The sequence below is a fragment of the Aureivirga sp. CE67 genome (assembly GCF_015767245.1).
Classification (GTDB): Bacteria; Bacteroidota; Bacteroidia; order Flavobacteriales; family Flavobacteriaceae; genus Aureivirga.
Genome location: NZ_JADOTV010000021.1, coordinates 1,604 through 59,274 on the forward strand (window position 1 = coordinate 1,604; position 57,671 = coordinate 59,274).

56 protein-coding genes (1 of these 56 cut by a window edge) are annotated in these 57,671 nt (G+C 29.8%); 22 read left to right on the top strand and 34 right to left on the bottom strand.

Annotation, left to right across the window (positions count from 1 at the left end; all coding sequences use genetic code 11):
- Positions 1–339: 339 nt before the first annotated feature.
- The 3 genes from I0K12_RS18080 to I0K12_RS18090 are packed head-to-tail and all read left to right on the top strand — an operon-like array spanning position 340 to position 4,627.
- Positions 340–756, top strand: coding sequence for an endonuclease domain-containing protein (locus I0K12_RS18080; protein ID WP_196889549.1), 417 nt, complete (start codon positions 340–342; stop codon positions 754–756).
- Positions 757–762: 6 nt separating this feature from the next.
- On the top strand, positions 763–3,942 hold the full coding sequence (locus I0K12_RS18085) for a type I restriction endonuclease subunit R (RefSeq protein WP_196889550.1): 3,180 nt from the start codon (positions 763–765) through the stop codon (positions 3,940–3,942).
- The gene (locus tag I0K12_RS18090; protein ID WP_196889551.1) at positions 3,935–4,627 is read left to right on the top strand and encodes a M48 family metallopeptidase; all 693 of its coding nucleotides are present in this window, start codon (positions 3,935–3,937) and stop codon (positions 4,625–4,627) included. The genes I0K12_RS18085 and I0K12_RS18090 overlap by 8 nt, the downstream gene beginning before the upstream one ends.
- A 287-nt stretch (positions 4,628–4,914) precedes the next feature.
- On the opposite strand, the gene I0K12_RS18095 is transcribed toward I0K12_RS18090, so the two are convergent.
- Positions 4,915–5,061 carry a hypothetical protein gene (locus I0K12_RS18095; RefSeq protein WP_196889552.1) on the bottom strand — a complete coding sequence of 49 codons (147 nt, stop codon included), beginning with the start codon at positions 5,059–5,061 and terminating at the stop codon, positions 4,915–4,917.
- A 466-nt stretch (positions 5,062–5,527) separates the two neighbouring features.
- Between I0K12_RS18095 and I0K12_RS18100 the strand changes: the two genes are divergently transcribed.
- Together I0K12_RS18100 and I0K12_RS18105 are read left to right on the top strand one after the other, a co-directional pair.
- On the top strand, positions 5,528–6,187 hold the full coding sequence (locus I0K12_RS18100) for a hypothetical protein (protein ID WP_196889553.1): 660 nt from the start codon (positions 5,528–5,530) through the stop codon (positions 6,185–6,187).
- A 323-nt stretch (positions 6,188–6,510) separates the two neighbouring features.
- On the top strand, positions 6,511–7,062 hold the full coding sequence (locus I0K12_RS18105; protein WP_196889554.1) for a hypothetical protein: 552 nt from the start codon (positions 6,511–6,513) through the stop codon (positions 7,060–7,062).
- Positions 7,063–7,363: 301 nt separating this feature from the next.
- Here the strand turns inward: I0K12_RS18105 and I0K12_RS18110 are convergent, their stop codons facing one another.
- The 9 genes from I0K12_RS18110 to I0K12_RS18145 all read right to left on the bottom strand — a co-directional run bounded on the left by I0K12_RS18110 (position 7,364) and on the right by I0K12_RS18145 (position 13,712).
- Complete coding sequence (locus I0K12_RS18110) at positions 7,364–8,086, bottom strand: metallophosphoesterase family protein (protein WP_196889555.1); 723 nt, start codon at positions 8,084–8,086, stop codon at positions 7,364–7,366.
- A 66-nt stretch (positions 8,087–8,152) separates the two neighbouring features.
- Positions 8,153–9,004 (bottom strand): helix-turn-helix transcriptional regulator, encoded by an 852-nt coding sequence (locus I0K12_RS18115; protein ID WP_196889556.1) that lies wholly within the window; start codon positions 9,002–9,004, stop codon positions 8,153–8,155.
- A 79-nt stretch (positions 9,005–9,083) separates the two neighbouring features.
- Positions 9,084–9,302 (bottom strand): YwbE family protein, encoded by a 219-nt coding sequence (locus tag I0K12_RS18120; protein ID WP_196889557.1) that lies wholly within the window; start codon positions 9,300–9,302, stop codon positions 9,084–9,086.
- 109 nt (positions 9,303–9,411) lie between these two features.
- Positions 9,412–9,612 carry a hypothetical protein gene (locus I0K12_RS18125; RefSeq protein WP_196889558.1) on the bottom strand — a complete coding sequence of 67 codons (201 nt, stop codon included), beginning with the start codon at positions 9,610–9,612 and terminating at the stop codon, positions 9,412–9,414.
- 288 nt (positions 9,613–9,900) lie between these two features.
- A complete protein-coding gene (locus I0K12_RS22145) occupies positions 9,901–10,032 on the bottom strand; it encodes a hypothetical protein (protein WP_255552918.1) in 132 nt (43 codons plus the stop codon).
- 6 nt (positions 10,033–10,038) lie between these two features.
- Entirely contained in the window at positions 10,039–11,004 is a 966-nt protein-coding gene (locus I0K12_RS18130) for a DUF5700 domain-containing putative Zn-dependent protease (RefSeq protein WP_196889559.1), read from the bottom strand.
- A gap of 134 nt (positions 11,005–11,138) precedes the next feature.
- A complete protein-coding gene (trxA, locus tag I0K12_RS18135) occupies positions 11,139–11,870 on the bottom strand; it encodes a thioredoxin (protein WP_196889560.1) in 732 nt (243 codons plus the stop codon).
- A gap of 227 nt (positions 11,871–12,097) precedes the next feature.
- Positions 12,098–13,024 carry a ketopantoate reductase family protein gene (locus tag I0K12_RS18140; RefSeq protein WP_196889561.1) on the bottom strand — a complete coding sequence of 309 codons (927 nt, stop codon included), beginning with the start codon at positions 13,022–13,024 and terminating at the stop codon, positions 12,098–12,100.
- A 70-nt stretch (positions 13,025–13,094) separates the two neighbouring features.
- On the bottom strand, positions 13,095–13,712 hold the full coding sequence (locus I0K12_RS18145; protein ID WP_196889562.1) for a MarC family protein: 618 nt from the start codon (positions 13,710–13,712) through the stop codon (positions 13,095–13,097).
- A 127-nt stretch (positions 13,713–13,839) separates the two neighbouring features.
- Here I0K12_RS18145 and I0K12_RS18150 point away from each other — a divergent pair, with 127 nt between their 5' ends.
- Both I0K12_RS18150 and I0K12_RS18155 read left to right on the top strand, forming a co-directional pair.
- Entirely contained in the window at positions 13,840–16,335 is a 2,496-nt protein-coding gene (locus tag I0K12_RS18150) for a DUF5686 and carboxypeptidase regulatory-like domain-containing protein (protein WP_196889563.1), read from the top strand.
- A 95-nt stretch (positions 16,336–16,430) separates the two neighbouring features.
- Positions 16,431–18,896 carry a DUF5686 and carboxypeptidase regulatory-like domain-containing protein gene (locus I0K12_RS18155; protein ID WP_196889564.1) on the top strand — a complete coding sequence of 822 codons (2,466 nt, stop codon included), beginning with the start codon at positions 16,431–16,433 and terminating at the stop codon, positions 18,894–18,896.
- 57 nt (positions 18,897–18,953) lie between these two features.
- Here the strand turns inward: I0K12_RS18155 and I0K12_RS18160 are convergent, their stop codons facing one another.
- On the bottom strand, positions 18,954–20,327 hold the full coding sequence (locus tag I0K12_RS18160; RefSeq protein WP_196889565.1) for a flavin monoamine oxidase family protein: 1,374 nt from the start codon (positions 20,325–20,327) through the stop codon (positions 18,954–18,956).
- A gap of 274 nt (positions 20,328–20,601) precedes the next feature.
- Here I0K12_RS18160 and I0K12_RS18165 point away from each other — a divergent pair, with 274 nt between their 5' ends.
- On the top strand, positions 20,602–21,078 hold the full coding sequence (locus I0K12_RS18165) for a hypothetical protein (protein ID WP_196889566.1): 477 nt from the start codon (positions 20,602–20,604) through the stop codon (positions 21,076–21,078).
- A 40-nt stretch (positions 21,079–21,118) separates the two neighbouring features.
- On the opposite strand, the gene I0K12_RS18170 is transcribed toward I0K12_RS18165, so the two are convergent.
- A complete protein-coding gene (locus I0K12_RS18170) occupies positions 21,119–21,715 on the bottom strand; it encodes an NADPH-dependent F420 reductase (protein WP_196889567.1) in 597 nt (198 codons plus the stop codon).
- An 84-nt stretch (positions 21,716–21,799) separates the two neighbouring features.
- On the opposite strand from I0K12_RS18170, the gene I0K12_RS18175 reads away from it, so the two are divergent.
- Together I0K12_RS18175 and I0K12_RS18180 are read left to right on the top strand one after the other, a co-directional pair.
- Positions 21,800–22,156 (top strand): winged helix-turn-helix transcriptional regulator, encoded by a 357-nt coding sequence (locus I0K12_RS18175; RefSeq protein ID WP_196889568.1) that lies wholly within the window; start codon positions 21,800–21,802, stop codon positions 22,154–22,156.
- A gap of 122 nt (positions 22,157–22,278) precedes the next feature.
- Positions 22,279–23,121 carry a hypothetical protein gene (locus I0K12_RS18180; RefSeq protein ID WP_196889569.1) on the top strand — a complete coding sequence of 281 codons (843 nt, stop codon included), beginning with the start codon at positions 22,279–22,281 and terminating at the stop codon, positions 23,119–23,121.
- Positions 23,122–23,201: 80 nt separating this feature from the next.
- Here I0K12_RS18180 and I0K12_RS18185 read toward each other — a convergent pair whose 3' ends face one another.
- On the bottom strand, positions 23,202–23,828 hold the full coding sequence (locus I0K12_RS18185) for a LysE family translocator (RefSeq protein WP_196889570.1): 627 nt from the start codon (positions 23,826–23,828) through the stop codon (positions 23,202–23,204).
- A 122-nt stretch (positions 23,829–23,950) separates the two neighbouring features.
- On the opposite strand from I0K12_RS18185, the gene I0K12_RS18190 reads away from it, so the two are divergent.
- Positions 23,951–24,358, top strand: a complete 408-nt coding sequence (locus I0K12_RS18190; RefSeq protein ID WP_196889571.1) for an RrF2 family transcriptional regulator — start codon at positions 23,951–23,953, stop codon at positions 24,356–24,358.
- A 25-nt stretch (positions 24,359–24,383) separates the two neighbouring features.
- Here the strand turns inward: I0K12_RS18190 and I0K12_RS18195 are convergent, their stop codons facing one another.
- The 3 genes from I0K12_RS18195 to I0K12_RS18205 are packed head-to-tail and all read right to left on the bottom strand — an operon-like array spanning position 24,384 to position 26,907.
- On the bottom strand, positions 24,384–24,848 hold the full coding sequence (locus I0K12_RS18195) for a hypothetical protein (RefSeq protein WP_196889572.1): 465 nt from the start codon (positions 24,846–24,848) through the stop codon (positions 24,384–24,386).
- 3 nt (positions 24,849–24,851) lie between these two features.
- Positions 24,852–26,477: a hypothetical protein gene (locus tag I0K12_RS18200; protein ID WP_196889573.1), complete on the bottom strand. Its 1,626-nt coding sequence runs from the start codon at positions 26,475–26,477 to the stop codon at positions 24,852–24,854.
- A 10-nt stretch (positions 26,478–26,487) separates the two neighbouring features.
- A complete protein-coding gene (locus I0K12_RS18205) occupies positions 26,488–26,907 on the bottom strand; it encodes a hypothetical protein (RefSeq protein ID WP_196889574.1) in 420 nt (139 codons plus the stop codon).
- Positions 26,908–27,589: 682 nt separating this feature from the next.
- On the opposite strand from I0K12_RS18205, the gene I0K12_RS18210 reads away from it, so the two are divergent.
- The 4 genes from I0K12_RS18210 (at position 27,590) to I0K12_RS18225 (ending at position 31,033) form a co-directional block, all read left to right on the top strand.
- Complete coding sequence (locus tag I0K12_RS18210; RefSeq protein ID WP_196889575.1) at positions 27,590–27,838, top strand: DUF2061 domain-containing protein; 249 nt, start codon at positions 27,590–27,592, stop codon at positions 27,836–27,838.
- A 38-nt stretch (positions 27,839–27,876) separates the two neighbouring features.
- Positions 27,877–28,500: a phosphoadenosine phosphosulfate reductase family protein gene (locus tag I0K12_RS18215; RefSeq protein ID WP_196889620.1), complete on the top strand. Its 624-nt coding sequence runs from the start codon at positions 27,877–27,879 to the stop codon at positions 28,498–28,500.
- 6 nt (positions 28,501–28,506) lie between these two features.
- On the top strand, positions 28,507–29,409 hold the full coding sequence (gene cysD, locus I0K12_RS18220; protein WP_196889576.1) for a sulfate adenylyltransferase subunit CysD: 903 nt from the start codon (positions 28,507–28,509) through the stop codon (positions 29,407–29,409).
- A 376-nt stretch (positions 29,410–29,785) separates the two neighbouring features.
- Positions 29,786–31,033: a sulfate adenylyltransferase subunit 1 gene (locus I0K12_RS18225; RefSeq protein WP_196889577.1), complete on the top strand. Its 1,248-nt coding sequence runs from the start codon at positions 29,786–29,788 to the stop codon at positions 31,031–31,033.
- A gap of 88 nt (positions 31,034–31,121) precedes the next feature.
- Here the strand turns inward: I0K12_RS18225 and I0K12_RS18230 are convergent, their stop codons facing one another.
- Both I0K12_RS18230 and I0K12_RS18235 read right to left on the bottom strand, forming a co-directional pair.
- Positions 31,122–32,306: an MFS transporter gene (locus tag I0K12_RS18230; RefSeq protein ID WP_231372799.1), complete on the bottom strand. Its 1,185-nt coding sequence runs from the start codon at positions 32,304–32,306 to the stop codon at positions 31,122–31,124.
- A gap of 4 nt (positions 32,307–32,310) precedes the next feature.
- Positions 32,311–32,883: an HD domain-containing protein gene (locus I0K12_RS18235; RefSeq protein ID WP_231372800.1), complete on the bottom strand. Its 573-nt coding sequence runs from the start codon at positions 32,881–32,883 to the stop codon at positions 32,311–32,313.
- 83 nt (positions 32,884–32,966) lie between these two features.
- Between I0K12_RS18235 and I0K12_RS18240 the strand changes: the two genes are divergently transcribed.
- Complete coding sequence (locus I0K12_RS18240) at positions 32,967–33,539, top strand: Crp/Fnr family transcriptional regulator (protein ID WP_196889622.1); 573 nt, start codon at positions 32,967–32,969, stop codon at positions 33,537–33,539.
- An 18-nt stretch (positions 33,540–33,557) separates the two neighbouring features.
- Here the strand turns inward: I0K12_RS18240 and I0K12_RS18245 are convergent, their stop codons facing one another.
- The 10 genes from I0K12_RS18245 to I0K12_RS18290 all read right to left on the bottom strand — a co-directional run bounded on the left by I0K12_RS18245 (position 33,558) and on the right by I0K12_RS18290 (position 43,695).
- A complete protein-coding gene (locus I0K12_RS18245) occupies positions 33,558–33,797 on the bottom strand; it encodes a hypothetical protein (RefSeq protein ID WP_196889579.1) in 240 nt (79 codons plus the stop codon).
- Positions 33,784–34,596 (bottom strand): hypothetical protein, encoded by an 813-nt coding sequence (locus I0K12_RS18250; RefSeq protein WP_196889580.1) that lies wholly within the window; start codon positions 34,594–34,596, stop codon positions 33,784–33,786. The genes I0K12_RS18245 and I0K12_RS18250 overlap by 14 nt, the downstream gene beginning before the upstream one ends.
- 14 nt (positions 34,597–34,610) lie before the next feature.
- Positions 34,611–35,213, bottom strand: coding sequence for an alpha-ketoglutarate-dependent dioxygenase AlkB family protein (locus tag I0K12_RS18255; RefSeq protein WP_196889581.1), 603 nt, complete (start codon positions 35,211–35,213; stop codon positions 34,611–34,613).
- A 6-nt stretch (positions 35,214–35,219) separates the two neighbouring features.
- Positions 35,220–36,497, bottom strand: a complete 1,278-nt coding sequence (gene rodA, locus I0K12_RS18260; RefSeq protein ID WP_196889582.1) for a rod shape-determining protein RodA — start codon at positions 36,495–36,497, stop codon at positions 35,220–35,222.
- The gene (gene mrdA / locus I0K12_RS18265) at positions 36,478–38,361 is read right to left on the bottom strand and encodes a penicillin-binding protein 2 (protein ID WP_196889583.1); all 1,884 of its coding nucleotides are present in this window, start codon (positions 38,359–38,361) and stop codon (positions 36,478–36,480) included. The genes rodA and mrdA overlap by 20 nt, the downstream gene beginning before the upstream one ends.
- The gene (mreD, locus tag I0K12_RS18270; RefSeq protein ID WP_196889584.1) at positions 38,362–38,868 is read right to left on the bottom strand and encodes a rod shape-determining protein MreD; all 507 of its coding nucleotides are present in this window, start codon (positions 38,866–38,868) and stop codon (positions 38,362–38,364) included.
- The gene (mreC, locus tag I0K12_RS18275) at positions 38,861–39,688 is read right to left on the bottom strand and encodes a rod shape-determining protein MreC (RefSeq protein ID WP_196889585.1); all 828 of its coding nucleotides are present in this window, start codon (positions 39,686–39,688) and stop codon (positions 38,861–38,863) included. The genes mreD and mreC overlap by 8 nt, the downstream gene beginning before the upstream one ends.
- Before the next feature lie 201 nt (positions 39,689–39,889).
- Positions 39,890–40,918: a rod shape-determining protein gene (locus tag I0K12_RS18280; RefSeq protein WP_196889586.1), complete on the bottom strand. Its 1,029-nt coding sequence runs from the start codon at positions 40,916–40,918 to the stop codon at positions 39,890–39,892.
- A 149-nt stretch (positions 40,919–41,067) separates the two neighbouring features.
- Positions 41,068–42,597 (bottom strand): bifunctional phosphoribosylaminoimidazolecarboxamide formyltransferase/IMP cyclohydrolase, encoded by a 1,530-nt coding sequence (gene purH, locus I0K12_RS18285; protein WP_196889587.1) that lies wholly within the window; start codon positions 42,595–42,597, stop codon positions 41,068–41,070.
- Positions 42,598–43,248: 651 nt separating this feature from the next.
- Positions 43,249–43,695: a GAF domain-containing protein gene (locus I0K12_RS18290; RefSeq protein WP_196889588.1), complete on the bottom strand. Its 447-nt coding sequence runs from the start codon at positions 43,693–43,695 to the stop codon at positions 43,249–43,251.
- A 218-nt stretch (positions 43,696–43,913) separates the two neighbouring features.
- On the opposite strand from I0K12_RS18290, the gene xrtF reads away from it, so the two are divergent.
- Positions 43,914–44,480, top strand: coding sequence for an exosortase family protein XrtF (gene xrtF, locus I0K12_RS18295; RefSeq protein ID WP_196889589.1), 567 nt, complete (start codon positions 43,914–43,916; stop codon positions 44,478–44,480).
- Positions 44,464–44,895, top strand: coding sequence for an exosortase F system-associated membrane protein (locus I0K12_RS18300; RefSeq protein WP_196889590.1), 432 nt, complete (start codon positions 44,464–44,466; stop codon positions 44,893–44,895). The genes xrtF and I0K12_RS18300 overlap by 17 nt, the downstream gene beginning before the upstream one ends.
- Before the next feature lie 63 nt (positions 44,896–44,958).
- Here the strand turns inward: I0K12_RS18300 and I0K12_RS18305 are convergent, their stop codons facing one another.
- From I0K12_RS18305 to I0K12_RS18320, 4 genes are all read right to left on the bottom strand, one after another.
- Positions 44,959–47,331, bottom strand: coding sequence for a GAF domain-containing protein (locus tag I0K12_RS18305; RefSeq protein WP_196889591.1), 2,373 nt, complete (start codon positions 47,329–47,331; stop codon positions 44,959–44,961).
- A gap of 113 nt (positions 47,332–47,444) precedes the next feature.
- Positions 47,445–48,770, bottom strand: a complete 1,326-nt coding sequence (der, locus tag I0K12_RS18310) for a ribosome biogenesis GTPase Der (RefSeq protein WP_196889592.1) — start codon at positions 48,768–48,770, stop codon at positions 47,445–47,447.
- 113 nt (positions 48,771–48,883) lie between these two features.
- Entirely contained in the window at positions 48,884–49,912 is a 1,029-nt protein-coding gene (locus tag I0K12_RS18315; RefSeq protein ID WP_196889593.1) for a threonine aldolase family protein, read from the bottom strand.
- Between the two features lie 80 nt (positions 49,913–49,992).
- A complete protein-coding gene (locus tag I0K12_RS18320; RefSeq protein WP_196889594.1) occupies positions 49,993–50,838 on the bottom strand; it encodes a LysR family transcriptional regulator in 846 nt (281 codons plus the stop codon).
- 132 nt (positions 50,839–50,970) lie between these two features.
- On the opposite strand from I0K12_RS18320, the gene I0K12_RS18325 reads away from it, so the two are divergent.
- The 4 genes from I0K12_RS18325 to I0K12_RS18340 are packed head-to-tail and all read left to right on the top strand — an operon-like array spanning position 50,971 to position 54,862.
- Positions 50,971–52,074 carry a bestrophin family protein gene (locus tag I0K12_RS18325; protein WP_196889595.1) on the top strand — a complete coding sequence of 368 codons (1,104 nt, stop codon included), beginning with the start codon at positions 50,971–50,973 and terminating at the stop codon, positions 52,072–52,074.
- Positions 52,075–52,099: 25 nt separating this feature from the next.
- The gene (locus I0K12_RS18330; RefSeq protein WP_196889596.1) at positions 52,100–52,879 is read left to right on the top strand and encodes a 2OG-Fe(II) oxygenase; all 780 of its coding nucleotides are present in this window, start codon (positions 52,100–52,102) and stop codon (positions 52,877–52,879) included.
- A 4-nt stretch (positions 52,880–52,883) separates the two neighbouring features.
- Positions 52,884–54,218, top strand: a complete 1,335-nt coding sequence (locus I0K12_RS18335; RefSeq protein WP_196889597.1) for an aldehyde dehydrogenase family protein — start codon at positions 52,884–52,886, stop codon at positions 54,216–54,218.
- Positions 54,219–54,229: 11 nt separating this feature from the next.
- Entirely contained in the window at positions 54,230–54,862 is a 633-nt protein-coding gene (locus tag I0K12_RS18340) for an SDR family oxidoreductase (protein WP_196889598.1), read from the top strand.
- A 168-nt stretch (positions 54,863–55,030) separates the two neighbouring features.
- Here I0K12_RS18340 and I0K12_RS18345 read toward each other — a convergent pair whose 3' ends face one another.
- On the bottom strand, positions 55,031–55,462 hold the full coding sequence (locus tag I0K12_RS18345) for a VOC family protein (RefSeq protein WP_196889599.1): 432 nt from the start codon (positions 55,460–55,462) through the stop codon (positions 55,031–55,033).
- A 587-nt stretch (positions 55,463–56,049) separates the two neighbouring features.
- Positions 56,050–57,671, bottom strand: the 3' end of a protein-coding gene (locus I0K12_RS18350) for a metallophosphoesterase (RefSeq protein WP_196889600.1). 2,089 nt of this gene lie beyond the right edge of the window; the window shows 1,622 of its 3,711 coding nt (coding positions 2,090–3,711); its start codon lies off the right edge, out of view; it ends in the stop codon at positions 56,050–56,052.

Below are 57,671 nucleotides of genomic sequence, written 5' to 3' on the forward strand. Positions count from 1 at the left end.
AGGAGGAGGTAGAACACCCCTACTAATCAAGTAATATTAAATCATCCCGAGTAAGAAAATTTAAAATTTGCTTGGAGTTGCGTGTTTTACCTCCCCGCCTTTAAGGCACCCCTACTAAAAGGAGGGGAATTATTAGGGTTGTGGATATATTATTTTTTTGGATTTTTTAATTAATTATAAAATCCAAACAACTCTCCTCCTTGCAGGAGGAGTACCCGAAGAAGGAGGAGGTAGAACACCCCTACTAATCAAGTAATATTAAATCATCCCGATTAAAAAAAAACAAACAAATTACTCAAAAACAACATTTTATATTTATTTTTAAAATAAAACTTAAAAATGAATAGAAACGAATTGCACAACCGACCAGAACTTAAAAAATTTAGAAAAGAGCTAAGAAACAACGGAACAACTGCCGAAGCTGTACTTTGGAATTGTCTGAAAAAAAAACAATTAGGAGGTTTTAAGTTTAGAAGGCAGCACAGTGTTGGCAATTATATTTTAGATTTTTTTTGTGTAGAAAAACATATCGCAATAGAACTAGACGGTGCGCATCATTTTACCAAAGAAGGAAAAGAAAAAGATGCGATTAGAGATGCTTTTTTAAATGAACAAGAAATTTTAGTGCTTCGTTTTGAGAATAAGCTTATTTTTGAGAATCAAACACAAGTTTTGGCATCTATTTTAGAGAATTTGCTAGAACGAGAAACCATAAATGACTACTGCTGGAAAAAGAAAACTAGCAGTGAAGAATAAAAAACTATGAGTCAATCCCCAGAATACAAGTATAGCGAACAACCCGCTATCGAATTATTTCAAAAAATGGGTTACCAATATACAAAAGGTAGCCAGCTAGAAGAACGAACAGAAATTACACAAATACTTTTAGAAGAACGCTTAAAAAAAGCAATTCAAAGAATCAATCCGTGGATTAATCAAATCAATCTGCAAAAAGCATTTCAAGAAATTAGTTCTATCAATGGAAGTTCTTTGATGGAAATAAACCAAGAAGCTTGGAAATTGATTCGTGGTGGGAGTTTTCGTGTAAAACAAATCATCGAAGGAAAAGAAACTTTTTTACCTGTTCATTTTATAGATTATGAAAATGTAGAAAATAATGATTTTTTGGTAGTAAATCAGTTGAAGTTCCATGGTACAGCAGAACATTCCATTCCAGATTTGGTAGTTTTTGTGAATGGATTGCCTATTGGAATTATCGAATGTAAATCGCCAAAAGCACAAAACGCTTGGGATAAAGCTTTTTCAGATTTAAAATATTACCAAAAAAACTCTGAAAAACTATTTCATTTCAATCAGATTTGTTGTGGAATTTGGGAAGTTGGCGGAAAATATGGAGCCATCGAAGCACCAAAACAATTTTATTCTGTTTTTAAAACAGCCAAAGACGAATCCTTAGATTTTTTAGGAGATTCACCAAAAGAGCAAGATATTTTGCTGTATTCTCTTTTTAGAAAAGAACGTCTTCTGGATTTGATTCGTCATTTTGTAATCTTTGAATTAAACGAAGGAAAAACCATCAAAAAACTTCCGAGATACCAACAATTACGAGCAACCAATAAAACCATTCAAAAACTACAAGAAGGTGAAGGAGGCGTAGTTTGGCATACACAAGGTTCTGGAAAATCAATCACTATGGCTTATGTTACCAGAAAACTACAAGCACCAGAATTTGGTTTTGACAATCCTACGGTTATCATCATGACTGATAGAAAAGATTTGGATAGACAGATTACAACTACTTTTCGAAATGTTGGTTTTAAAAATGTAAATCAAGCAAATTCTGTAGCTCATCTAGATGGATTGTTACGAAATGATTATGGAACAATTATTACTACTACCCTACAGAAATTTCAAGAACCAGATCAAGAAAATACTTCTTCTAACGATCAGACAGCAGTAGAGGAAAATGGTGCTATAAGAATAGAAAAAGAAATAACAGAAACAACACTGACCAAAATTTACAAACAAAAAATAGACGGAAAGTGGCAAGAAACCGATAGAGAAGTTATAGAACTAGAAGAACTTTCTGCGAAAGAAAATTTATATATCCTAGTTGACGAAGCACACCGAAGTCATTATGGGTTTCTAGCATCTTTTATGCGAACGGTATTGCCAAAAGCTAAATTTATTGCATTTACAGGAACACCCATTTCTAAAGAAGACAAATCAACTTTGGGAGAATTCTATGGCGGAAACTATATTGATGTTTATACCATAAAAGAAGCTGTAGCAGATGGTGCTACGGTAGATTTGTTATACGATTCTGGAATTGCAAAATTATCGATTAAAAAAGAAGCATTAGAAGCAGAGTTTGAAGAAAAATTTGGCGATGCATCTGAGGAAAAGAAAGATAAACTTAAAAAAGATGCTTTAAAAAAATATCAAATCTCTTCGGAAAGAGTCGAATCTATTGGAAAGCATATTATAGATCATTTTAAAGAAAAAATATATCCAGACGGACACAAAGCCATGTTGGTTTGTAATGGTCGAGAAGCTGCAATTCGATACCAACAAATTTTACATCGATTAAAAGAAGAAGGTTATCATGATTTTGATTCGAAAGTGGTAGTGAGTTTAGGTTCACCAAAATCGGATAAAATAGCCAGAGAATATCATGAAACAATGAGTTGGAATATAAAAAATCCGAACGATAAAAAACCTGTATTTGTAGTTCCTACAGAGGATATTAAAGACGTTACAGAAGATTTCAAACTTCCTTTTGGAAACGAGGAAGAAACAGAAAAATCTGGAAAAAAGAAATATGATAATACTGCATTTTTGATTGTATCTGATATGTTATTGACAGGTTATGATGCTCCAATTGCTTCTTGTTTGTATTTGGACAAACCTTTAAAAGAACATAATTTATTACAAGCTTTAGCCAGAGTAAACCGTTCCAGAAAAGGAAAAAGTGCTGGTTTTATAGTAGATTATAGTGGAATTACAGAGGATTTAACACATGCTATGGAAATTTTTTCTGGTGATGTAGTTGCAGAAGATATTTTGAAAGATTTAAATGAAGAATTACCGAAATTAGCATTAAATCACACTAAATTGGTTTCTTTATTTAAGTCCATAAAAATAGACAGGAATTATCAACGAGATGCGTTTATAGACAAAGCAATCCGATTTATTGAACCATTGGACATTCGAGATGAATTTAAAGATTTGTTGAAGCAATTTAATAAATCCGTAAATCTGGTATTGCCCAATGAAAAAGCGATGAAATATCAGGGTGATTTTAAACTTTTCAACGAATTAAAAATAAGGGCTAAAAATGCGTTTCCAGAAGATGAGGAATTAAAAATCACCAAAGACGAAAGTAAAATGTTACAAGAAATAATTGATGAGCATTTGAAATCTAATGGCGTTCAGAATTTATTCAACGAACCTATTTCTATTATAGATAGAGAAAAATTTGAGGAAGAATTAACCAATACTTCTCCAGCTACAAAAGAATTGAAGATGCGAAATAATTTAAAGCATACCATCAAAGTTGGAATGGATAAAAATCCTGATTTTTATAAACCTTTAGCGGAAAGGCTGGAACAATTACTAAAAGAAAAAGAGGCAAATCAGATTACGCAAGCACAGTTATTATTCGCTTTTGGAGAAATGCAAGATCAAATTATAAACGAGCGAAAAGAAGGAGAAAATAAAGGATTTGTTACTGTGCAAGAAATTGCTTTATTTAATTCCATGAAAACTATTTTTGCAGAAGAAGCAGCAAAAAAAACAAGAACCTTTTTTGACGAAATCCAAGCACAATTAAATATCATTGGTTGGGAAAGTAAAGGACGAGTTCTGAAAAAAATTGAAAATAAATTAATGCGCGTTCTAAAATTAAAGTTAGAACATGAAGATGCGAAAGAAAAGATGAGGGAAATGATAGACGTATTAAAGAAAAATAAAGATGCCTAGTGTAGCATATGGGAATAAGACAATAGAATATACCTTTCAAGAGCAAGAAGATTTGAATGCACATTATATCAGTGTAGAAAAACATTCTGGTGTTGTGTTGAAAGGAAGTTTTCTGGAAGAAGAACAGCAAAAATATTTGATTTTAAAAAAAGCACGTTGGATTTTAAATAAGCTAGCCTTGGTAAAATCTATAGATACTGACACGATTGTAACAGGTTCTAGAATGCAATATTTGGGAAGAAAATATTATGTGCAACTTATTTTGGATAATGATTTGAAAAAAATCCAAATTTCTTTTACAGAATCCAAATTTCAAGTCTATTTACCTGAAAACTTACATACACAAGAAAATCTACAAAAAGCTTTTAGCAAATTTTTGAATGCAAAAGCAGTAGAAAAAATAACGCCTAGAGTAAAAAAATGGGTTAAAAAAACAGGATTAGAATTCCAACAATTAAAATTCAGAAAACTAGAAAAACGCTGGGGAAGCTGCACACCTTCTAATACGATTATTCTAAATTTTGATGCGATTCAATTACCATATAGTTTAATTGATTATTTAATTGTTCATGAATTAGTTCATACAAAAATTAAAAATCATTCCAAAGAATATTGGGCAGAAGTTGCAAGATATATTCCTAATTATGTACAATTAGATGTTAAAATGGATGATATGAAGTTGTGAAAAATTAATTAAACACTTTCATGTTTGATTTTGTATAAAGGCATACAGATTATCAAGCTTCCCTCTTAAGGGAAAAGTCATCAAAACTTATTATGAATATCTGGCATACTTTTGTAAATGTGCCCATTATCCCTAATGTTTGCATGGTCACATTTACAAAATCTCGCCAGCGAACATTAGAAATAAAATATACCTTTCATAGTTCTTTTCAAAACACCTCTATAATTTACTGGTATTTAAGGAGTATACTCCCTCCTTAAACACCAATAAAAAAACATTCTTACAGTCTAAGAACATCCATTTTTACCACAAGTAATGCTTTTACTTGTAGAAACCCAATGAGAACTATGTTCTCTTGTGTCTGTTCCACACCCTGTTTTACCTCCTTTTGTTCCTCTATGAACAACTGCTGTTGGTTTGTGTTCTACTGCCATTTTTTATTTTTTAAAATTAATATTTCTTAAAACTAAATAACTAAAATCTACAATCCTTACGGGTTTCCACATTTGTCTAAAAAAAAAGCAAGTCAAATTATTTTAACAAATAAAACGTAAACATGTTAAATAAATATATTTTTCATACATTTAAAATATTAAAAACCAATTATTTATATAAATTCAAAAGTAATAAACAGAAGAAACCTTAGAAGGAGTTAATGAGAAAGCAGAAGAAATAGGAAAGCAGCTGGAAGGAACACATGAGAAGTCAGAAGGAGCAGAAAAGCAGCTGGAAGGAACACATGGGAAAGCAGAAGGAACAGAAAAACATCTGGAAGGAACACATGAGAAAGCAGAAGGAATAGGAAAACATCTGGAAGGAACACGAGGGAAAGCAGAAGGAATAGGAAAGAAAATCTTTCACATAAAATAAAAACGAATATTAATTTAAAACTAGAATAGCATGGCTACACAAAAAAAGCAATCTGAAGCAAAAACACTAGAGTTTTATAAAGCAGCACTAGAAAATACAGAGACACAAACAGAAATAGCAGCAATTTTAGCAGAATTCGGCTATGATGCTACCCTAATTGCAGAAGGAAAAACAATCCTAGCAGAAACCGAAGAGGCTTTCCGTTTCAATAAAAAAGAAGACATTGAAACTTCACAAGCTTACAGAGCCTACGATGAGAAAAAAGAGGAATTAGAACAAATTTTTAGCACACACCGCAAAAAAGCAAAAGTTGTATTCCGCAAAGAACCAGGTACACTTAGCGATTTAGAAATCATTGGGGTATTGCCAAAAGCATATACCAAATGGATGGAGAAAGTAAAACTATTCTACAACACCCTAAACGAAACTCCAGAACTCGCAGCAAAACTTGTTCGACTAAAAATTACCGCAGAAGACATCACAACAGCAATTTCATTAATCGATGCTGTAGAAAAAGCAAAAAACCACTACCTAATTGAAAAAGGAGAATCACAAGACGCTACCAAACAAAAGAACCAAGCCTTCGAAAAAGCAGACGACTGGATGAGCGAATTCTTTTCTGTAGCAAAAATAGGACTAGAAGACAGACCGCAACTAATGGAAGCCCTTGGAAAAGTTGTATTGAGTTAAAACTACCATTCTAAAAAAAAACAGTACTTTGATTGAGACAAAATACTGGTTTAAGACCATTTATATTACTAAAATATTTTACATATATAAGTTCAAATAAACTTTGACAAGAACTAAACAAAAACCAATAAGAAGAATTTAATTCTTATATCAATTAAATTGAGTATTTATACTCTATAAAACTTAAAATTATACTTGGAAATTTGTAATGTAATTAATTTATAATATTCGATTGAGTAGCTACTATCATAATATTTAATTATAAGGGTGAAATCTGAAAAACCTAATTTTAAAAAGAGTAGGAATTTTTAAATTTAAAGATTATGAGAGTTATAACAGATCTTTTTTTAGTAGCAAGTAATGCATCAACTGCTCCAGCAGGACCAGAAGGTTATATTTTAATTGGATGTTGGGACGTTGATTCGGGAGGTTCTGTAGGAACAAAAAATTCGAGAGGTACAGGAATGATGGCTCTGTATGCAGAACATACTGAAGTTGAATCTTTAGAAGACGTTCAACATATAGAAAATGTATTTTTAACAGCATCTAATGACCCTAAGCCTATAGCTCCAAATGGTAAAAATTATGAAAACATTGGATATTGGGCTGTAGATGGAGGTGGTAGTGTTGGTACAAATGGTAGTACTGGAAATCGTATGATGGGAATGTATATTAGTAAAACAAAAGGTGGTAAATCATATATTAATGATGTACAATTGACAGCAAGTGACGATCCATTTCCTATTAATATTGGAGATAGAAGTAATTATTTTTTAACTGGATATTGGGATGTTGATGTTAATGGAGCTCATGGTACAAATAACAATAGTTTTGGAACTTATATGGCAGGTCTTTTTGTAAGATATACTTTTTAAAAATTTTTATTAATATCAAAGGCTAGAGAAGTCAAAATCCTCTAGCCTTTGATATTATTTTTTTGAGCAAAAGTGAGAGTTTTCGATATAGAAAATCTAAGTTGTATTTTGTCTTTTATTAAAATATCTTCTCAAAATATAATTTCTTAAAATACTCAATATTGTTAGATAGATTGTAATTAACATATTTTTCCCAACATGGCTTTCAATACCTAAAAAAGGAAATATAATATTTAGTGATATTATTGTGATTAAAAATCCAACTGACACATTTACCAAACTCTCTAGAAATGATTGCTTTTTAGTCTGCATGGTCAAATAGATTAATTTTAGAAGTAAGATTCGTATTTTCAATCTGAATTATTCTATATCCAGAAATTGTTTTATCTATTTCAATTTTATTTAAATCTTTTTTTATTTGAAAAGCAACTGCAGGTGTTATAAATTGTTTTAAGTTTTTATAAAACGAAGTACTTTCTATATGATAATGACCGCAATAAATTGTAATTTCATTTTTTACTTGTGTCAAAATTTCAATCAAATTTTTACGATTTATTAATTTTCCTATTTCGTCTACTTTCAAATCTAATTTAATAATTGGATGATGAATAAAAATAATAATAGGTTTAGCAGTTTTTAGTTCTTTTTTCAACCAAATAAGTTGTTTTTCATCAATTACACCAGAAGAAGAATCTAAATAAATGATTTTAAAACTTATATATTCTTGACTTTTATAGATTTTTTTTGAATCAAAATTAACTCCTGTTTTGTAGTATTTAGAAATTTCAAAAAAATTATCATGATTACCTAAAGTTACAGAAGTATTAAAAGTTTCAATCTTTTTAAAAAAATAAGAAACTCCATCACCTTCTCCAATATCCCCTGTACAAACAATGTGTTGAATATTATTTTTTTTGATATCATTTATAATGTAGTCTAACCTTTTTCTTGTTGTTATTTTATCTTTAAAAGGAAAATATTCATCAAGATGTAAATCTGTTATATGCGCTATTTTTTCAATCATTTTTATAATTTATATGTCCAAAAATAGATTGATTTAGAAATTTTGTTTTATAAAATCTTGCTGATTTTAATATAACCTTCTAAACTTGCTTGGGGTAAATCCAGTATACTTTTTAAATGAGTTTGAAAAATAAGCAGTATTATCAAAACCACAATTTATAGCAATTTCAAAAATGGTTTCTTTTGTGGATTTCAGTTTATTTTTCGCATGTTCTAATCGTATTATTGTCAAATAATCAAGAGGAGTATTTTTATTAATTTCTCTAAATAACCTATGTAAATAGTATTTACTAATTCCAATATCTTTACTAATAATATCAAGAGTTATTTTTTCTTTAAAATTATCATTTAAATACTCTTTTGCATCCATGATTAATTTATATAATTCTCTCTTGGTATCATGTTTTATTATTTTCAAATTAGAAAAATTAGTATCAATCGAAATTTGCTCTTGAACTATTAATTCAGAGATTTTAATAAATAAATCATCTATTTGTTGTATCAAAGCTATTTGATTGTTTTCATATAAATAAGCAATTTCTTTAAGTAAAAAATAAATATTTTGATTCGAGTTTTTTTGTAGTATTTCTAGAAATTTAATAGATTTCTTTTCATTGGTTTGAAAATGAAAAATATCATCAATTAACTTTAAAGACAAAAACAAAGAAATTCCTTTAGTATCTTTTTTTGCTTCTGTCGTTATTAAACTATCATTATTTAAAATAAGATATTGATTCTTCTCAACTTTTATATCACGGTTATCATAATTATAATTTTTCAATCCATCAATAACAAACTTTATTGTATAAGTTGATTTATATGATATAGATATATCTTCAGAATGGTTAGAATATAAAAGTTTATTTTCTAGTTGATCTGAAAATTTAGGCAAAGACGTTATTTCTTCAAGTTTTATCATACCATAATATTTTTTACAAACCTAATTAACAGATACAATAAAGTTTCACAAAAATCAACTCTATTTTATTTAGGTTCCCCTACTCCCCATCACCAAGAACCTCTTTCACACGACCTACTTCTCCAGTTTCCAATCGAACTTTAATTCCATGTGGATGTTGTGGTGATTTTGTAAGAATTCGCTCTACAAAACCTTCAGTAAGTTCTCCTGTTCGCTGATCTTGTTTCTGAACTATAGAAACCTCATATCCTTCTTTGATATTTTTTCGCAGCTTCCCACTTCTATTTTGATTTTCCATTTTTTTCTGTTTTATTTCTTTACAAAAATAGGGCTTATTCAAGAGTAAAATACAATAAAGAGCTCATTTAAATTTTGATAAAAACAAACAAGCTCTCCTAAAATTTTTATTACCAATATTCCGTAATCCTAAAAATTTTACCATCACGAAATTCAAAATGTGTCATTTGTGGCTCTCCATCTTTTATCCTTCCTTCTTTATTAAGAACATAACTCCTTTGAACAGTAACAGCGTTTAGACCAATTATTTTATTCAAAATTTTCACATCAGATTCTTCACCAGTATAACCTCCATTTTCTAGATTTCTCACATAACCTTTATATAAATCTTCTCTTGTATAAACTCCTCCGTATTGTGGATGTATATAAGTAAAATCATCTGTAAAAAGTTCGAAAACTGCATTTACATCTTCAATTTTTGAATCTGCTTGAAAAACTTTAATATTTAAGAGCCTGTTTAAAATTGTATCAGAATTTATTTTATAGCTTATTAAATTACTATTTTGACGGCTTTTTTGGAGTGCATAGCATCGCTATGGACGATTAAAAAAGACAAAAAAGAGCTTTTTAAGAAGCATATAAATTTTTTTGATATAAATTTAAACAGGCTCTAAATCATAATATTTTTCAACCATTGTATTCAATGAATCTTTATGTTCTTGTGTGGTATTCTGAGCCACAGCTTGATTCATTGTCCATAAAATCAAAAAAGTTGTAATTATAAATCTCATATATTTTTATTTTTTAGAATTAGTCAATCCATCTGGGAAAACAGCATCAAATTTTTTCTTACTCTCTCCTTTCAAATATTTTTCAGCTAATGGAATTAATGCATCCGGCCCCATTTTAATCCAAGGAATTAAATTTCGATCATCTCCCTTAGCTTCCATAGCAAGCCAAACTCCTACTGGCAAAGCTCCCCATTTTTTCTTCATCGGACCTCTAGAAAGATTTCTTCGAAGTTTCCATTTCTCTTCTTCTGTCAAATTTTCTGAAGTTTCAATTGTGGTAATTCGCTCTGCAAAAATCGGATAAAGTGTTTCAAATGTTTTATCTGCCACAGTTGATAAAGAATCTCCTTCAGGAAACCATTTATCCGACATCGAACGATACATTCCTAAACCTTCAAACATACATTGCCAATAAATTGTGTCTTGATATGTTTCTAATTTTTGTCCTGTCTGTTTTGCCCATTCATTGGATAATAAATGTGTGTATTCGTGGGCAAAAAATCGATCAATTCTTTCTTTGTTTTTTGCAGTTTTCGCAGAACCATATTCTCTTACAAGTGCAGTAAGATTCAAACAAACTGTATTATAGCCAATCGTAAAAGCATCATCATAGCCTTGATACCCTAAAAAAACATTGGTTGTATCATTTATATAAATAGTTTCAAAAGGAACTTTTAGCGAATCTTTCATCTGATTCCATTTAGAAGATTTAGAATCTATCAATTTATACCATTCTTTTTCTTCTTCACTTAAAGCTATTTTATTTTTAGATAAGGAATCTATAAATTCTTCACTATGTCTTCCTTTTAGAGCATTTTTCCAATCTGAAGTGATTTTATCATCTTTAACACATAGCTTAATTTTAGTTACATAATCATTTTTCTCTTTACTATTATTTGTAGTCGATTTTTTAGCATTTGTACAACTTATCAATAACAGTAGAAGTGAAAATACTTTGAGGTTAGTCTTCATTTTTTTTGTTTTATTAATTTAATAAAATAAAGACTGATTAATTAAACGATTGTGACACTATCACTTATAATCTAAATAAAAAAAGCACCACAAAAAGTGATGCTTGATTTTAAGTTTAAATATATCTTTAAAAACTATAATTTATCAATAATTTGTTTGATTAAATCTAAAGTAGTTTTCGTGTCTTTTTGATTTTCTTCTGCTAAGATCAATGCTTCTTTGGCTTTCTTTAAAGCTTCATTGTATTTATTCAACTTAAATAAAAGTGCTGCATATGTTTTTACATTGATATAATTTTTCTCTAACCCAATTGATTTCTCAATGATTAAAATCGCTTGTTTCAGTGTTTTTTTATCCTCGTGTTTTTCATAAGCATGATTGGCAATTTTATACAAATCTCCCCAATTACTATTCTTACTAATAATTTCTAAATTAAATTCATCTTTCGCATCATGATTTTCTGGAGTAAATTCCATTCCTTCCACAACAACGACCATATCTTTATAATTATCAATATGTGCTTTAAATTCTTCTTTAGTCATCGAACCATTTACCATACCTAAAGATTCTCCATTTTTAAGAAAAATATAAGTTGGTACAGAAGAAATCCCGATATAATCATCCGTTGTATTTTGATCTACGTCCATTTTATAAAAAGTAACCTCTCCTTTTAGTTCTGAGTTTAACTCTTCTAAAATTGGATCCATCATTTTACATGGTCCACACCAAGTAGCATAAAAATCTAAAACTATCAGTTTATCATTTTTCACCAAAAGTTTTTCGTCCAATTCAGCATCTGTTATCTCAGTTTGTGCAAACACTGAGAAGTTTAAAAGACCTAACGCTAATAATAGTATTTTTTTCATTTTCTAGTTTTATTAAATTTTGTCAAAAATATATTTTTTTAAAGAAAATCAATAGCTAGTAACCGTTGTATTTCTGTTTTTTTAAAACCTTGCTAAGAGTGATTTTTCATATAATTCTTTTATTTTGTTAAAACTGTATAAATATAGAATTATATGTTAAAACTTCTACAAAACAAAAAAGCAAAAGAACAATTCTTTTGCTTTCATCATTTATATGTTTTTAAACTTTATTTCATTCCTCTTGCCTTAAACTCTCTTGGTAAATTTACATAGTAAATTATATCATTTACAGGAGTTGGTACATTGTGTTCTTTTCCAAGTTTCACAACCATTCCGTTTAGATAATCTATCTCAGAATGCTTTCCATTCCAAAGATCTCTACAGGTAGAAGTTGCTCCTTCGTATGGGAAATTATCAATCGTTTCCATGATTTTATCTGCAAAGGCAACATCTAATTTTCCGTTTACTTTCTGACTAACTTCGCAAATTTCTACTAAAGAATCTCTCAATAATGCTCTAGTTTCTGGTACTTCCCTCACTCTACCAAAACTTGTATCAGAAATACTGATTAATCCTCCCGTACAAATCAAAACAAATTTCTCCCAAAGTTTTTTCTCAATATCATCTGTCATCAAAGTAGGAATTCTCGCACTTGTCAATACATTCTCGATATGTTTCAATCTTGGTGTAAATTCTTGATTATACTCTCCAATTGTAATCATTGGTTTATCTCCAAAATGATTAATTACACCTGGTTCTTCTATTTTACTTAAAATTTTACAAGATCCTTGAATGATATTTTTCTTCGGAATTCTAGACTGCATTTCTTCGGCTATAGAAATTCCATTTTGCAACGGAACCACCACCGTATCGTCTTTCATAATTGCGGCAATTGCAGGAAGTGTATCTTTTACTTGCCAAGTTTTTGTGGTATGTATGATTAAATCTGGTTTTTCAATAGAATAAATATCATCTGTTGCTGTAACTTCATTTAATTTAAAGTTTCCCAACGTACTTTTCACTTCCAAACCATTTGTTTGCATTGCTCTCAGATGATTTCCTCTTGCAACAAAAGTTACATCATTTCCATCTTTTGCCAACATTGCACCAAAATATCCTCCGATAGCTCCCGCTCCTATTATTACTACTTTCATCCTATTTTATTTTGTTATTCTTATAAAGATACTGAATTATTACCTGTTATTTTATACTATTTTCTAGGTTTTATTTTAATGAAAAAGCAATTTTCACTCCTTGTATAAACATATCTGTTCCGATAATAGAAAGAATCAATCCCATAATTTTTCCTATTACGATAATCAGATTATTTCCAAAAAAACGAATTATTTTACTACTCAACAAAAAAGAAATATAAGTCAACAACATCATAAAACCGAAAATCAAAGTCAGAATAGCGATTTTTATATAACTCACATCTGCAACAAAATTCATTGCTGTAACGATAGTTCCAGGTCCTGCTAAAATGGGAATTGCCAAAGGAGAAATCGCAAGAGAATCATCAATTTTAAAATTCGTCTGATGTTGTGTTTTCAAAGGTTTTGATTGCAACATTTCAAAACCAACATAGAAAAGTAAAATTCCTCCTGTGATTTTAAAGGCTGGAATTGTAATACCGAAAAGCTGAAAAATATATTTACCCAAAACAATAAAACACACCACTATAACAAAAGCAATTAGACATGCTTTTCTTGCTATTTTCTTTTTATTTTCTTCGGTTTCTTCTTCTACCAATCCAGCAAAAATTGGTGTATTTGCAATCGGATTCATCACTGCGAAAAAACTTGTCAGAATACTTAACCCAAACGTGAATAATTCATTCATTTAAAAAAATATTAAGGCTTCTTTTAAAAATAATTCTTTTATCTCTAAATATTTTCAAACAAAATCTTAAAAATTGATGTAACAAAAATATTACTAGGTCGTTATGAATAACGAAAACCACTATTCTATGAAAAATTTAATTGCTATTCTAGTTCTTTTATTTTCGTTTCAATTATCTGCTCAAATTACAGGAATTGTAACAAATAAAAACAATGAACCTTTACCTTATGTAAATATTTATACTGCAGATGAAAAGTATGGAACAACCACTACAGACGAAGGTTATTTCAATTTAAATATTCCAGAAAACAGAGATTACACTTTAGTTTTTCAATTTATTGGTTTTAAAAAACAAGAAATCAAAATTTCAAAAAACGAACTTCCTATTAAACTAAAAGTAAAAATGGAAGAACAGAATGTTTCTTTGAAAGAGGTTGTTATTAACTCTAAAGAGAATCCTGCAATACGAATTATTAAAAATGCGATAAAAAACAGAAAGAAAAACTCGAAAAAAATTAAAAAATATACACTAGAATATTATTCTAAAAGTGTTTTTAGATTAAATTCTCTTCCTCTTAGTTTTTTAGAAAAACCCGAAGATTCTACAAGATTTCATAAAACTATGGATAGTATCGGTCTTGGTTTAGGAATTATTTATTTATCTGAAACTGTTTCGGATGTTTCTTATCAGGCTCCAGGAAAAATAAAAGAAGTCATGAAAGCCACAAAAGTTAGTGGTGATAATAAAGGAATTAGTTTTAATAGAGCTTCCGTAAAACAATTTAATTTTTATAAAAATAGTGTTGAAATCATGAAACCTATTATCTCGCCAATTGCTTCCAATGCTTTTGCGAATTATAAATACAAATTAGCTGGAACTTTCTATGATAAAGATGGTTTTTTGGTAAATAAAATTGAAGTAATTCCGAGAAGAAAAAATGATCCGGTTTTCTTTGGATATATTTATATTTTAGAAGATTCTTGGAGTATTTATGGGGTAGATTTAAATGTTACTGGAAAAAGTATTCAGATGGAATTTGCAGATTTGGTAAACATTAAACAGAACTTCAGTTTTAATGAGAAAGAAAATCATTGGATACGAAAATCTTCTTTTATCAACTTTGATTTTTCTTACATCGGAATAAAATTCGACGCGAAGATTTCAGAAGCTTTTAAAAACTATGATTTTAATCCAAATTTTGACAAAAAAACATTTACAAATGAAGTTTTTCGTGTAGAAGAAACTGCCTTAGACAAAGATTCTACTTATTGGAAAAACAATCGACAGATTGCTTTAGAACAAGAACAAATAGAGGATTATCGAAAAAAAGATAGTATTCAAAAACTTAAAAGCTCCAAAAAATATATTGATTCTTTAGATAGAGAAAATAATAAATTGACTATGATGAAGGCATATATGGGCTATACTTATCAGAATACACCAAAAAACTGGAAATTACAGGTCGATGGTCTTCTTGTAGGTTCTTCATTTAATACAGTGCAAGGTTTTAATCTTACTACTGGTTTAACTTATAAAAAATTAAATCCTGAAGAAGATACTTATTACAAAATTGGAGGAAAAGTAATGCAAGATTTTTCAGGAGGAAGAACTCGTTTTCGAGGAAATTTCACTAAAAAATTTAAAAGTCTTGCCAACAGCAAACTTACTTTGGAAGGAGGAAATACGGTAACTCAATTTAATCAAGAACAACCTATTCTTCCTGGTCTAAATAGTATTTACTCTGTTTATTTTAAAAGAAATTATCTAAAAATCTATGATAATACTTTTGCTAAAATCAAATATTCTGGGGAACTTTTTAATGGTTTAAATATCAAATCTTCGCTACTTTATACAAGAAGAAAACAACTTTTTAATACTTCTTCTTTAAATTGGTCAAAAAGCGATCGAAAATATACTTCTAATAATCCTTGGGCTCCGGGTGATTTCACTTCTACGCTTTTTGATACGAATAGTATTTTTAAATTCAATACGGAATTCACTATCAATTTTGGTCAGAAATACATGATGTATCCAAACAAAAAAGTAAATCTTCCAACAAAATTTCCAGTACTTAAAGTTGGATATGAAAAAGGATTTGGAGCATCTAAAAAAGAGTATGAATATGATAAAATATTTACTTCTTTAAACCAAACAATTCTACTTGGAAACAAAGGGAAATTTAAATACGAAGCGAGAGCTGGAAAATTCTTTAACGCAGAAAATATTTCTGTTTTAGATTATCAATATTTCAACGGAAACGAAACAATTTTCTCTCAAAAAACTCGACTTTTCAATAGTTTTAATTTACTTCCATACTATGATTTTATTTCAAATTCGGAGTATGCAAGTATTCATGTTCGCCATGATTTTAAATCTTATATTCTTGGAAAAATTCCTTTGATTAATAAATTAAATTTCAACCTTGTTGTTGGTGGAGATGTTCTTTTTACCAAAGAAAATAAACCTTACGCAGAATACTCTATTGGACTTAGCAATGTTGGAATAGGTATTTTTAGAGTTTTTACAGTTGATTATTCTCGTTCATTTTTCAATGGACAAACACGTGATAAATTCTTAGTTGGACTTAGTATCGATTTAAATTCATATTTAACTAAAGAATAATTTTTTATGTTAATTATTTTATAAATAGGTATATTTCTTGCTTTTAAATCGAAAAATTATCATTTTTTTACATCTCTAAATTTTCAAATTAGATTATGAAAAAAATTACTACGTTACTAATTTTCATTATTTCATTAAAACTATCAGCACAAATTACGGGGCGAGTGACTGATACGAATAATGAAGGTTTGCCCGTTGTAAATGTTTACACAGAAAATGAACTAACTGGAACCACTACAAACGATGACGGATTGTATATTTTGGATATAAAAAAACCAGGAACTTATACTATCGTTTTTCAATATTTAGGTTTTCAGACTTGGAAGAAAAAAGTAGATATCAAAAAATTTCCTTTTGAATTAAATGCTGTTTTAAAAGAAGAAAGTATTTCTTTAAACGAGGTTACGATTAATTCTAAAGAAAATCCTGCGATACCGATTATGAAGAGCATGATCAAACATCGTAAGGAAAACCTTGATAAAATCAGTGAATTTTCTGCAGATTTTTATTCTAAAGGGTTATTAAAAATTAAAGATGCACCGAAAAAATTTCTTGGACAAAAAGTAGAAACAGGAAATGCTGTTTTAGATTCTACACGTTCGGGAATTATTTATCTTTCAGAAACAATTTCAAAAATTGACCATAAAAGACCTGATAAATTCAAAGAAACTATCGTAGCATCCAAGACAAGTGGAGATGATAATGGAATTAGTTTTAACCAAGCTTCGGAAGTAGATTTCAATATTTATGAAAACACGATCGATATGGGAAAACCAATTATTTCTCCGATTGCTTCTAATGCCATGGCAAATTATCGCTATAAATTAGAAGGAAGTTTTTATGATGATCATGGTTTTATGATTTATAAAATTAAAGTAATTCCAAGAAGAGAAAATAATCCTGTTTTTAGCGGATACATTTACGTGGTTGATGAGCAATGGACTGTTTATGGAACAGATTTGAAAGTTTCTGGAAAACAAATGCAACAACCTGTGATTAAAGAACTTCACATCAAGCAAACTTTTAATTATCAGAATCAAGATGAAATTTGGGTAGTGATTTCACAAACCTTAGATTTTGAAGCTGGAATATTTGGTTTTAATTTCAATGGAAGATTCTCTGCGGCTTATAGTAATTATAATTTTAATCCAAATTTTACTAAAAAAACTTTCGGAAGAGAAATTTTATCTTTTGAAGAAGGAGCTACTAAAAAAGACAGTACTTTCTGGGAAAATCAAAGAAAAGTTCCGTTAACTCTAGAAGAAACAAAAGATTATAAAGTTCGAGATAGCATCGTAGCAAGAGAAAAAACTCCAGAATATTTAGACTCTATTGATAGAGCTTATAATAAGTGGGAATGGGGAAATCTTTTCTCAGGATATAGTTATAGAAATTCGAAAAAAGACTATAGAATAAGTTTTGACATGCCTTGGACAGAATTCAGATTTAATACAGTACAAGGTTGGAACTCTAATGTAAATTTAGATTTCTCGAAATATAATGAAGACAAAGGAAGCAGTTTTTATGCTTCTGCTACTGTAGAATATGGTTTTTCTGATGATCGAGTTCGCCCTTCAGGGTATGTTTATTATCGATTTAATCAGAAAACAAGACCAGCAATTTCTGTACGTGGAGGAAATAGAGTTAAGCAGTTTAATCGATCGGAACCAATTACTCCTTTCTTAAACACGGTTTCTTCTTTATTTTTCCAAGATAATTACATGAAAGTTTATGAAGAAGACTTTGCTTCTATTCGTTATTCTCAGAAAATTTTTAATGGCGTTTTATTTTATGCCAATCTAGGATATTATGATCGTAGTCCGCTTTACAATACAACAGATCAAACATTTTTCCCGAAAAGTAATCGAGCATATACTTCCAATAATCCTTTTGATGGACAAAGTTTGAATGCTCCTTTTATTGCAAATTCTATCTATAAAACTTCTATTGGTTTTCAATTTCGCTTCGGAGAGAAATATATGAGTTATCCTAATTTCAAAATATCTATTCCTTCTTCAAAATACCCAACTTTATTAGTTCAGTATGGAAAAGCATTTGGAGCAAGCAATTCAGATTATAATTATGATAAAATTGTTGGAAATATTCGTCAAAGTTTCAATATCGGAAACAAAGGAAATTTCAGATATAATATAAGTGCAGGAAAGTTTTTTAACGCAGAAAACATCTCTGCTGTAGATTTTCAATACTTTAATGGAAACGAATTGAATTTCTCAACAGCTAGCAGATATACAAATGTTTTTAACTTATTGCCATATTATAAGATTTATTCAAAATCAGAATATTCGACAATGCATGCGGAACATAATTTTAATTCTTTTATCATGGGTAAAATTCCTTTGTTGAATAAATTAAATTATAATCTAGTTATTGGTGGACATGCACTTTTCACAAAAGAAAATAAACCTTATACCGAATTTACTGTAGGATTGGATAATGTAGGATTTGGAAAGTTTCGACTTTTTAGAGTTGATTATATAAAATCTTACTTTGGAAATGAACAAAAAGATGGTTTTGTCATAGGCGCAAAAATCGGATTTTAAAACATAAAAAAAGCCAAATTGAAAACTCAATTTGGCTTTTATATTTTAAAGTAGTTTTTATTCAAAATCTGCCATCACTCTATTTGCTTCACGAACTCCAGATTCTAAAGCTCCTGAAACAGTTCCTTTATTTCCGTTTAAATTTGTCGCCTCTCCTGCGAAATATACTTTTTTCGCAATCGGAGCAGCTAATGTTTCTCTTAAGTTTCCTGTATTTGCTTTTTCATAAGAAAATGCTCCTTGAACAAACTCTTCTTTCCCCCAATCTTGCATTACATATTGCCCTGAGTAAGTTTGTGTTGCCTTTCCATCATACATAGCATCTAATTCAGCTAAAAGTCTTTGTACCATATGATCTTCGTCTAAAGCACTCAATTCTGCTGCATTTTTCCCTGTTACTTGTACTCCAATTACAGCATCATCCGTATCTTTTCCGTGTGTTGCATCATAATACATAGAACCATCTCTACCTCCAACAATCATATTATCTTCAAAAAAGTTTTCATTGAATTTTATAAAAACTTTGATACATTCTTCCATTCCAATGTTGTTGATTGCTGCTTTTTTCCCATCTCCCATTGGTGGTACAAACTGAATGTATTCATTTTGAAGAACTTTAATTGGTACAGTAACAATTACTTTATCTACATCATAAATATTTTGACCAGCCGTTACATACACTTTATCTCCAGTATAATCAATTTTTGAAACAGGAGCATTTAGTTTAATATTCTCTTCTAAATATGGTGCTAAATGATCGTTTACCAAATCATACATTGTTTTATCTCGTAATCTAAACTTTTGATCATTTGTTGTAGATTTCAAACTTTCTTGTAATTCGGCAGGGACACTTACATGTTCAGCAGAACCTCCATACATATTAGCCAAAGCTTCGATTAATTCATCATAAGAAGAATCCATTCCTTCTTGATCTGCCCAGTCCTCAAAAGATTGATTTGTTTGACCATGTCCATTGTAAATATAGTTTATAATTTCCTTCAAATCTCTAGGAGCTAAAGTTTCATCTCCTTTATACATTTGGTTATTATACCAATATTCTGGCTGCATGGTATCTTCATTCAAATTTTGACCATAATTTGTAGCTAATTGAAATGCATCTGAAGTATTTCCGTAAATAGTTTCAGCTCCCATATCTAAATCCATATCGGCCAAAGTTGTGTTTTTTCGCAATCTTCCCCCAATCTTATCCGATGCTTCCATGATAGATACATCATATCCTTCATCTTTCAGCATTTTTCCAGCTTGTAAACCTGAAGCTCCTGCCCCAACAATTAATACTTTTCCTTTTGTTGGTGGTGCTGTAATATATGGTTGAGAATCATCTTCAGAGTCATTACAGGAAAATAAAGTAAACGCAAATACAAGTAAAAGAATAAGTTTACTGGGTTGAGTTATTTTTGGTGTTCTCATAAATAAAGTTTTTATGGATTTATATTCATTTTTATAAGTAATTCTTTCGTCATCTTTCTTTCTTCTTAAAACTTATAATCACAAAAACTATTTATGATTATCATTTAATAAAATTTACGAGTATGAAATTACTAAATATCACATTATTAAATACTTAAATAGATTTTAATTTTTCTTTAAAGGCTGTTAAAGATTTCTGAATACAAATGATATTTATCTTTTATTCTTCTCATTTTAAGTCTTAACTTTAGAATCAATCTAAAAAAGGAAAAATATGCACGATTTAACTTTAGCAAGAATTATTCATATCATCGCTGTTGTAGTTTGGATTGGTGGAGTTTACATGGTAACAACTGTGATAATTCCAGCCATTAAAAGAATGAAAACGAAAGAAAATAAGATTGATACTTTTGAGAGAGTTGAAGGAAGGTTTTCAAATCATGCGAAAGTTGCTACACTTCTTACTGCAATTACAGGTTTTTATTTGGTTCATAAACTAAATGCTTGGGATCGATTTGAAAGTATTCGTTTTTGGTGGATGCATGCAATGGTTTTTATCTGGTTAATTTTTTCTATTGTTTTATTCTTTCTAGAACCTTTCCTTCTACATAAATTGTTTAAAAAGTTTGCGGAAGAAAATCCAGAAAAAACGTTCAATATCATGCATAGAGCACATTGGGTTTTGTTGATTTTGAGTTTCATTACCATAATTGGAGCCGTTGCAGGAAGTCATGGTTGGTATTTTTTCTAAAAAAAGCCTTACAATCAGATAACTGTAAGGCCAAACCAAATTATTTATTGAAATATAAAAACCCAGCTTTGGTTCCTTTTCCTGAAAGCGCCAAAGAAATATTTAGATGTGCTAATGATTCTAAATATCGAGCATTTTTTAAACCTTGAAGAACAACACCAGAAAATCCTGATTTGTCTGCAATTTCTTTAATTATATTCGCAGCTTCTTCAGAATCTGAAGCGATAAAAGTTGTCAACTTTTCACCATTATAATTCATATCTTCTTCATTCATCATATCAGCGAAAACAGTGTTGAATGCTTTTACAAACTTTGATTCTGGAATCAATTTCGAAGCGTGTTCTGCTGCACTTTCTTCACCTAAGAAAATTGGCGACCAATCTTCAAGATTAATTGCATTCGTGACATCTACAATTATTTTTCCTTTTAATTGTTCTTTATTTTTTGTCAAAATATCATTTACTGCTGCATATGGAGTTGTGATAAAAATTACTTCGCCAAATGCACAAGCTTCTTCAATAGATACTTGATTTCCTTCTGGATTTGGTTTACTTAATTTTACATTATATCCTGCTTTTGTAAATAATCCTCCTAAATTTTGAGCTACATTTCCAGCTCCTAAAAAACTAATTTTCATAATATTAAATTTTAAATTCTGATACAAAATTCTATCTTTGCTAATAAATAACCAAACAGTTAGTAACTAACAAAAAGGTAAGTAATGAGAAAATTATCATCTGTTAACTTTAAAAATGAGAAGTTTTTAGAGTATGATTGTCCGTTTATGACAACTTTACATTTTATAGGAAAAAGATGGAAACCTGCAGTTTTGTGGAAAATAAATGATGGTGTAAATCGATTTAATGAATTGAAAAAAACGCTTCCATACATCAGTGATAAAATGTTAGCTAATACCATCAATGAATTAGTAGAAGATTTGATTATTGAGAAAAAGATTTATGATGAAAGCCCTGTTAGAATCGAATATTATATGACAGATTTTGGAAAAAGTCTTATTTCTGTTTTAGAAGCCATGAATGCTTGGGGAGAAAATACTTTGGAGGAAATTAAAAAATAAAACTCCAGAATACGCTTAAATGTCTTTTTTGTCGCATTTTATGAGTTTATATTGATATTTAAGACATTAAAACTTAATATATATTTGATTTCTGACAAAACCCTAATTACATATTCGAATTAATGAAAAAAATTTCTTTACTATTTCTAACTATTTTCATTCTTTTCTCTTGTAAAAATGAAAAGAAAACCGAAAAAACTCACACTGAAAAACCCACAGAACTTATAGTAATCGGAACACTGCATAAACCTGTTCCGAATTTTAATGGAGATACTTTATACCAGATTTTAGAAAAATTACAACCAGATTTCATTCTTCACGAAATTGATTCTGCTGCCTTCACTTCTGATTTTAAGTTTAAAAATAATTATGGAGAAAATGAAGGAACTGCTTCTAGAATGTATATTAAAAAACATCCTGAAACACAGCTTAGACCTTTTGAATTCGAAGGAAGAAATGAATACAGAAGAGAAAAAGGAATGCGTCCTACAGATAAATATACACTTCGTCTGGTAGATAGTTTGAATAAGGCTAATTTATTAACTGAAGAAGAATCTGAAATTGCTACAACATATAAAAATGCAATAGAACCTTTAAAAGTGGAAGCTGCAAAATCTCCAGAGCATTTCAACAATCCAAAGACAGATAGTCTTTGTGAAAGAAGACAATTTTACCAATATCAAATGATTCCGAAAATCACGAATGTTCGAGAGGAATTTGCGAATCGTTTTCTTACAAAACCAAATGGAGAAAAAATCAGTTATCGAGATGGATATCAATTATGGGCTAATTTTTGGGATACAAGAAACCAAACTATGGCTAAAAACATCATGAAAATCACAGAACAAAATAAAGGAAAGAAAATTGTGGTTTTAACTGGTTTTATGCATCGTTATTATTTAAGAAAAGAATTGAAAAAACATATTCAAGGAAAAGATATTATTCTGAAAGAATTTTATGAATAACACTCAGAAACTTCCCTCTAACCACTCTGAAAAGAGAAATTTTACCAAAAAAATCCAACTGTAATAGTTGGATTTTTCATTTATTTTTTTGTCAAAGCAATTTTAAGTCCCATGAGAATATAAATTGCTCCAGATATTTTATTTAATCGATTATGAAATTTTTCATTTCCTTTTACTTTCTCTGAAAATGTTGCTGCGAAAAAGCTCATAACAGAAAACCATAAAATTCCAATTAAAGCATAAGTTACTCCAAGTACGATAAATGGTACTGGATTTTCGATTTGCTCTTTTTGGATAAATTGTGGAAAAAATGACAAGAAAAATAAAGCAACTTTCGGGTTTAATGTATTTGTAACCAAACCAGAGAAAAAATGCTTTTTATTACTTTGTTCTTTTACTTCCATATTGAAATCTGGTTGTTTTTTTGAAATAATACTTGAAATTCCAAGATAAATCAAATAAGCAGCTCCCAAATATTTTACAACCATAAAAGCCATTGCTGATTTTGCAACCAACATTGACAATCCTAAAGCTGCAAACAAAGTATGAACGATCACTCCTCCATTAATTCCTAATGTGGAGTAAATTCCTGCTTTCTTTCCTTGACTTACAGATTTGTTCAACACAAAAACAGAATCAATTCCTGGTGTCATGATAAAAAGTAATGCAGTAATTACAAAAACATAAAAATTTTCTACTCCAAACATCTCTAAAAATTTTAAAATGAGTGCAAATGTATTTCATTTTAATCATTTAGCTCTTAAATCAAACTTAAAAATCAATTAATTTTATTTTTTATAACCGTTCAATAAATATTTATATTTGCAAAATGTTATCTAAAAAGACAAAATACGGACTAAAAGCTTTGGCATTTATGGCAAAACAGGAAGAGAAAAATCCTGTTCAGATTGCTACTATTGCCAAAACGGAAAACATTTCTCATAAATTCTTAGAAAGTATTTTACTTACACTAAGGAAATCAGGTTTTTTAGGTTCTAAAAAAGGAAAAGGTGGTGGATATTATCTTTTAAAAGAACCAAGCGAAATCAAAATGGTAGATGTTATTCGTGTTTTGGAAGGGCCAATTGCAATGATTCCTTGCGTAAGTTTGAATTTCTACGAAAAATGTGATGATTGTCCTGATGAACATAAATGCAGCGTTCACAAACTAATGATTCAAGTTCGTGATAATACTTTGAAAGTTTTAGAAAATAATACTTTGGCGGATTTGACTTAGGTTTATCTATTTTTTTACATCAAATTTAATCTATAAACTCAAATATAATACTTAATACACCTCCTAATGTTTCAGTAGAATTCGCAGCAAAATCAATATTTTCTTTTAAAGAAATATTCATGTCTTCTTTTTCTTTAATCAAAATATACCAATCTACATTTAATTGAAACTTTTGTATCAATATTTCTTCAATTTTAGAATCAAAATCCTGTAGTAATAATTTAATATCTCTGATTTTTTGTTTGATTTGTTCTTTTTCTTCTTTCTTATAATTTTCAAAATCATTTCCTTGAATGACAGATTCTTTTTTCTCTAAATAAATTTTGGAAATCTCTTTAAAACTATCTATTAATTTAAATAACTCTTTTGTTCGATCTGTATTCAATATCTGCTTTTCTTCCTCTGTAGCATTTTCGTTTTTTCTATCTCCGTTATTCTTAAAATATAAGTCAATAGTAAAAATATCTAATTCAATTTCTTGTTTAATCATATTTTATTTTTTTATATTCTCAAAAACCCCTTCTATCATTTCTTTAAAATCTTGTTTTACATTCTTTCCTTTTTCTTGGAAATTTAAGGCGTAAATATCCTTTTCATCAAAAACCAAAATTTTCGCATAAGCTTCATCACGAAAAAAATATCCAAAAAGAATACTCTTTTTTTCAAAATCGAACCTTTTAGAAACAGTATTTTCTTCTGTAATATTTAAATCACTTAAAATAACTTTATGTTGACTTTCAAAGTAGTTCTCTAAATATTCTTTTGCAGTTTCATTTTTAAGTTTTTTCAGATCTTGTGAAACTTTATCGTATTGATTCACTTTTGATCTTGACAAATAAAAAGTTCCATTTTTAGTACTAAAAACAAAAGTAGAATCTGTCTCGTGAGGATAATCGTAACCACAACCAAAACATTTATTTTTTTCAGCCTTTTGTAATTCATATTTTTTAGGAATATAAACTTTATCAAAATAAAGATTTCCTTTATCGCAAGAGATTAGTGTAAATGAAATAATCAGTATTCCAGCTATTTTCCTAATTAATTTCCTCTTCAAAACTCTGTCAAAAATCCAAAAAATCAACCAATAAAAAGGTAAAATAATTGGATATAAAGAAAAAATCATAAAATCATATCCTCGCATTCCTGCATGTTCTCCCATAGAATTAAATAACATATTTCTTAGTTGCAACCAAAAAAGAAGTACTATAAAAGGAATCAATAAACTTCCTAAAATCACAACTAATGAAAATCTCTTTTGTAAATTTTTCTTTCTATAATAAATAGTCGCAATAAGATGAACTATTAACATAAAAAAGAAAAAAATAAGCGTAATCGTATCAATACCAATTTTCTGTAAAAAAACTGTTTTTTCAGATTTTTTAGGATTGAATTTTATTTCTAAAATATCTACTGGTATTTCATTAAAATCAAGTTTAGTCTTTTTTTCTAATTCATTAATATTTTCAATATTTAAAGATAATTCTCCATCCAAATCACTTGTATTTATTTCTAAATGCAAAGTTCCAAATGATTTCCAAAATTTTGCTGGAGATAAAGCATATCTAAAATAATATCGATTCATTAAACCTGAACGGTCTGTCCATCTTTTTGCTTTATATGTTACTTCTATCAAATGTTTTCCTTTAGAAATATCAGTATCAAAAAAAATCAAATCGTTACTATTTATATAAAAACCTAATTCGTCATGCGTGTCAATTTCATCTAATAAATCAGGTTTATTATTTTTCTCAGAAACGAAAAGCGAAGAAAAGTCTTTTAATTTTCTTTTATCAAACTTTTTATACTCTTCTCCTATTTCCTTTAAGTTTATTTGTTTCCCATCTATTTTTACTACAAAATCTCCCAAATAATCTTGTGCATAAAACAAAAATGGAATTTGAATTCCGTCTTGAGAAGCATCAATATGATATTCAATTTTAAAATTTGCAGTTTTGAAATTTTCATCAATATCTATGAAAATATTTTCATGTAACACATCTACATATTTATTCACAAATGGATCTCCACAGAGTGTTCCGCTTTGAATTGGATTTGCCATATTGGAAAAAACCGAAAACCATTGTAAAAACAAAAAACAGAATATTAATATCTTTTTCATGAAATAATTTTTAATAAAAATGAACAAAATAGATTATTAAACATATTTTCAATAAAACTATAAAACTCACTACAACCTGACCTAAATAATCAGATGTTTGTCCTATTTGACTTTCTAAGAAAATTGGTTCACTGTAAAAAGTACTTAAAACTTCATCAATATATTCAAAAGCTTCTGAAGAAATTTTAGTTTCTAAAATTTTTAATTTTTGCTCAGTTTCTTCTCTAGTTTTTACATCTAAGTTTTCTTCAAGTAAAATTGTTTTATACTCTAAACAAGCAGTAACAATAGGAATTCTATCTGATTTTAATTCTTTATTTTCTCCATTTACAAACCAATCTTCATAAATAGTTTCGAAACCAGAATATTCACCGTACAACTCAATTATTTCGATATCTAAATCAATAATTTCCTCAGAATTATAATTCATAGCTTAATTTCTTTTGAGATTTATTTTTTTAATTTGATTGCAATTTATTTAAAAAAAATTAGTCTAAAAATTCAATTTTATTAATAAAAAAAAGCTGCATAAAGCAGCTTTAAAAATTTAATCGAAAAAGTCTCTAAATAAAAAATAGATTGTTTCTCTAAATAGAAACTTTCCAAGTTTACATAAAATACAATTCTTTCTACACATTTTACTCCATTCTTTCATGTTGTTCATATTTTAATGTTTAAACTACACTTTAATTTATTATGAAAAACATTAGCTTTAAACATAATTAATTTTCATATAGTTTTATTTTTAACAAAAATAATAAACTATAATATTTTTTTTAACACTTAACATTGTTATTATAAACAAAGTTATCAACAGGTAAGTAACTCATAAAACTAGAAAAGCCATTTGTTAAAAAATTAATAAAATTCAAAAGTTCTACTCCCTTTTTAACTTAACATTCACAAGTCTTATTTCACTCTAAAAACAAAACACCTAAACATTTGTTTTTCAAAAATTTAAACACTTAAAAATCATTTTTAAAACCATAAAAAAAGAATATTTCCCTCGCGTGTAAAAAATATTTTCCAGAAAAAATCGGATATAAATCAGTTCACAACTAAAATATTTTTTTTAGGTTTGCATTATTAACCTAGTAAACCGATAGGGTAATATGTTTATAGAAAAACTATTTAGCCTAAAAACAAAAAAAAATGAGGATTCAGACGAGAAACTTTCAAGGAGTTTAGCCAAAACAATTAGTTGGCGAATTGTAGGAACATTAGATACAATTTTTATTTCTTGGTTGGTTACAGGAACATTATCCTTAGCGTTTTCAATAGGTTTGATAGAATTAGTGACAAAAATGACATTGTATTTTTTTCACGAAAGAATTTGGAATAAAATAAAATGGGGAAAATAAAAGATCCTTTTATGACAACAGATAATATCATTGCTTCCATGAGAGAAAATCAGGAAGTTTTAAATAAATACAACGAGGAATTTAAAGACAAACATCCATCAGAAATTGTTTCTTGGGTGTTGACTTTAGCTAAAAATCCGGTAATCACTACAAACTTCAGACCTTATGAAGCAGCTATTTTAAATTTGGTTGCCTCAGAAGACAAAAACATCAAAACTATTTGGTGCGACACTGGATATAATACTCCAAATACTTACAAACACGCAGAAGAAATCATCGGAAAATTGGATTTAAATATTCAATTATACGTTCCGAAACAAACTGCTGCACATAGAGATGTTGTACTTGGAATTCCTGACGTAAATGATCCGAAACACGCTATTTTCACAGAGCAAGTAAAACTAGAACCTTTTAAAAGAGCAATGTCTGAACATCAACCGGATGTTTGGTTTACAAACTTGCGAAAAGGACAAACTGCTTTTAGAGATAATATTGGAATTTTTAGTTTCAGTAAAGATGGAATCTTAAAAGTAAGTCCGTTTTACTTCTGGTCAGATGAAACATTGGATTCGTATTTGGAAGAAAACAATTTACCAAACGAATTTAAATACTTCGACCCAACAAAAGTTCTAGAAAATAGAGAGTGTGGTTTACATAATTAATTAGAAATGAATAACGATACATCGAATATAAATCCGTTGGAAAGTGAGGCTATTCACATTATGCGTGAGGTAGCTGCACAGTTTGAAAATCCTGTATTATTATTTTCAGGAGGAAAAGATTCTATCACTTTGGTTCGCTTAGCGCAAAAAGCATTTTACCCAGCCAAAATACCTTTTCCTTTAATGCATATTGATACAGGACACAATTTTCCGGAAACAATAGAATTTCGTGACAAACTTGTAGAAGAATTAGGTTTAACGTTGATTGTTCGTCACGTTCAAGATTCTATTGACCAAGGAAAAGTGAAGGAAGAAACAGGGAAATATTCTAGTCGAAATACGTTGCAAACTACTACGCTTTTAGATGCAATTGAAGAATTTAAGTTTGATGCTTGTATAGGTGGTGCACGAAGAGATGAGGAAAAAGCTAGAGCTAAAGAACGTATTTTTTCTGTTCGTGATGATTTCGGACAATGGGATGAAAAGAATCAGCGTCCTGAATTGTTCGATATGTTGAACGGTGAGATTGAGCATGGGCAGAATGTAAGAGTATTCCCTATTTCCAACTGGACGGAACTAGATGTTTGGAGTTATATTGAGAAAGAAAATCTAGAAATTCCTTCTATTTATTTTTCTCATGAAAGAGATACTTTCCTTAGAGATGGAATGATTTGGTCTGCTTCAGAATTTGTTTATCGTGAAGAAAATGAAGAAGTTCAAAGTAGAACTGTTCGATTTAGAACTGTAGGAGACATGAGCTGTACGGCAGCTGTTAGTTCTTACGCTTCTACGATTTCAGAAGTTGTTGCGGAGATTAGATCTTCTACAATTTCGGAGCGTGGAGCAAGAATCGATGACAAACGTTCGGAAGCTGCAATGGAAAGTAGAAAACAACAAGGATATTTTTAACAAGAGAGTAGAGTTAATCATAATCGAGGAGAAAATCATTTGATATTTGAGCGTAGTCGAACTAAAGGTTTATCTAGAGTTCATCCGAATTCGTCTTCGCTCTGTCTCCTACTCTTTTTCGATAAAAATATTCGAACCTTCTTTTGAGAAGGAATCATAAAATAAGTTTTAAGTTCTGAATAAAATTAGTTAGTTAATAAATTTTCCCCTTTTATAAGCTGGGGAGTGCGAACACTCTGTAGAATACAAAAGAAAACATGATAGAACATTTTTCTTAGAGTGGTATTGGATTGTAATTGTAAAACTTTGGTTGGTTTTTTTAGTAGAATAATGCGCTCCCCCTTTTATAGGGTTTTTCAGAGAAAAGATTAAAAAAATGGAAGTCTTAAAAATAGGAACTGCAGGAAGTGTAGACGATGGAAAAAGTACTTTAATTGGTAGAATTCTATACGATACAAAATCACTTACAACAGATAAATTAGAAGCAATTGAAAGAACTAGTAAACAAAAAGGATTTGATTATTTAGATTTTTCTTTGGCTACAGATGGTTTGGTTGCCGAGCGTGAACAAGGAATCACTATTGATGTGGCACATATTTACTTTTCTACAAACAAGAGAAGTTATATCATCGCAGATTCTCCTGGACATGTAGAATATACAAGGAACATGGTAACTGGAGCTTCTACTTCTCAGGTTGCTATTATTTTGATTGATGCAAGAAAAGGAGTTATTGAGCAAACTTATAGACATTTTTTCATCAATAATTTATTACGAATTAAAAACGTAATCGTTGCAATCAACAAAATGGATTTAGTAGATTATTCAGAAGAAATTTATGCAAAAATTAAAGCGGACTTTGAAGAATTAATCGCTAAAAGAGATTATAAAGAACAAAAAATTTCTTTCATTCCTGTAAGTGCTTTAAAGGGAGATAATGTTGTAGAAAAATCTTCAAATATGGATTGGTATTCTGGTGAAACTATTTTAGATCATTTGGAAAACTTAAACCTTGAAGATATCTATAGTGAAGGAATTACTCGTTTTCCTGTACAATATGTAATTCGTCCTAAAACAAATGAATATCACGATTTCAGAGCTTATTCTGGAAAAGTTTATGGAAATTCTATTTCCGTTGGAGATGAAGTGATGGTACTTCCTTCGCAAACATCTTCCAAAGTAAAAGAAATTCATTTTTATGATGAACAATTTGAAACTGCAACAAAAAATAGTTCGGTTTCTATCACGCTAGAAGATGATATTAATGTGAGTCGTGGAGATATGATTGTAAAAGCAGATGAACTTCCAAAAATGGATAAACAGCTGTCTGCCACAATTTGTTGGATGGATTCAGATTCCTTATCTTCGAGCAAAAAATATACTTTACAGCATGGTGTGAATAAGGTATTAACAAAAATTGACACAATTCAACACAAAATAAAACCAGATTATTCTGGTATCGAAACAGAAGCAAATCCAGTAAAAATGAATGATATTGTTTCTGTAACCTTAAAATTAAATAAGCCTATTTTCTTCGATTCTTTCAAGAATAATAAAGAAAATGGAGCATTTATCTTAATTGATCCACAATCTAACAATACTGTTGGAGTTGGATTTATTGGGTAATTTTAATTTTCTTTCAGTTTATTACATACAAACACGCGTTAATAAGACTAACTCCTTCAAGTTAGTCTTATTTTTTTGCTGTTATTTTTCAATGAATATCAATTAAGGTTTTTAATTTCTCTTTTCTATAAAAAAGCATATAAATAAAACCTAAAACAACAAAGATTGTACATGTGAAAAATATCGTTGGAATATTTTCTAGAATATTCTGATAATACCAACCAGAAAAAAGAGCTCCTAACCCAATTCCAGCTTCTAAAGCGATATACATTGTTGCTATGGATTTTCCTTTATTAGAAGGATTACTCAAATCTATAGTCCAGGCATTTATTGTTGGTGATAAAACTCCCATAGCTAAACCATAAAAAATACTTCCGATTATTAAAGTATTTATGATATTTGAACTTCCAATAATAAATAGAGATAAAGCGAGTAGAATTAAACCAATTTTAATGACAATTTCTCTTCCATATTTATCAGAAACTTTTCCAGAAAAAATCCTGACAAACACCGAACTTATTGTGAATATAATAAAGAATGTCCCTTTATTTAATAGACCTAAATTATCACTCCAATCTGGAATTAATGTTAGAATTATTCCAAATCCGATATAAGTAATAAATGTAAGCAATGCAGCAGGAAAAACTTCTTTTGCTAAAACATCAGATTTTGAAATTTTAAAAGATTCTAATTTGAATTTTTGCTTAGTAACTAATGTTTCTTTTGTATTAATAATTAAAAGAAAAGAGATAAAAGCAACTAGAGAAGAACTGTAAAACAGAATATCGTAATTGGTCAATAATTTAATATAACTTCCCAAAGCTGGTCCAAGAGCAAGACCTGTACTAAAACACAAACCTTGAATTCCCATTGCTTCTCCTAGCTTGTTTTTTGGAGTAATATCTGACACATATGCAGCGATTGCTGTTGGAGTAAAACCTGTAGAGAAACCATGAACTAACCGTAAGAACAAAAAACTTGAAACACTAGTAAGTATTGGATAAAAAAATCCGGTTATAATACAAACAATTGCTCCTATTCCTAAAACTGGTTTTCGCCCAATAGTATCAATTAATTTTCCGCTAAAAGGCCTAGAAAATCCTGCTGTTAATGTAAATAATGCTATGATAAATCCTTTATATTCGGAACCTCCTAAATTGCTCAAATAATTTGGTAATTCTGGAATTAGCATATTATAACTTGCAGAAAAAAACAAGGAACTTAAACAAACATAAATAAATTCTTTCGTGTATAATTTTTTGTCAGCTTCCATGAAATTAAATTGTTTTAAAAAGTTTTTCAATTTCATTTAATGAATAATCCCAAATTGATTTTGAACCATTATTTATCGATTTTGTTTTATCTAAAACCTTTTCTTTTGGCACATGATATTCCTTCCAAGTTCCTCCATTATTAGAAACATTTTGTAAAATTGGTTCAAATCGATCCATTGCTTTTGCAAACTTAGCTTCGTTTGTTTTTCCTTTTTCAAATTCTAACCAAATTTCTATTAAGTCTTTTGCTTGTTCTTTTGGTAATAAACCAAAAATTCTTTCTGCAGCTTTCAATTCTTCAGCCGTATTATCATGACTTTTTTTAGTATCAAACATAAAAATATCACCAGAATCTATCTCAACAATATCATGAATCAAAACCATTTTTAAAACTTTCAAAATATCTATTTTTTCATTGCTATGTTCAGCCAAAACAATCACCATCATGGCTAAATGCCAACTATGTTCTGCATCATTTTCGCATCTATCACTATGGAATAATTTTGTTTTTCTTTTAATGTATTTTAATTTATCTATCTCCTTTATAAAAGCTATTTGTTGAATTAAATCAGTCATTGTAATTTTAAATTATATAGTTTTGTACAGCAAAGAACTAGTTATAATATCTCTTAAAAAAGGACAAATGTCCCAAGTCAAAAATGATTAGAACAAATAAAGATTTCTTAAGCTATATCGAACTTTTAGACAAAAAACATCCTGACTTTTTTGTGTTAGAAGCACATGATTCTGGAGATATAATTTTGGAACAAGATAAGCGGTATAAAGTCTTATTTTTAATAAAAGAAGGAATTACGAAATGTTATCTTTCAGATGAAAATGGAAAAGATTTTATACAAGAATTTTTCGGAGAAGGAATGCAGTTTGGAGAATTAGAAGTTTTTAGCAACAAGTCTAGTTATTGTTCTACTGAAGCTATTACAAAAGTTTGTACTTATAAAATCTCGCACACAAATTATAATTATTTATTAGAAAATGATCCTATTTTTAATAAACATGTCTTAAAAGCAATGGCAGAAAAAATTGGATATAAAGCTCCTAGATTTTCTTTTCAACAGTCCTATTCTATTGAAGAAAATCTTCTAAAATTAAAGGAGTTATATCCAGATTTTGACAAACTATTTTCTAAAAAAGATATCGCAAACTATTTAGGAATCACTATTCGTAGTCTAAATAGAACTTTGAATAATCTAAAAGAATCTAAAAAGAAGTAGTTTTTATTTAAATCTATTTTATTTCAACCACCATTTTTCTTCGTCAGGTAAAGATTCTTCCATCTTTTTCATTTTTGATTTCTTGATTGATTTATATTCTTTCACCCAAGAATCTAATTTTAAAGCTAAAACAATCATTACTGCACCGAAAGCAGCTCCATTTGAATCTCCATATGAAGTGAATCCATCAACGATATTCCTTGTAAAAATGAAAACTCCTAAAAGAAGTAAAGTGATTTTAGTATTAAATATTTTCATAGTTTTTTATATTTATTATTTCATGTAATTCGATTCCTTTTTCAAAAGGCTCCTCAAGTTTTAAATAGATAAAATCTAAAGATTCCTTCGTGTTTTCTATAGGTAAAAGAGTTATATATAAATTCTTAATTCCATTTTGTTTAAAAACTTCCAATAATTTATTAATTTCTTCTGTTTTCGTACTAGAATCTGCAATTAACCTGAATTTCAAAAACTTTACAGCCTCTTTCTCTGTTCTATTTTGCACTTTTTGAATCCAAGAATCCATATCTTTTAAATCTATAAATTCATTTTCAACTTGATACATTTTTTTCTGTTTAAAAAAGGCATCATATTTTGTTTTACCAAAAATTATAGTTTCAAAAAGAGGATAGTTTTCAGGAATTTCAACGAATTTAAAAGCTGTTGTTTTCTTATATAAAACTGGAAACTCTACATCTATTTTAAAGTTACTTTTAAAATCTTTTAATGGCGTACAATCACTACGAATTCCAACATAATCTCCATAACCTTCAGGATTTGTCAAAAGAAGTTTATCTTCAACTAGTTTATAATCAAAAACTCCAGAACCACATTCAAATGGGAAACATAGCATTTTATCTTTTTTCGAAACCTTGCCTTCATCAGATTTAAAAATGGTATTTTTCCCCCAATAAGCAACGGAATCCTTAGAAATATCAACAGGATAATAAAAAGATTTTGGAGAATTTAAAGAAATAACATGCCAGTGTCCTGACACATCTTTTTCTTGACAAGAAATATTCAGAATAAATAAAAATATTAATATGTATTTTTTCATAGCTATTTAAAAAATCAAATATTCATCTGACGAAAAGTAAGACTAATTCTGGGTGTTTTTATTTTTTTTGTTGTCAAAATACTATGCTTCCAAAAATCTTGTGTTTCCCCTTTCATTTCTAGCAAATCACCATGATGTAATTCAAAAACGATTTTTTCTTTCGTTTCATTATGTCTAAAAGCAAATTTTCTACTTGCACCAAAAGAAAGCGAAGCAATAGAGCCACTTTTCTTCAATTCTTTTTCATCATCGCTGTGCCAAGAAACACCTTCTTCTCCTGTATGGTATAAATTCAATAGACAAGAATTATATTTCTGTTCTGTTTTCTCTTCAATGATTTTCTTTAATTCCAAAAGCAATTCATTCCATGGTAATGCTTGCCTTCTCAGATTAGAATACGTATAATCTAAAGGCACATTTGCATACCAAGCCACTTTTCTTTTCGTAACAATATGTTTTCCGAAAATGATTGCTTCATCGTTTTTCCATTCAATTTCTTCCAACAATCTTTTGAAATAATAATCGGATTCTATCCCATTGAAAATTACTCCAAAATAGTGAACAATTCCGTCTTCTGGCAACCAATTTTTCGTAGCATCTTCGTCAAAAAGTTTCATTTTATCTTACCAATCTAAAGTTCTATTTGCATCTAACCTTATAAAGATAAACAACAAAATAGTAAATGCCCAAAGAGACGAACCTCCATAGCTAAAAAATGGTAAAGGAATTCCAACAGTTGGTAAAAGTTTAAGCACCATTCCGATATTAATTACAAAATGGAAAAAGAATATGGAGGCAATACTGTAACCGTAAATTCTACTAAATCTGGACTTCTGTCGTTCGGCAACAAATACAATTCTAAGTATAAATAATGCGAAAAGTAATACGACAAAAACACTTCCTACAAATCCCCATTCTTCTCCAATAGTTACGAAAATAAAATCGGTATCTTGTTCTGGTACAAATCCTCCTTCTGTTCGATCTCCATTCAAAAATCCTTTTCCGAACATTCCTCCAGAAGCAATAGAAATTGCGGCTTGTCTTTGATTATAACCTTTTCCTTTATCATCCGTTTCTTTATTTAAAACAATATTAAAACGATCTCTATGTCTTTGTTTAAAAACATTATTAAAAATAAAAGTTACACTCAAAACATAAAGAGAAATCACTAGATAAGTTCCAATAATGGATGGTAAATTTCTTTTAAAAACTCTTCTTTTTTTCTTATATAAATAAAATATCAGCCCAGCAAAAGCGATAAAAATTGTAATCAATAAAGCAATATACCCGAAAGCTAGAGTAGCGATAAATAATAGAATAATTCCGATTCCTCCCGTAATATAATACGATGGTAAACCTTCTCTATAAAAAACAAAAAAGAAAGAAAGATAAACCAAAGCAGAACCTGGATCTGGCTGTAAAGTAATCAAAATCACAGGAACTAAGATTACTAAAAAAGTTTGTAATTGGTATTTTAACTTACTAAAATCAAACTGTTTATCGGTAATTAACCTAGCAATTGCTAGAGCTGTAGCAGCTTTTGCAAACTCACTGGGTTGTAGGGTAAAACTTCCTATCTCGTACCAAGATGTGGCTCCTTTTAAGGTTTTACCAAAAACAAAAAGACCGATGAGGGTCAGCATCGAAATTAAGTAAAAGATACTGGCAAACTGTTCATAAAACTTAGATTCAATAAAAAGGATTACCAAAATCAATGGAATACTTAAACCAAAAAAGATTAATTGTTTTCCATATTTTGTTGAAAAATTTAAAATCTCAGCATTTTCTTCTGGTGTTGATGCTGCATAAATATTAACCCAACCTATAAAGCATAAAGCGATATAGAATAGAATTAATAGCCAATCTATATTACTTATGATATTACTGCTCTTCGTTCTCAACCTCTAAAAGTTTTTTTCTTTTATTATACTCTTCTTCTAAGCTCGTATTGTACATTCTGTCTTCTATCCAAGTTCTCTTCACCTCTCCTGTCAGATATTTTTCAATCATCAGACTTGTAATTGGCGCAGCAATATTAGAACCAAAACCTCCATTTTCAACATATACTGCAATGGCGATTTTCGGATTATCTTTTGGAGCAAAAGCAACTAAAATCGAGTGATCTTCTAGTTTTACTTTTTTTCCTTCTACTCGAATAAAGTTTTCTACCGTTCCAGTTTTTCCACAAATCTCGATTCCTTCAATTTTAGAAGCTCTGGCTGTTCCATTTTCAAAAGTTTCTAACATTCCTTCTACTACAGGATCAAAATGTACTGCATCTACAGTTGTATATTTTTTCTCTACAAAGTTTGGATTCTCAATGTCTTCATTGTTGATTTTTTTCAAGATATGAGGTGTATAATAAAAACCTCTATTTGCAACAATCGCTGTAAGATTTGCAAGCTGAATTGGTGTTACTAAAATCTCTCCTTGTCCAATTGCATTTGAAATTGTCGTTACAGCTTTCCAGTTTTTAAGTGGATAATATCTATTGTAATAAGAAGCATCTGGAATCAATCCTTTTTGCCCAACTGTCAGATCATTTCCAAGATATTTTCCTAATCCAAAACTTTTCACATGCTCACTCCAAGCATTCATTCCTTCTTGAGCTGTTGGATAATTTTCAATAATTCTTCGATAAGTATTCGAGAAGTAACTATTACAAGACTTTGCAATTCCTTTTTCCAGACGAATCGGATATCCTACAATCCCACAGTGACATTTCATAAATTCGTTTGGTCTTCCTCCATATCGATATCCATGATAGCATTTAAATCCTGTTTCTGTTGTGATTACTCCTTCTTGCAAACCAATTAAACCATTTACAATTTTAAATGGAGAACCAGGCGCATAAGTTGCTTGCAGTCCTCTATCAAACATTGGTTTATTTTCTTGATCTCCGAATAGTTTTGGCGAGTTTTTCGATCTTTCTCTACCAATCATCAAATTTGGATTATACGTTGGTGTAGAAATCATCGTCAATATTTCCCCTGTTTTTGGTTCAATTGCAATAATTCCTCCTCTTTTTCCTTGCATCAGAGCTTCTCCATATTTTTGAAGTTCGATGTCAAGAGTTATGGCCAAATCTTTTCCAGGAATTGCTAAAGTATCATAGACTCCTCCTTTAAAAGAACCGATGATTTTATTATGTTTATTTGTCTTAAAATATTTTACTCCTTTTCTTCCTCGAAGTTCTTTTTCGTAATATTTTTCGATACCAGCAAAACCGATATTATCTCCTAATTGATAATATGGTTTTACGTCCATAATTTCTTTATTTACTTCACTTAAATATCCTAAAACATTTGCAGCTGAATTAATTGGATATTCACGAAGCATATTTTTTTGGATAAAAAACCCATTGAATTTGTGCATTTTTTCCTGCAATGCAGCATAATCTTCTTTAGAAACCTGTGGAAGGAAAACGGAAGATTTTCGCAGTGAATATTTTTTCGCTCTTTCAAGGTTTTTGATAAATAGTTCTTTGTCTATTTTTAATAAAGTACAAAGTTCTAAAGTATCAATTTCTTTTACCTCACGAGGAATCACCCTAATATCATAAGAAGGCTGATTTGCTACCAAAAGCTTATTATTTCGATCATATATATAACCTCTCTCCGGAATTTGTTGTACAACTTTCGTAGAAGAATTACTAAAAGGCGAAAGTTGATAACTATTATCCGTAAGTTGTAAATAAGACAATCTGGCTATAAAAGCCAAAGTAGCCAATACAACAAAAGAGATTAATAAAATCTGTCTTTTCATTTATTTTTTCTTTTCAAATAATAAAACGCTAAATACTAAAAGAATCGTTGTAACAATACTTGAAACAATTACTTTAAACAATGTATCTAAGAAATTGTGAAAAGTAAAATTGCTCAATAAATAAAAGGTAAATTGATGAATAAAAGTCAAAATACCTACATAAGAAATAAGTTTTCCGATGGCTAAATTTCGAGGATTGAATAATGCATAATCATATTCTCTACTTCCATGGATAAACTTAATGATGTAAATTCTAAGATATGCTATCAATAACATTGCCGCAGCGTTCACACCTCCAGAATTTGAGAAAAAATCGATAAAAAGTCCTAATAAAAAACTAGAAACTAACACCACCGTTCTCTCTCTCCTAATCGGGAAAAGTATAATAAATAAAATATAAATAGCAGGGTTTATAAATCCTAAAAAATTAAAAGAATTGAATACTAAAACCTGTAATAGTATTAAAACAAAAAAACGTAATACGTTCGATATTATAAGATTATTCATTATTATTTTCCTCCTCCAATTTTTCTAGTTCTTCCTTATTCAAATTTGTTACCACTTCTACATAACTCAAAGCACTCATATCGTTGAACAAAGCAATATCGATATTTTCGTACTTGTTATTATCATATTTAAAATCTGAAATTACACCAATTGGAATTCCTTCTGGAAAAAGAAGTGATTTCCCTCCTGTTGTAATCGTATCTCCGATTTTAAAAACTGCCTGTCTTGGAATATCCGTAAGTTGTGCGATTTTATAATCTTCTCCGTCCCATAATAACGTTCCATAATGCAAACTATTTTTAAGCTTTGCATGAATTCTTGAGTTTTTATTCAAGACAGAAAGAACAGTGGAATGTTCTGCACCAACTTCTTTGGTAATTCCAATTACTCCTACACTATTAATCACACCCATATCTTCTCTAATTCCCTGATTTCTTCCCTTATTAATAGTCAGAATATTATTACGCTTTGTATATTGGTTATTTACAATTTTAGCAACTGTATATTTATACTCTTGATAATAAATTGAATCTCTTATAGTAAAACTTGTAGTGTCTTTTTCTGAAGTAATTCGAGCAATTATATTTTTTAATCTAGCATTTTCGTTTGCTAAATTTTCATTTTCTTCTTTCAATACAAAGAATTCTTGGATCGAAGCAGTTTGCTCATAAACTCCTCCTGTAATTGCATTCGCAGAATTCACAAAATGACTTTTGTGATACGAATGACTTTGTATTGTAAATAAAAGCGCTAAACATTCCAAGAATGCAAAAATTAGAAAAAATTTGTATTTCTGTAAAATGTAAATTATAAAGCGCATTTATTTATCAAAGGTATTTTTTAAGTTTTTGTATTATTTTGTTGAAGTAAATTAAACTTTTATCTCAAAATCAAAATTTCATCTAATATCTTTTGATGATAAAGACTAAATTTTTCAGCATAGCTTTCTCAACTATGGTAAAAAATTTAGACCTTTCAGCAATGATGATTATTTGAAATAAAGCTTGAATCAAAAATTCAATTATTTCATTAAAACATTCTTGTATTTTTCAATGTCTTTTAGAGCAACTCCTGTTCCACGAACTACTGCTCTTAAAGGATCTTCTGCTACATAAACTGGTAAATCTGTTTTTCTAGAAAGACGTTTGTCTAATCCTCTCAACATAGAACCTCCACCAGCTAAATAGATTCCTGTATTATAAATATCCGCAGCAAGTTCTGGCGGAGTTTGCGATAAAGTTTCCATTACAGCATCCTCAATTCTCAAAATAGATTTGTCTAATGCTTTTGCAATCTCACGATAAGAAACCTGTACCTGTTTTGGTTTTCCACTTAATAAATCACGACCTTGAACTAAAATATCGTCTGGGATACTTTCTAAGTCTTCTGTTGCAGCACCAATTTGAAGTTTAATTTTCTCAGCCGTACGCTCTCCAACATAAAGGTTGTGTTGCGTTCTCATGTAATAAGAAATATCATTTGTAAATACATCTCCTGCTACTTTGATCGACTTATCACAAACAATTCCTCCAAGTGCAATAACAGCAATTTCGGTAGTTCCACCACCTATATCAATAATCATGTTTCCTTTTGGTTGCATAATATCGATTCCGATACCAATTGCAGCAGCCATAGGCTCATGAATTAGGTAAACATCTTTAGCGTTCATTAACTCAGCAGAATTTGTTACGGCTTTTTTCTCCACCTCCGTGATTCCTGAAGGAATACAAATTACCATACGTAATGAAGGTTTGATTAATCTTTTCTTGATTGTAGGAATATGTTTGATAAATTCCGTAATCATTTCTTTTGAAGCCTCAAAATCTGCAATTACACCATCCTTTAGTGGACGAATGGTCTTGATATTCTCATGGGTTTTACCTTGCATCATACTAGCTTTCATACCGGTAGCAATAATCTTTCCTGAATTCCTATCTTTTGCTACGATGGACGGTGCATCTACAATCACCTTTCCGTTGTGTATAATAAGTGTATTAGCGGTACCTAAGTCAATTGCTATGTCTTCGGTCATAAAGTCGAAAAAACCCATAAAATTCTTTTAATTTATTTTGTTAAAAAACTGATGTTTGCAAATTTAATAATTAATGAAGTAAATGAAACTTTTAACTCCTATTTTTCCAAGCGTATTATGTTAAAAATCAAAGGAAAATTGTGTTAAAAGTTTCATTTCTCAATATTTTAGTGTTTAAAATGTCTTGTTCCTGTCGTTACCATCGCCATTTCGTTTGCATCACAAAACTCGATTGATAACTTATCATTGATAGAACCTCCTGGTTGAATCACCGCTTTAATTCCATCATTGTTAGCGATTTCAACACAATCAGGGAATGGGAAGAAAGCATCACTTGCCATCACTGCTCCATTCAAATCAAAGTTGAAATGCTTCGCTTTTGCGATTGCTTGATTTAAAGCATCTACTCTAGAAGTTTGTCCAGTTCCACTCGCACATAATTGTTTTCCTTTTACTAAAACAATTGTGTTTGATTTTGTGTGTTTTCCAAGCTTAGAAGCGAATAATAAATCTTCGATTTCCTCTGCTGTTGGAGCAACTTTCGTTACAGTTGTTAAATCTTCTTTAGTATCTGTTTTAAGATCTTTATCTTGGAATAAAACTCCATTTAAAGCAGTTCTGTACTGCGTTTCTGGTAATTCAATATCTTTTTGAACTAAGATAATTCTATTCTTCTTTCCTTTTAATACTTCTAATGCCTCTGCATCATATCCTGGAGCGATAACTACCTCACAGAATAATTTGTGAATTTCATTTGCAGTATCTAAATCGATTTTTGTGTTCGAAATTAAGATTCCTCCAAATGCAGAAGTAGGATCTCCAGCTAAAGCATCTACATATGCTTCTTTTACTGTTGCTCTTTGTGCAACTCCACAAGCGTTATTATGTTTTAAAATAGCAAAAGTTGGTGCGTCGTTTTTGAATTCTTGCATTAAGTTTACAGCAGCATCCACATCTAATAAATTGTTATACGAAAGCTCTTTTCCATGTAATTTATCAAACATTTCTTCTAAGTTTCCAAAGAAATATCCTTTTTGGTGTGGATTCTCTCCGTAACGTAATTCTTTCGTTTCTCCGATACTTTCTTTAAAAGTTCTTACAGTTCCATCATTCATATAGTTGAAGATTGCTGTATCATAGTGTGAAGAAACATTGAAAGCTTTTGCTGCAAATTGTTTACGTTGCTCTACAGAAGTCGTTCCTTCATTCTCAGAAATAACTTGTAAAAAGTCATCGTACTGATCCATTGAAGAAACACAAATTACATCTTTAAAGTTTTTAGCAGCTGCACGAATTAATGAAATTCCTCCGATATCAATTTTCTCGATGATATCTTGCTCTGGAGCTCCACTTGCAACTGTTTTTTCGAAAGGATATAAATCTACGATTACGATGTCAATCTCAGGAATTTCGAATTCTTCGATTTGTGCAACATCTCCGTCGTTATCTCTTCTATTTAAAATTCCTCCGAAAACTTTTGGGTGTAAAGTTTTTACTCTTCCTCCTAAAATAGATGGGTAACTTGTTACGTCTTCTACTGCTACTACATCAATTCCTAAATCTTTGATAAAAGTTTCTGTTCCTCCAGTAGAATAAATTGTTACTCCTAATTCATTTAGTTTACGCACGATAGGCTCTAATCCATCTTTATGAAAAACAGATATTAATGCCGATTTTGCTTTTTTCAAATTGTTCATGTTGTTGTGTTGTGATTTTTCGCAAAGCTACTAATTATCACATGGTTTTACAATAGAAAATTTAGGAATATTGAAGTTTATTTTTAAATAAAATTGAGAATAATTGAAAAGTCGAAATTATTTGATATTTATTTTTCGATTTTAAACAAATACTGACCTAAAAACCTAGTTTATAAACCGTTTAAATTTTAAAAAATATTAAGTCAGTCTATACTAAAAACTGTGCCAAAAGGATTATAGTTTGTTTTCTAGGAAATCCATGAAATAAAATCTCAATTATAAAAAAATATAGTTTCAGTGTAATCACAAGTTATTGAATTAAAAAAATGAATTATACCTGCCTTTTGTCTTAATTTTATTAAAAATAAATAATTATAAAAATTACAAATCTGTTTTTGGAAATAGAAGTTTAAAAACTTGTTGAACTTGAAAAAATTAGTGGAACTATTTAGATTTATAAAGTTATATTTTATTTTTTTCAAACAAAAACCCCAGAATCAAACTTTAAAAATTTAATTCTGGGGTTTTGTTTTTTTGGCTTAGGGATTGCAGCGGCATCCTTTTTTGCTTTTTCATTCTGTTGCTTTTAGCAAAAAAGATATAGCGGAAAGCCCGACCCGTTAGGGAAAGCTCCAAGTAAATAGTATATTTTTAGATAAATTCTGCCACCATTTTACAAACATCTTCTAAAAATCTTTCATCTTTTTCATTAAAAGCTGCTGGTGTTTTTGAGTCAATATCAATCTGCCCGATGTTTTCTCCATTTTTGAAAATCGGCACTACAATTTCCGACTTCACATAGATGCTACAAGCGATATAATTATCTTGTGCATGCACGTCATCTACCACAAAATTTTCATTGCTCACTGCTACTTGCCCACAAATTCCTTTTCCAAAAGGAATAATTGTATGATCCGTTTCTTCACCTGTGTATTGTGCAAGCTTCAATTCTGACTTATCTCCATTTTTAAAATAAAATCCAACCCAGTCATACGTATCTAATTCTCTTTCGATTGTATCTGTGATTGCTTGTAATTTTTCTTCTTTTGTGTTGAAAAGCTTGATTTGCTCTTCAATTTTTTGTTTTAATGCTTCCATGTTTATTTCTTTAGTGTAAATTTGGCTTTTAATTTAAATACTTTAAGTAGAATTTTGAATTAATTGAAATTTATCAATCTACTGTTTTCAAATGGGAACTCGTGTAAATATTTACGCACCCCTAGCCCCTCTCAAGAGGGGAATTTCAAAAACTGGATTTTTATAAAAATATTCGCAATTCCATTTAAGTAAACCTTGCAAAATTAAGGACAATTCACATGAAAAAAAACAAATATTTGTTGCTATTTCTCTTAAAGTTTTTCGGAACGTATTTTTTGCTATTTATACTTTACAATTCGTATTTAAATAGCAATCAGGTTACTGCCCCGTATTTTTCTTGTGAACCAATTACGCAAAATGTTGCAATGTTGACCAAACGGCTAGGAGACTTGGTCGGGTTTCCAATGCGATTATTACAAAGTGAAACGGACCTTTCTGTGTTGGTTTATACTAATTCAGAAAATCCAATTGTTGCAATTGTGGAAGGTTGTAACGCTATTAGTGTAATTATTTTATTTATTTCTTTTATCGTTGCTTTTTCTGGTAAATTTTTAACAACTTCCCTATACATTTTATTAGGTAGTATTTCGATTTATTTTTTCAATATTTTTCGAATTTTTACACTAATTATCATCCCTGAATATTATCCAAACTCGCAAGAATTCATGCATCATTATGTATTTCCAACGATGATTTATGGTTATACTTTTCTACTTTGGGTTTTGTGGATTAAAAAATTTGCCAGTTTCAATTTAAAAAAGAAAGAAGATGCACAGACTGCTTAGAATTTCTCTGATAATCGTCGGTTTTTTTAGTTTAATTATTGTTCGTTTTCTTTCTGATAAATTCTTGGAAGATCCGCTAAAAATCTTTTTTGAAACGAATTCTATTTCTAGTGTTTTGCCTAAAATTGATTTTTGGACACAATTCTTGAAAAATAGCTTGTTGTTTTTTTCCAATGAGATTATTTCTATCGGAATTCTTTTTCTTTTTTTCTTGGACAAAAATGTGGTGAAATTTGCTCTTTGGTTTTATCAAATTGCTTTTGTTATTCTAAGTATTTCTTTTTTTGTTTTACTAGAAATCAATAATCCAGATTATAATCGAATTCTATTTTACATTCGACGATTTCTGATTCATCCAATTTTTCTGTTAGTTTTACTTCCTGCTTTTTATTTTCAGAAGAAGAAGGAAATTTAAAACAAAAAAAGCATATTAAATTTTCACTCAATATGCTTTCTAATTTTTATTTCTTTTACCAAATTAACTCACAGAAATACTTTGTAATTCGTCAATTGTAATTGGTTCGATAATATTTTCATCGTAATTAATTTCAACACGTAAGGCTTTTAAACCTACAATTCCTTGAAGATCTTCGATATCTAAATATTCAACTGTTTCTTTCAGGTAATTTTTAGACTGTAAGAACTGAATATATTTCACATACTCCGCAGCTTCTTTATCTTGCGTGTAAACAATTGCTAATTTTCCAGGTTGTGTCAATCGCTCTGAAGTTCCTTTCACTAAAGATTTATCAATTCGTTTTTTAATAATTTCATAACGAATATTATAAGCTCCATTTACATCAAATTGCTTTTCATCCATTCGGAATTTAATCGAAAGTGGCATGTGATGCACTAAAACTAAAGAAGCAATTTGAAGCGAAAACTGATTTTCTTTTTCCAGTTGTTTCGCAAGATTCTCCATCTCACAAATAGATTGTAATTGCCATAATCTTAAATTATGCAGATACAACATATTGAAATTCTTATTTCGCACTAAAGACTGCCCGATATACATATTAAAATCAACACCATCAGTCTTAAATCTCTCGAAATAATGTGGAAACATATTCTGTGCTTCCACTTGCTTTGAATCTAGATAATCTGCTAAAACAGTATTCAAACGCGTTACATAATCTTCGTATGTTTTACGTTTTTCATAAACCACCATAATTTTCGGATCAATTCTTTCGTCATAAGCTTCTACTAAAGCTTTTAAACTAGAATTAATAGTTTTTATATGGCTAAATACTGGATAAATATCTTTTTTCAAAAAATCTGTAATTCCTACTTCATCTCCTGATTTTATTCCTTGTCTGATTTGTTTTAAATAACGATCAATTCTGAAAATCAACTCTTCATAAATTGGTAATTTATCCAACTTACAAGTTTCATTCAAAATTGCGATTGCCATTTCTAGTTGTGCAATCAAATCTTGTTGAATTGCTTTATTTCTAGCAACAGAAGAACCTTTGATATCACATTGTCCATAAATCGGATATACATTATCAAAAATAATATCTTCTAGTTTGGCATTTTTAATTTTATTCATTTTCTGAATCAAATAATTCTCTACCGCATCATGAAAACGCCATTTCACACTTGGATGAATAGACGTATAATGCTCTTGAATTAAAGATTCGAATTGATTGTATTCTTCTTGAACAGAACGCTGAACAGCAGTAATAAAAAGTGGTAAAATATCATCTAATTTCTGCACATTTACAGAATTCAGTTCATGTTTTCTTCTAGAACCAAGCTCCATAATTCCAAGATGATCTTCGTCTAGCTCAATAGGAACTAACACAAAACTTTGAATATCTTGTTTTTTTAGAACTGTATAAAAATCGTTATAGTCATTTTTCTCTCCGTAAAGTTCTAAGTCAGAAATCGTAAATATTTTCTTATGATTAAAAACATTATTCAAGATAGAATTACAGAAAAAATGTCTTGTACATTCACAATGAATTTCTTCAAAAAGTAAACTATGTACATTTTTCACTGCTGTTTTCTGTGTTTTAGACTCTGTTCTATTGATGATTGAAAATCCAAATTCTAAATCTGGAATATTCATCAATTTCCTTAAGTCTTCTTGAAAACGAAACACAGCTTCATCATCTTTTTCTAATAATGTCGTATGAATATTTGAAATAATTTCTTCTGTAGTAACATCAAAAAGATTCATGATTCCGAAACCATCAATAGTGTAGCTTTCTGCTGGAATTTTTTCTTTCCAAGCTTCAATATCATCAAAATTATCTAATAAATAATTGAAATCATCTTCTGATAAATCCGGAGAACCTTCTGTCTTTTTTATTTCACAAAAATCAGAGTTAAAAGCTGCTCTATAAGTATATAATTTATCTTCTTTTACATTTGGAATATCATAGAAAAACGGACGTTTCATATCAATATTCTTCCCATAATAAAGAGAAAGAACAAAAGAACAACACATCACATAAATCTTAGATTCATCGAAATTTCTGATTTGTAGATCAAATCCTTCTCCTGCATTATCTACAATATTTTTAAACCTTTCAGAAAGTTTAAACATGGTCATATCAAAAGGAATACAACCAGCTTTGATTTCGTTTTTCTCTAAAAATTCTGGAAAAAGAAAACGCATTAAATAATCTATCGGTTCCGCATATTTTTTCAATAACTGCAGATCTTCAAATCCGTGTAATAAATCTGGATAATCTTCAAAAATCTTCAATCCTTTTGGTGCTGCATCATGCAACACACTTTTCGGATCATTCGCATGTTTTTGCAAATAATCGTATATCGCTCTAAAATGAATATTAAAACGAACAGGTAAATCTCTTTTGTTATTTCTTGAAAAAATGATATCCATAGATTGTGTACTCTTTCTATTTCTTGTGAGCTACAAAAATACTGCTTTTTTTACAAAAACTAAAAAAACGCCCCGAATCGAGACGTTTTTTAAAGATTATTTTATGTTTTCTATTACTTTTTACGCATATAAATAGAAATTGGAACTCCAGAGAAATCATAGTGCTCTCTTAATTGATTTTCCAAATATCTCTTATACGGATCTCTTACATATTGTGGTAAGTTCGCAAAGAATGCAAATTGAGGTGTTCTTGTTGGTAACTGCATACAATATTTAATCTTCACAAATTTTCCTTTTGTTGCAGGTGGAGAATAGTTCTCGATAATTTCCAACATTGTTTCATTCAACTTACTTGTAGGAATTCTTCTCTTACGGTTTTTATGAACCTCAACAGCAGTCTCAATTGCTTTATAAATTCTTTGTTTTGTTAAAGCAGAAATAAAGACAACAGGAACATCTGTAAATGGTTCCATTTGCTTACGAACCATTTCTTCATATTTCTTCATGGTATTTGTTTCTTTATTTTCAACCAAATCCCATTTATTAATCAATACAACAACTCCTTTTCTATTCTTCTCTGCTAACCAGAAAATATTTTGATCTTGACTTTCGAATCCTCTCGTAGCATCTACTACTACAATCGCTACATCACAATGCTCAATTGCACGAACAGCACGCATTACAGAATAAAATTCTAAATCTTCTTTTACTTTAGACTTCTTACGAATCCCTGCAGTATCTACTAAATTGAACTCAAAACCAAAACGGTTATACTTCGTATCAATAGAATCCCTTGTAGTTCCTGCAATATTCGTTACAATATTTCTATCCTCTCCAATTAATGCATTAATAAAAGATGATTTCCCTGCATTTGGTCTTCCAACGATAGCAAATCTTGGTAAATCTTCTTTTTCTTCATCTTCTTCAGAAACTGGTTCTTCTTTTTCTTCTGGTAAAACTTTTACAAGAGCATCTAATAATTCTCCTGTTCCACCTCCATTGATAGAAGAAATTGGATAATATTCTCCTAATCCTAAATTATAGAACTCTAATGCATCATCCTGACGCATAGAATTATCTACTTTATTTACAGCTAAAAGAATTGGTTTTGTTACTTTTCTTAGAAGTTTCGCTACTTCCTCATCCATAGGAGTAATTCCATCTACAACATCTACAACAAAAATTAAAGCATCCGCCTCGTCAATAGCTAGCTGAACTTGCTTTCTAATTTCTCCTTCAAATATGTCGTCTGAACCTTTTACATATCCTCCAGTATCAATTAAAGAAAACTCTCTACCAATCCATTCACTTTTCCCATAATGTCTATCTCTTGTAACTCCACTAACCGAATCTACGATTGCTTCTCTTCTCTGTATTAATCTATTGAAAAATGTTGATTTCCCAACATTTGGTCTTCCTACTATGGCTACTATACTCATCTTCTATAAGAAATATATATTTTTTGCAAAGGTATCACTTTTTAAGTAATTAGATTATCTTAAAATTAGTCATTTTTAATTCTTTATAATAGAAGAACCTTTCTTTTCTTTTTTTATGGTTTTAATTTTTCAATAAACTCCTCTACTTTCTCTTCTTTTGTAGCCCAAGAAGTAACAATTCTAAGTGCAATATTATTTTCATCAATTTCTTTCCATCTATAAAAAATAAAATCTTTTTCTAGTTTTTGAATTAATTCTTTTGGTAAAATTGGAAAAATCTGATTTGTAGTAGAATCAGCTAACATCTTGTAACCTTGATCTAAAATAGCTTTCGTTAATTTTTCTGCCATTTTATTTGCATGCTTTGCCAAAGTAAAATATAAATCATCCTTAAACAATTCTCTGAACTGCGTACTCAAAAGTCTCCCTTTTGATAGCATTGCTCCTTTTTGCTTTATATGAAATGGAAAATCTTCTTGTAATTTTTCATTATTCACAACAATTACTTCTCCCAATAATGCTCCATTCTTTGTTCCTCCAATTGTAAATACATCTGTATTTTTCGCAACATCTTCTAAAGTCAAATCATTATCCGAAGCTGTAAGAGCAGCACCTAATCTTGCTCCGTCTAAGAATAAATACATCTTATTTTCTTTTGCAAATGCATACAATTCTTCTAATTCCTTTTTTGTATAAATCGTTCCTACTTCTGTAGAATTCGAGATATAAATCATCTTTGGTTTTACAACATGTGGACCAAAATCATGCTCTTTTAACACAGGAAGAATTAACTCTTTTGTTATTTTCCCATTTGTTGATTCTACAACATTTATTTTATGCCCTGTTGCTTCAATTGCTCCTGCTTCTCTAAGAGTAATATGCCCTGTATCTACAGAAATCACTGACTCATGAGGTCTTAAAGCAGAAGAAATTATAATTAAATTAGCTTGTGTTCCTCCTGAAACAAAAAATATTTCAGAGGAATTTTGATTCATTTTTTGATGTAAAATTGTTTTCGTTTCTTCAGCAATAACATCATTCCCATAACCTTCCATTTGCTGAAAATTACTTTCACTTAATGCTTTTAAAATAGCAGGATGCGCTCCCTCACTATAATCATTTAAAAAGCTATACTTCTCCATTTTTAAACTATAATTTTTATAGTACAAAGATATTACTCCTAAAACTCACAAACAATAACTATACATTTGGATAGTAGCAATTAGATAGTCAAAAACTTCTGTAAACGTTGTGATTTATTCTCAGAATTCCATGCTAAAACGATTCCTCTTTTAAATTCAATATTAGATAAAGGAATAAATCTTACATCTTCAGGATATTGTTTTGGTTTTGCCATTAGGGATATTCCTATTCCAGATGAAATTAAACCTAAAAGTACTTCGCTATGTTGGGCAGAAAAAACAGGAATTGGTTCTATTTTTCGTTTAGAAAATTCAGCATATATTTCTTGTGAAAGCATACAACTTTCATGTTTGATAAAAGGTTGTGCATCTATTGCTTCAATTTCTATTTTTTCTTTATTTGCTAAAGGATGATTTTTCGAAACAACTAGTTCTAATTTTTCTTCATATAAAAACCTTGATTCTAAATCTGATTTCTCTGTGAATTCTTGTTCTGAAAAAATAACATCTAGCTCATTTTTATGAATCAAATCCACCAACTCTTGCTCATTCCCTTCTACTAATTTGATTTGATAATTTGGATACAATTCTTGAAAACTCTTCAAAATTGGAATCACAAAATCCGTATGATGAATTGTTGCTAATATTCCTATTTTAATTTCTTTTGACTCTGTATCCTTAAATTCACCTTCGATTTCTCCCCACAAAGCCAAAAGTTGTTTTGCTTTTTCTAATAATACTTTTCCTTCTGAGGTTAACTCAACATTTCTTTTATCTCTTACAAAAAGTTTGCAATCCAGATATTCTTCTAATTTTTTAATTCCAGATGAGAATGTTGATTGTACTACAAAAACCTTTTCTGCGGCTTTTGTAAAATTCTTTGTTTCTGCTAAAACAACAAAATACTTGATAAACTGTAAATTCATAATCTATTTTATCGATTATTTTAATCTAATAAATCTGTTTTGCAAATATATAAATCTTACGTTAATTTGCATTTCCAAAACATAAATAAATATCAATAACCACTAAATTAAATAGTTATTAAATAAAACATCATGTATACTAAAAGAAATTATTCCTTAAAAACAATGCTAAATTGGACTAGAAGATATCTCTATATTTTCTTTCTTTTTTCTGCTATACCTGTTTTTTTATTCAAAATTATCGGATGGAATTGGCTGCACCTTCCTTGGCTTCCAATATCATTAATTGGTACTGCCTTAGCTTTTATTGTTGGATTTAAAAACAATGCAGCTTACGGAAGACTTTGGGAAGCTAGAAAAATATATGGAGGAATTGTAAATACTTCTAGGTCATTAACAATAATGGTAAATGATTTTATCACAAATGAATTTAGTCCAAAAAAATATTCTGACGAGGAATTATTTAAAATTAAAAAAAGAATAGTTCTAAGACATATTGCATGGATGACTTCTTTGAGATATGCTTTAAGGCAGATGAAACCTTGGGAAAGATCACATATCAATAATTCAGACATCGAACACATGAAAGCTGAAGGAATTAAGATTCATGAATGCTCATATACTTTAAAAGATGAATTAAAAGGATATCTAAGCAAAGAGGAAGAAAATGAAATTTTAAAGAAAACTAATAAGCAAACTGCAACTCTAAATCTACAATCAAAAGAGTTTAAAGATCTAAAATTAAACAAACTAATAGATGATTTCCGACACATGGAAATGGAGCGAATAATAGTAGAACTATTTACACTTCAAGGAAAAGCAGAACGTATTAAAAATTTTCCATATCCAAGACAGTTTGCTACGCTAAACTTATTCTTCATTTGGATTTTCGTTTTTATTCTTCCTTATGGAATCATGAATGAATTTGAAAAAATTGGAGATACTATTCTTGCGAATGCTAATAGTAATAATGGACAAATATTGGATTTAGTACAATATCATATTGGAGAAAATTTCGTTTGGCTATCTATTCCTTTCAGTATGGTTATTTCATGGATTTTCCACACGATGGAAAGAATTGGTGAAGTTTCTGAAAATCCTTTTGAAGGAATGTCAAATGATGTTCCGATAACAACAATTTCAAGAGCAATCGAAATAGATATGAGAGAGATGATTGGTGATGATGAAAATGAAATACCAAAACCAATTCCTGTCATTTCAAACACACAAATGTAAAATCAAAAAAACAAAAACAAGAATTATGAAAACAGATAATGCCGTAGCTATAAAAGAAAAATTCTTTGTAGTTACAAACGAACCCGGATTCCATGTTCAATCTTTACCAACATGGGCAGATAATGGAGATCTTAAAGAAATTTTTGATGAAAAATTTGATCTCAATAATGTAAAACGAGTAGAAATTCCAGAAGTACCAGGTGCTTTTCAATTACTAAATGTATTGACAGAAAGTGAAACTGAAAAAATTATAGAAATAGCAGAAACTTTAGGTTTTCACGAAGATTCTCCTGTTTCCCTTCCACATAGTGTTCGACATAATGAAAACTTTAATTGGGTTGCAAGTGAAATAGTTGATCATACACTTTGGAATCGTTCAAAACATTTAGTGAATGAAGAATATAAAGGACAAACTGCTAAAGGTATTAATGCTCGATTTCGATTTTATAAATATGGAGAAGGAGATTTCTTCAAACCACATACTGATGGCGCATGGCCTGGAAGTAGAGTTATAGATAATAAATTAATTCCTAATGCTTATCCTGGTTTATATAGTCAATATACTTATTTGATTTTATTAAGTGATGATTTTGAAGGAGGAAGTACTGAATTTATGGTTAGTAAATCTGATCCTACTAAACCAGCTAGAATCGAATCTGATATGAATATTGTAAAAATAAGAACTCCAAAAGGAGCTATTTTATGTTTTCCTCATGGAACACACCCTCTTCATTGTTTACATTCTAGTGAAAAAATAACAAAGGGTGTGAAATATATTATTCGTACAGACATTTTATTTGGTTAAAAAAATGGAAAATATCTTAAAATCGTATAATCCAAGTAATGGAGAAATCGTTGGTGAATTGGAAATTACGCCAATCGATAAAATAGATGAAATCGTTGAAAACGCTAGAATTGCACAAAAAAGCTGGAAAGAATTAAGTGTTGATAAACGAATTCAATATATAGAAAAAGCTTCGCAAAAAGTAAATACAGAAATAGAATCTTTAGCTATTCTTTTAAGTAAAGAAATGGGAAAAGACTATCGAAGATCTTATGGAGAAGTAAACGGAAGTGCACAAGGAGCTCCATATTACGCAAGACAAGTAAAAGAAGCTATTCAGACAAGAAAAGTAAGTGGTGGTAAAATTCAATACAAACCACTTGGGGTTGTTGCAGTTATTTCTCCATGGAATTATCCTTTAGCAATGGCTACTAATTTGATCATCCCTGCTTTAGTTGCTGGAAACACAGTTGTATTCAAGCCTTCTGAAGAAACGCCTTTGATTGCAAAAGCTTATGTAGATATTTTAAATCAATATTTACCTGAAAATGTAATTCAAATTGTAATCGGTGATTCCAATCAAGGTAAAAAATTAGTAGATAGTAACATTCATATGGTAGCATTTACAGGTTCTCAAAAAGCTGGAAAAGACATCATGAAAAGAGCTTCTAATTCTTTGAAAAGACTTGTAATGGAGTTAGGAGGAAATGATCCTATGATTGTTTTGGAAGATGCACATATCGATTCTGCAGCAAGATTTGCTGTAGCAAGTAGTTTTGAAAATGCTGGACAAATGTGTACCTCAACGGAAAGAATTTATGTTCATGAATCTATTGCTGAAAGATTTGAAGAGCGTGTTGTGCAATTTGCGTCTCATTACACTTTAGGACCTTGGAACCAACAGAATGTTAATATCGGACCTATAATTAATGAAAAACAACGCTCAAAGATTATCAATCATATTGAAGATGCTGTCTCAAAAGGAGCAAAAGTTCTTTTAGGAGGTAAAGATCATCCGGAACATTATATTTCTCCAACTGTATTGACAAATATACACTCGAATATGTTAATGGAAAAAGAAGAAACCTTTGGTCCTGTGGTAAGTATTAGCAAGTATGATGACCTTGAGGAAGCAATTCAAAAAGCAAATGATTCAGAATATGGTTTAGGAGCAGTTGTTTATGGAGCTAAAGAAGCACAAAACGTTGCAGAAAAACTAGAAGCTGGAATGGTTGCCATTAACGGAAGTGTTGGTGCTGGTGGTGACGCTCCTTGGGTTGGTGCTAAACAAAGTGGATTTGGTTATCATGGCTCTATTGAAGGTCACAGACAATTTACACAAGTAAAAGTAATAAGTTAAATCTAAAACATATGAAAGTAGTAGTTGCTGGCTCAAGAGGAGCTATCGGAAAAATGTTAGTGAATAAACTAATTCAATCTGGATATGATGTTACAGCTATTGTTCGAAAAAAAGAACAACTTGAAGATCTTAAAAATGAAAACATCCATGGTATTTTGGCTGATGTTTCTGATTTAAATTCTCTATTAAATGCTACAAAAAATGCAGATATTGTTTATTTCACAGCAGGTTCTAAAGGAAAAAACTTAATAGGTGTAGATCAAAATGGTGCTATCAATTTGGCAAAAGCTGCAATTGAAAATAAAGTGCAGCGATTTGTTTTATTAAGTTCTATTTATGCTGGAAGACCTGACGAAGGTCCTGATGAGCTAAGAGATTACTTTCATGCTAAAAATATTGCTGATCGTTTTGTAGAAAGCTCTGAATTGAATTACACAATTGTTAGGCCTGGATTTTTGTATAACGAAAATGCTAAAAACAAAATAAAAACGGGAGAAGCTTTTTCTGGTAAAGAATCGAAAATAACAAGAGAAGATGTTGCTACAATTCTATTGAATGTAATCAAACATGAAAATACTATTAGAAAAACATTTGAAGTTATTGAAGGAAAACAACCAATTAAAGAAACGCTTTCTGAATTATAAAAACAAAAAAGCTGTATCAAATTTGATACAGCTTTTTTGTTTATTAAATATTATCAAGTTAAAATCTTATTAGGAAATTTTATTTAATTTAAAACACACCCCTAACCCCTCTCAAGAGGGGAATTTGATTATCTGTTTATAAAGTCAAATATGATAATATCTTTTTTTCTACTTTTCTTCTAACTGACAATTAATCATCCATTGGATTCCAAATTTATCAGTAAACATTCCGAAGTATGCTCCCCAGAAAGTTTCTGCAAGTGGCATTGTTACTTTTCCATCTGCAGAAAGTGCATTGTATATTTTATCTGTTTCTTCTTTAGAATCTGTATTGATCGAAATTGCAATATTATTTCCTGAAACTTCTGCTACTCCAAAAGCTGGATTTGCATCACTTCCCATCAATACAGTTTCTTTTGAAATTTTCAATGTTGCGTGCATTACTTTATTTGCAACTGCATCTGGCATTGGTTCTTCAGAAGGCATTTCACTAAATCGGTTAAAATCTGCAAATTCTGCAATTCCGAAACATTCTTTATAAAAATTGAATGCTTCTTCACAGTTTCCATTAAAAGTTACATAAGGATTAATTCGTGCCATGGTTTTATTGTTTTGGTGTTTTATTGTTTGGTTATTTTTTTAATGCGTTAGGGATTGTAGCGGCATCCTTTTTTGCTTTTCTTCATTCTGCTACTCTAGCAAAAAAGATATAGCGGAAAGCCCGACCTTTTGCTGAGTTTTCGAAACGAAGAAAAAGGGAACGCCCTAAAAATTTTTATTCTTCTTTTATTTTAGGATTGTGTTATCATGTTCTTGAACACGCACCTAGCCTCTCTCAAGGGACAGGGCTGTCAAGTTCTAGTTTGATTTATCGATTTTTGACGATCGCTGGCGCGAGTTTGTAACTCGTGACCTCACAAATGCTAGAAACAATGGGCACACTTTACAAAAGTGCGCCAGGTTTTCAATTAAAAAATTAAGAGAACCTGACAGCTCTGCCTCTCGAGAGGGGAATTTTAATTTCTTCTAATAAAAAGGTGACTGAGCAGAGCCGAAGTCCCGATTGTAAGAGAAAAAATCTCATCTAAATAAATGAACTTTCTTAAATTTTTATTTTCAATCCGAGTCAAAAATAAATTTCCAAAACGTCAAAACACGTCGTAATGAATCATTTAAAAATCAAATCATTAAAAACCTAAACCAACTCCGAATGCGAATCTTGCTCCGTCAGCAGAGTTGAAAAGAGACAGGTTTACAGAAATCACATCTGCCCCTGAAACCCATAGTCCACCTCCGTAGGAATCGTGCCAATTATTCGAAGTATCGTCTTTTACCCAAACTCTACCATAATCATATCCTCCGAAAATACCGTAAGTAATCGGGATCAAACTTGTTTCGCTTTTTCCAACTTGGAATCGTAAATCTGTATTTTGATAAAAAGTTCTTTTTCCTGTAAATCGTTCTCTTCTGAATCCTCTTAAACCGTTGTCTGCTCCAATAGAATTTGCATGATAGAACTCGTAATTATTTCCAAAGTTCAAAGCTCCATTTACTTTTGACGCAAGAACTAATCTTCCGTTTGCAACTAACTTATACTGTACAGAAAGTGTAGAATTGATATAAGCAAAACCTTTCTTTGTTGTAGAAATATTCGATTTCCAACCTCCTGTAAAATTGAAATGCATTCCTAAAGTTGGAATTGCTTTATTATTTACATTATCATATGAATAGCTCGCTTCTCCTCCAACGAATGATTGATTTTCAAAAACTTCTTCTGGCAAAACTCCAGGAATATTTACAAATCTATTCTTGGTATCTTCTACTTCTAAAAGTTGGTACGTCGGTCCTACTTTGAAACTTGCTCCAAATCTTCCTTTCCAAATCAAAGAAGGATTAAGTTCGATTGTTTTTAATTTTACTCTGTTGAAATTCTTTCCGTATCTAGAATCTTCATTTCTGGTGTCATTTCCAGTTCCGAAATAGTTGATACTATAATTTGGACTTGTAAATAAAGAGTTAATTCCTAGATTCCATTTTCCTAAAATCGAAGCAATTTCTCCATTATATTCTAACTCGAAACCATCTGTTGCGAAATAATATTCTCCTCTGAAATTATGTTTTGAACTAAAAGGATTTCTTTTAAATCCATTTCTCGTAAGCGAAGCATTTACTCCTACTTTGAATCCGTCATCAGGATTAGAACCTACAGAAGGAAGAATTTGAATAATTGATTGCGTTGTTTTCTTGTAGTTATAAGCTACTAAATCGTAATCATTTGTTTTATGAATCGGAAGATTCTTTTGCTCAACTTTGAATTTCTGATCTTTTAGCTGGTAAACCTTAATTTTTTGTTTATTCTTAATATCATAAATATTTACACCTTCTCCTCCGATCAAACGAATCGGAATCGAAGCTTTTGCATCTCCAATTACTTCAAAACGATCATCGTCTCCAAGACCGTAAATCCAGATTTGTTTATGTAAATCTTTATGATAAACTCTATCTAAAAGTAAAGCTTCTTTTTCTCCTTTTACTTTTCTGTGAATCGTAACTCTTGTTTTTCCTTCACCAAGTCTTTCAATTGTAATCCACTCGTCTTTATCTGTTCCTTTTAAAACTGGGAATTTATTTAAATATTCAAAATATTCACGAGCAATTTTTACCATATTCGCTCTTCTACCTTTTAGTTTTACTTTGATTTCCTCAATAGTTTGATCTTGTAAATTTTCAGGTAAATTTTTAAAAGCTTTTTCAATAACCTCATCGGTCAAATTATCTTGAATGTGCTTTGCTTGTGCTTCCCAAACAT

Coding starts and splice junctions, on each gene's coding strand:
- I0K12_RS18170 (WP_196889567.1), bottom strand. CDS start 21,715: ATGAAAATTAGTTTTTTAGGAGCTGGAAATGTAGCTCAAAATTTAGGA.
- mreD (WP_196889584.1), bottom strand. CDS start 38,868: ATGAATAATCTTATAATATCGAACGTATTACGTTTTTTTGTTTTAATA.
- I0K12_RS18280 (WP_196889586.1), bottom strand. CDS start 40,918: ATGGGTTTTTTCGACTTTATGACCGAAGACATAGCAATTGACTTAGGT.
- I0K12_RS18240 (WP_196889622.1), top strand. CDS start 32,967: ATGATTAGAACAAATAAAGATTTCTTAAGCTATATCGAACTTTTAGAC.
- I0K12_RS18205 (WP_196889574.1), bottom strand. CDS start 26,907: ATGAATTATAATTCTGAGGAAATTATTGATTTAGATATCGAAATAATT.
- I0K12_RS18330 (WP_196889596.1), top strand. CDS start 52,100: ATGAAAACAGATAATGCCGTAGCTATAAAAGAAAAATTCTTTGTAGTT.
- purH (WP_196889587.1), bottom strand. CDS start 42,597: ATGAACAATTTGAAAAAAGCAAAATCGGCATTAATATCTGTTTTTCAT.
- I0K12_RS18325 (WP_196889595.1), top strand. CDS start 50,971: ATGTATACTAAAAGAAATTATTCCTTAAAAACAATGCTAAATTGGACT.
- I0K12_RS18185 (WP_196889570.1), bottom strand. CDS start 23,828: ATGTTTGGAGTAGAAAATTTTTATGTTTTTGTAATTACTGCATTACTT.
- I0K12_RS18225 (WP_196889577.1), top strand. CDS start 29,786: ATGGAAGTCTTAAAAATAGGAACTGCAGGAAGTGTAGACGATGGAAAA.
- I0K12_RS18340 (WP_196889598.1), top strand. CDS start 54,230: ATGAAAGTAGTAGTTGCTGGCTCAAGAGGAGCTATCGGAAAAATGTTA.
- I0K12_RS18120 (WP_196889557.1), bottom strand. CDS start 9,302: ATGGAAAATCAAAATAGAAGTGGGAAGCTGCGAAAAAATATCAAAGAA.
- I0K12_RS18150 (WP_196889563.1), top strand. CDS start 13,840: ATGAAAAATTTAATTGCTATTCTAGTTCTTTTATTTTCGTTTCAATTA.
- I0K12_RS18100 (WP_196889553.1), top strand. CDS start 5,528: ATGGCTACACAAAAAAAGCAATCTGAAGCAAAAACACTAGAGTTTTAT.
- I0K12_RS18335 (WP_196889597.1), top strand. CDS start 52,884: ATGGAAAATATCTTAAAATCGTATAATCCAAGTAATGGAGAAATCGTT.
- I0K12_RS18195 (WP_196889572.1), bottom strand. CDS start 24,848: ATGATTAAACAAGAAATTGAATTAGATATTTTTACTATTGACTTATAT.
- I0K12_RS18250 (WP_196889580.1), bottom strand. CDS start 34,596: ATGAAAAAATACATATTAATATTTTTATTTATTCTGAATATTTCTTGT.
- I0K12_RS18200 (WP_196889573.1), bottom strand. CDS start 26,477: ATGAAAAAGATATTAATATTCTGTTTTTTGTTTTTACAATGGTTTTCG.
- mrdA (WP_196889583.1), bottom strand. CDS start 38,361: ATGAAAAGACAGATTTTATTAATCTCTTTTGTTGTATTGGCTACTTTG.
- I0K12_RS18115 (WP_196889556.1), bottom strand. CDS start 9,004: ATGATAAAACTTGAAGAAATAACGTCTTTGCCTAAATTTTCAGATCAA.
- I0K12_RS18105 (WP_196889554.1), top strand. CDS start 6,511: ATGAGAGTTATAACAGATCTTTTTTTAGTAGCAAGTAATGCATCAACT.
- I0K12_RS18255 (WP_196889581.1), bottom strand. CDS start 35,213: ATGAAACTTTTTGACGAAGATGCTACGAAAAATTGGTTGCCAGAAGAC.
- I0K12_RS18215 (WP_196889620.1), top strand. CDS start 27,877: ATGAGAGAAAATCAGGAAGTTTTAAATAAATACAACGAGGAATTTAAA.
- cysD (WP_196889576.1), top strand. CDS start 28,507: ATGAATAACGATACATCGAATATAAATCCGTTGGAAAGTGAGGCTATT.
- I0K12_RS18165 (WP_196889566.1), top strand. CDS start 20,602: ATGCACGATTTAACTTTAGCAAGAATTATTCATATCATCGCTGTTGTA.
- I0K12_RS18110 (WP_196889555.1), bottom strand. CDS start 8,086: ATGATTGAAAAAATAGCGCATATAACAGATTTACATCTTGATGAATAT.
- I0K12_RS18130 (WP_196889559.1), bottom strand. CDS start 11,004: ATGAAGACTAACCTCAAAGTATTTTCACTTCTACTGTTATTGATAAGT.
- I0K12_RS18300 (WP_196889590.1), top strand. CDS start 44,464: ATGCACAGACTGCTTAGAATTTCTCTGATAATCGTCGGTTTTTTTAGT.
- I0K12_RS18305 (WP_196889591.1), bottom strand. CDS start 47,331: ATGGATATCATTTTTTCAAGAAATAACAAAAGAGATTTACCTGTTCGT.
- I0K12_RS18290 (WP_196889588.1), bottom strand. CDS start 43,695: ATGGAAGCATTAAAACAAAAAATTGAAGAGCAAATCAAGCTTTTCAAC.
- I0K12_RS18315 (WP_196889593.1), bottom strand. CDS start 49,912: ATGGAGAAGTATAGCTTTTTAAATGATTATAGTGAGGGAGCGCATCCT.
- I0K12_RS22145 (WP_255552918.1), bottom strand. CDS start 10,032: ATGAGATTTATAATTACAACTTTTTTGATTTTATGGACAATGAATCAA.
- trxA (WP_196889560.1), bottom strand. CDS start 11,870: ATGAAAAAAATACTATTATTAGCGTTAGGTCTTTTAAACTTCTCAGTG.
- I0K12_RS18145 (WP_196889562.1), bottom strand. CDS start 13,712: ATGAATGAATTATTCACGTTTGGGTTAAGTATTCTGACAAGTTTTTTC.
- I0K12_RS18180 (WP_196889569.1), top strand. CDS start 22,279: ATGAAAAAAATTTCTTTACTATTTCTAACTATTTTCATTCTTTTCTCT.
- I0K12_RS18230 (WP_231372799.1), bottom strand. CDS start 32,306: ATGGAAGCTGACAAAAAATTATACACGAAAGAATTTATTTATGTTTGT.
- I0K12_RS18080 (WP_196889549.1), top strand. CDS start 340: ATGAATAGAAACGAATTGCACAACCGACCAGAACTTAAAAAATTTAGA.
- I0K12_RS18210 (WP_196889575.1), top strand. CDS start 27,590: ATGTTTATAGAAAAACTATTTAGCCTAAAAACAAAAAAAAATGAGGAT.
- I0K12_RS18345 (WP_196889599.1), bottom strand. CDS start 55,462: ATGGCACGAATTAATCCTTATGTAACTTTTAATGGAAACTGTGAAGAA.
- mreC (WP_196889585.1), bottom strand. CDS start 39,688: ATGCGCTTTATAATTTACATTTTACAGAAATACAAATTTTTTCTAATT.
- I0K12_RS18095 (WP_196889552.1), bottom strand. CDS start 5,061: ATGGCAGTAGAACACAAACCAACAGCAGTTGTTCATAGAGGAACAAAA.
- I0K12_RS18090 (WP_196889551.1), top strand. CDS start 3,935: ATGCCTAGTGTAGCATATGGGAATAAGACAATAGAATATACCTTTCAA.
- I0K12_RS18140 (WP_196889561.1), bottom strand. CDS start 13,024: ATGAAAGTAGTAATAATAGGAGCGGGAGCTATCGGAGGATATTTTGGT.
- I0K12_RS18155 (WP_196889564.1), top strand. CDS start 16,431: ATGAAAAAAATTACTACGTTACTAATTTTCATTATTTCATTAAAACTA.
- I0K12_RS18160 (WP_196889565.1), bottom strand. CDS start 20,327: ATGAGAACACCAAAAATAACTCAACCCAGTAAACTTATTCTTTTACTT.
- xrtF (WP_196889589.1), top strand. CDS start 43,914: ATGAAAAAAAACAAATATTTGTTGCTATTTCTCTTAAAGTTTTTCGGA.
- I0K12_RS18175 (WP_196889568.1), top strand. CDS start 21,800: ATGAGAAAATTATCATCTGTTAACTTTAAAAATGAGAAGTTTTTAGAG.
- I0K12_RS18085 (WP_196889550.1), top strand. CDS start 763: ATGAGTCAATCCCCAGAATACAAGTATAGCGAACAACCCGCTATCGAA.
- I0K12_RS18320 (WP_196889594.1), bottom strand. CDS start 50,838: ATGAATTTACAGTTTATCAAGTATTTTGTTGTTTTAGCAGAAACAAAG.
- I0K12_RS18245 (WP_196889579.1), bottom strand. CDS start 33,797: ATGAAAATATTTAATACTAAAATCACTTTACTTCTTTTAGGAGTTTTC.
- I0K12_RS18235 (WP_231372800.1), bottom strand. CDS start 32,883: ATGACTGATTTAATTCAACAAATAGCTTTTATAAAGGAGATAGATAAA.
- I0K12_RS18190 (WP_196889571.1), top strand. CDS start 23,951: ATGTTATCTAAAAAGACAAAATACGGACTAAAAGCTTTGGCATTTATG.
- der (WP_196889592.1), bottom strand. CDS start 48,770: ATGAGTATAGTAGCCATAGTAGGAAGACCAAATGTTGGGAAATCAACA.